Source organism: Bacteroidetes Order II. bacterium (assembly GCA_016788705.1).
Taxonomy (GTDB): Bacteria; Bacteroidota; Rhodothermia; order Rhodothermales; family UBA2364; genus UBA2364.
In genome coordinates this window covers 115,344-173,014 of sequence record JAEUSQ010000050.1, presented here as the reverse complement: position 1 = coordinate 173,014, position 57,671 = coordinate 115,344, and the positions used below count along the sequence as shown (strand labels likewise).

Sequence of the window (57,671 nt, the reverse complement as noted above, 5' to 3'; positions counted from 1 at the left end):
CATGAGCCGCTTCGCCTAAGATGTTGAGCGTCGGATGAACGGAGAGCAATCTCCTCAGTGCATTTCGGGCCAATCGTTCGTCATCAACGATGAGTGCTGTGGTTTGGGGCATATCATTTTATGGAGGAATCAATTTTCCAAGATAGAGCCAGCGGTTAGAAGAATCAAGCCTGAAGCGAGGCGAAAGTTGTTTTTGATGTGCAACAAATTTTTCAATTCTTGCTTAATGCGTGCATCGTTTTCTGTTTATAGAACGGAATGTCCTATATTTATTAGTGATGAATCAGCGGACCAAAGAAATCAGAATAACGATGCGAATATTATACGTTTCCCACTCTTTTCCTAGTGATAACGATCCGGACAACAATATTGGCGGTATGCAGCGAGTGGCCATAGACATCTATGAGGCTTTCAAGGATCATGAACAGGTTGTGGTATTCCCCCTGATTTTAAAAACATCGTGGAATACAACCCATATTCGTGCTCCTTTTTTCTTGATGAGTCTCTTTTGGAAAATTCCTGCTTTGGTGCGCGAGCATAAAATAGAATCGGTGTTTTTTAGTGCCTTGGTGACGGGTTGGGTGACGCTTTTTATGCGGAGGCGTCTCCGAAAAGTGGGTGTCAAGACCTTTGTGATGCTGTATGGGCGGGATATTTTACTGCCTGCCAAGTTATACCAATGGGCACTTCCCAAAATTTTGGGTAAAGTAGATGCCTTTTTTCCGATCAGTACTGCTACTGCAGAAGAAGCCCTCAAGCGAAATTTTCCATCGGATCGCACGTTTGTGGTTCCGATGGGCATAGATTTAAGCCGTATTGGTGTTGCCGTTAATAAACCTCAAGCCCGTGCGGTTCTTATGGAGACGTATCCACCGCATGTCCTGCGGCCCTTTATCATTTGCAGTGTCGGGCGGCATGTAAAGCGCAAAGGGTTTACGTGGTTTGCCGATAAAGTCATGCCCTTATTACCAGATCATGTGGAGTACTGGGCGGCTGGGGATGGGGCGGAACGTGCTGCTTTGGAGGAAGCGGTTGTGCGGAATGGCCTCCAGAAACGGGTAAAACTCCTTGGGCGTGTATCTGACGAAGCGCTGGAGACCTTGTACCAAGGTGCTGATTTATATGTTATGCCGAATATCCATGTTCCGGGGGATATGGAAGGATTTGGCGTGGTGATGTTGGAAGCTGGTATTTGTGGGCTTCCAGTGGTGGCCGCCGGATTAGAAGGGATACGGGATGTGGTGCATGAGGGTCAGAACGGACATCTGGTTCAAAGCGAAGACCCACAGGCATTCGTAGATGCCATTATGCCGTATGTGGAAGATGAACAGCATCTAAAAGCCGCTTCGGAACGGGCAAGGGTGTATGTACCCAATACCTTTTCGTGGCACGGAGTAGCCCAACAATTTGTGGATCGGATGGCGCAAGTCCATCGGATGGTTTAGGTGGTTGAGGCTACGGCTTCTTCTTCCCAAAATCGGATGATGTCTTGCAGGCTTTCCCGTAGGGAATAACGAGGTTTCCAGCCTACTTCTTCTGCGATTTTGCGATATGACCCAATAATGCGGGGGTTATCGGCAGGTCTCAGAAATTCTGGATTGGTACGGATTTCGATTTCCATCTCCATTAATTCACCAAGTAGGGCAATGACCTCTCGGAGGCTGTGGCCTTTTCCGGAACAGATGTTGTACACTTGTCCGCTTTGGCCTTTCTGAAGCAAGAGGTGATAGGCGTGAACCACATCGCGTACATCCACAAAGTCCCGAACAATGGACGTGTCTCCGGTATAAAGTACTTGTGCCTGTTCTGGATGGTTTTTTAAGTCCACCAGTTGTTTTACAAACGAAGGAATTACAAACCGGGTATTTTGCCAACGTCCGATGTGGTTAAAGGAACGAGTCAGGATAATTTGTAGGCCATATCCATGTGCATAGACTTTCGAGAGGAGTTCTTGAGAAACCCTTGCCACGGCATATGGACTAATGGGGTTAGGGTGCATGTTTTCCCTAAGAGGCAATTCTGTTTCGGTAACAATGCCATATTCTTCCGATGAACCAACGGAAAGCAGCCGTGCCGGGATGTGGTTATGGCGTAGGGCCTCTACCAAGTTGAGGAAAATATTGGTATTGTTGGTGAAGCTTTTTTCGGGCTCTTCCCAACTTTTGGAGACGCTACTCATAGAAGCGAGGTGCAGAATGTAGTCTGGGGCAAAAGACCTAATTATGGCCTCTAAGCGGTCTTTTTCTAAGAGGTTGATTTGCTCGAATTGCACCCAAGGTCGGGTCTCGTGATAGCGTGGAGTCCCAATGTCAATCCCCAAGACTTGCACATTTTCAATATTTTCTTCCAGAAATTGGGTAAAATGCCGGGCAACAAATCCCGAAAAACCAGTGACTAGATACTTCATGTGTCTTGTGGGTTTAGGTTGGTAGGCGCTGGAAGAAGTGAAAATACAAAAGGTGTTAGATGGGCGCAGCAATTTATTCTGAAAATCGTGGTATGGGGGAGGCGTATTGGGTGCGTGAAACACCATTTACTTCCGGAGTGGTAGAAATACCATGGCCTGTACTCGGCGGGGTTTAATGTCTTGAATGCTTAGCCATGCCTGATCTCCATAAATGAGCCGGAGCCGTTCGCGGATGTTCGCGAGCCCTACGCCACCAGGGCGTTCGCTGTTTTCTAAATTACCCGTGTTGGTAACCGTGATCAATAATCCGTTGGCGTCGCCACTCACCTGAATCTGAACCTCGCCCCCTTGGACTTGCCGATTGATCCCATGCTTAATGCTGTTTTCGACCAACGTCATAATGAGCATGACCGGTACGGGTACATTCTGGTAGCGCATATCCACATCAAAGCCATACCGTAGGCGCTCTTCAAAGCGCATCGTCTCTAATTCTAGATAGGTTTTGGCAAGGTTGATTTCCTTTTCTAAGGGATGTGTTTCCGTTTGGCCTGTTTGCAATGTTGTACGTAACAAGGAAGAAAGCCGTAGTACCATATATCTTGCCTGGGTTGGGTTTTCACCAATCAGTTCTGCGATGCTGTTCAGGCTGTTAAACAAAAAGTGTGGGTTCAGTTGGGATTCTAGGGCTTGTAGCTTTGCGGACTTGAGCCCTGCTTCTAATTGGAATTGTGCCACACGGGATTCGCTATACCCAAAAACAAAATGAACCGCCCAATAAATAAACAACCACAGTCCAAATGCAATACTGGCCCCAACAAGGAAAACGACTTGGCCCTGAAACGACGTCCAATAAGGTGTGGCAATAGGGGTGGAAAAAGGAATGAGTGGTATAACGAAGTAAGTTAAAATATATAACAAACCTACCAACACCCAAAGGCTTAAGAGTCCTAAGAACAACAGCCGAAGGCCCGCAAACTTTGTCCATCGCCAAGGTTTAAGTAGGATTCGATAGCTGTGTGATAATGTAAAACCGAGCAGGGTACTGGCCAAGGAAAAAGGAAGCGATTGCAACAGCGGGATATTAGACAGGACAGAGGAACCCATGAGTAGCCACCCCCAGCCTAGCCAACCAAATAGTTGAGAAAGCCAATAAGCGAGTGTGCGGTTGAGTTGCATATCTTTAACAGACTTCGCGGAAGATACGTTAAGATAAGCCGAAAGCGGTGGTGTCATATACAAAAAAAGAAGGCGGGAGTCTCAGATTTTGCTACCTTCACGACTTTGAGACTCCCGCCTTACGCGATCGCATCAACGATCCTCCATTGGTGTTCCTCTTCGTTGCTGCGATGCTCAGGGATATTTTCGGTCTGGACTTCCCTCAGGCATAATGGTTAAGGACAGACCTCGAATGTATAATACGTCAAGGGATAAGGGTGAGGAAGTAGATTGTGATGAATGGTGGTACAACTACACCAACGGTTTAAATGATGGATGAGAGGAAAGTAACCGAGTTGTTAGGGTTTAGAACCCAATTAAGACCGTTAAAGGGAGTTCTTACATCGGTAGTGTTATAAAAAAGCCCACTGAAATATAGCGGGCTGTGGCATTAGGCGCTAATGGTCTTACTCACATCTTTTTTAGTGCCTCGGCATCTTGAAGAAATTGTTGCAGTCCCAGATCCGTAAGTGGGTGCCGGAGAAGTTGCTTTATCACCGAAAGGGGCATGGTAGCCACATCGGCCCCCATTTCGGCGGCGGCAACTACGTGCATTGGGTGACGAACCGATGCCACAAGCACTTGTGTGGCAAACCCGTAATGATCATAAATATCAATAATAGAGCGGATGAGATCCATACCTTCTGTAGATATGTCATCTAAACGCCCGACAAATGGGCTGATGTAGGTAGCGCCTGCTTTGGCGGCCACCAAGGCTTGTGTAGGAGAAAAACACAAGGTGCAATTCGTTTTAATCCCCATTGTTGTTAGAGACTTGATGGCTTTGATCCCGTCCAAAATGAGGGGTACTTTCACCACGACATTTGGGTGGATTTTGGCTATTTCTTGGGCTTCTGCCATCATCTCGTTGTAGGTCGTGGCAATAATCTCGGCAGAGACATCGCCATCCACCAACTCACAAATCTGGCGGATGTGGGCTTTGAGGTCTTTTGCTCCCACTTTTTTCATCAGCGATGGGTTGGTGGTTACACCATCCAAAACGCCCATGTCTGCTGCTTCGTGGATTTCATCCAAGTTGGCGGTATCAATAAAAAATTTCATGTTTTTTGGGTTTTATTCGGTTCATGCTTGTTTATGAAAACTACAACCATTCCGGGGGTGATCCTACCCCGCTTTGGTTTTTAGGATAATTTCCAAGAAAGCATATTTTCCGGTCTATGGTATCGGGTGGGTATTGGATCAAAATTGTACCCGAAGCCGTGCGTTAAAGGTTCGTGGGGTGAGCCGTGTGGGGACGCGCTCCCAGATGTGGTTTCCGGGATCTATCCATGTATAAGAAATGGTGTTTTTCATGTCGAAGATGTTCAGGACTTCGAGGCTGAGCAATAGTTTTGGGGAAGTACTGGAGGGGGTAATGCCTTTGGGTCTAATTTCCAAGGATTTAGTCATGCCGAGATCTGCACGTTTGTATTCTAAGAAACGTTGGCTATGGCGTTTTCCGGGCGTTTGTAGGCTAATGTTACTAACAGATTCTCCGGGAGTGGGTGGTGTATAGGGCAGACCGGAGCCAACCATCACTTGGAGGTATAAACGCCACGTGTCATCTTTTGAAATGCCATCCTGTACAAACATCGAAACCGTATGGCGTTGGTCCATTGCCCTTGGAATCCAACCCACATTTTGGGTGTTTTGGAACGCGGGTAAAAATCGTTCCCGTGCCACCAGATAGCCATAGTTGAACCAACTTTCGAGGCCAGGGACAAATTCACCGCGAACCTGAAGGTCTAGTCCATAGGTATAACCTTCGGAGTCGTTTTCGCCGCTGTAGGTGACGCGGGTATTTTGGAGGGTGTAAGAAATAAGGTGGGTAAGTTTTTTATAATACGCCTCTCCACGGAGGTAAAGGCGTCGCTTGGGAAGAAAAAGGGTTGCACCAGTCACATATTGTACCGAACGTTGAGATCGGAGGTCTCGGCTGAGTGATCCGTTGATGGTTTCATCGGCTAGGGTTTCGCCTCGGAGTTCACGGTAAGCAGGTGATTGATAATAAATTCCCCATGCGCTGGTTAGGGTGAGGTTTGGATTCAGGCGATAGGTGCCAGAAATTCTTGGCGAAGCCGTCCATTCGTGGTTGAAGTCAAAATAATCGGCGCGAAGCCCTGCCGTGATCGTCAATTTCCCCGCCTCGGGCAAAACATCCCGTACTTGCTGGATGAAGGCGCTTAACTGGCGTGTAGTGGTACGGGGTAAAGTATCCTGAAGACTTTTGATCGGGATGCGTACGAGGTCGCCCAAGCTATTTTGGCCAATAATGGCCGAGTTTTCTGTAATCTGGTCTTCCCATACCAGTTGCCGAAGTGCCCATCCGGCTGTGCTGACGTGACGATTTTGTTCTAAGATATAGCGTCCATCTAATGTATAAGTCCCCACGCTAAGGCGGTTATCTGCACGGTCTTCTTGTACAACACCACCAAAGGCTAGGTCGTTGATGGGGGAATTGGGGTCTGTTTTGCTGGGATCAACCAAGTACAGAGTCGCGTCTGCACGGATATTATACGTTTCGGTTTCGGTGATGCCGAAATAGGCAAGACGGTGGTCTGCCTTCAACTTCGAAGACAAGCGATTTTGGAGGTGAAGTCCTGCGAAGCCGATGTCGTATCCGTCGTTTTCCTCGCCAGAGTAGTTAATCCAGACGGAGCGTAAGTCGTTGTATGTTCCATAATATGACCGCTTTTGTGAGGGTTCTAACCGGAACCGATGGCGTGCCCACATGCCCAGTAATGCAATTTCGTGTCCTGGTTTAAAGTTGTAAGAAACAAGACCTTGGGCATCGGTGAAAGCAGGCGCATAAGTCCCTTTTAGTTCTTGCGAGCCAAAGAACGAACGTGCTTGGGCGCGTCTTACGCCCGACATAAGGCCCCACTTACCCAAACTGGCCGAAAAACCAGCGCCCGCATCTAACATCGAGGCATATACCGCTCCGGTAGGGGCTGAATTTTGTGGTTTTCGGTACTGAACATCCAAAGCCGAGGATAATTTCCCGCCATATTGTACCGGGAAGCCGCCCGTATAAAGGGTCATCCGTTCTGCCATGTCTGGGTTAAGGAGGCCAAGTCCTTCCTGTTCACCTTGTTTGGTTCGGAAGGGTTTATAAACCTCAAAACCATTGATGTAGATCAAGTTTTCGTTGTATCCGCCCCCACGCACCGAGTATTCATTCGATAGTTCGTTGTTGCTCATAACGCCAGGTAGGTTTTTAAGGGCTCGGAAGCCATCTTTGAACGGACCTGGGATGGCTTGAACCATCTCTGGCGTTATACTTTGGACGCCTGCTTCGGTGGATCGGGCTTCTACAACCACATCTCCAGCAGTGGTTGATGCGGGTTTAAGCCCAATTTCAATTGTGGTGGTTTTTTCTTCTCCTACCTCGATGTCGCGTTGCCAAACTTCATAGCCAACGAAACTGGCCCGAAGCGGGTGTTGCCCTGGGGGGAGTTTCAGGGAAAACCGTCCGTTCTTGTCCGCTACGGTTCCATAATCAGTTCCGGAGACGAGAATTGTTGTACCTGGTAAAGGTGATGAGGTCGTGTTGTCGGTGATGCGTCCTGTTACCATACCCCAGTTTTGGGCTTGAACAAGACCTGAGGTGGCAATGAATAGGCACCATACATAATAAATGTGCAACTTCATGAGTGTATTGCGACGTGTAAAGAAGGAAGTCCTGCTGAAACAGGGCCAAAGGTATGGTGTCAAACGCACATAGGCCGTAGAGAATGTAAAGACTGCTTTTATGTACTTTTAAACCCAGCCGTAGTTCCTTGACCAATGGTTTAGTGGAATTTCCGTCGAAGGCCATTGGCAGTTAGGGACTAATTTGGGCGAAAAGCTGGGTTTTGGATGAACTCAGGATCGGAAAGGGTATTCAGAAAGGCGATCAGGGCTTTTTTTTCAGCTTCCGAAAGCCCTTTAGGCCGGCCATTAAAGAACAAGGGGTCTAAGGTAGGCGACCGCACAAGGCCGTGATCGTAATGGTTGATCACTTCTTGCAGGGTTTTAAACCGTCCGTCGTGCATGTAGGGTGCTGTAAATGCAATATTGCGGAGGGTGGGGCTACGGAAGAGGCCAATATCTGCAGGATCTTTGGTGATTCGGTAGCGGCCAGAATCGGCAGGTACATCATCCAAACCATTGTTATGAAAGCGGTTATCGGTCATTAAAAGCGTACCATGACAATGAAAACAATCCCCTTTTTCGGTAAAAAAGAGGGTGTATCCTTGTTCTTCCTCGGTGGTGAGGCTTGTTTTGCCTTGTAGCCATTGGTCGTATTTGCTATTTCCGGAAACCAAGGTGCGTTGGAATTGTGCCAAGGCCTGCACGATGCGGGTTTGGGTGATATCGTGACTGGAGAAGGCTGCCCGAAACATGTTGGGATATTTGGGAGAGGCCGTTAGTCTGGAGATGACTTCAGGAAACGTGTTCCCCATTTCGAAATGGCTGGTTATGGGAAAGAGAGCCTGTTCTTCCAAAGAGGCTGCACGTCCGTCCCAGAAGAACCTATCTACCCAGCCGATATTGATCAGTGGCATAGATTGCCGTTCGCCCGTTAATCCACCAATACCTCGGCTAAGGACATTGGGATCCGAAAACCCAAAATCAGGAACATGGCAACTCGCACATGAGATGGTCTCATCTTTAGAAAGAGACTTGTCGTAGAAGAGCGCCCGTCCTAAAGTCACCCCCTCGATGGTTAAAGGGTTTTCTGGTGATGAGGGCAATTCCGGAAATTTGGGTGGCAGTACCAGATTGAACGGGGTGGGCACGTCCAATTGTTGGCTCTCGTGATCGCAGCCGATCCAAAAGAACGCCCAAAAGAAGCAAAGGCCCCAGAGGCGTGGCCTAATTACCTTGAACCGAGAAGACGTCTTTCCCATTGTTTTTGAGGATTTCCTGTGCAGTCGGATTTCCCATAATATTGCCGGGATAATCGCGGAAGTCGTAACGGGTGGGGTTTTTAAGCCACTCGTTTACATTCATGGTGAGTTTAACTGTTGGATTGGCACCTGCGGTTAGATGAAGGTGCATGGGCAAAGACAAGGAAACGGAGTAATCGGTCCCGCTATTCGGTCCGGTATGTACCGCAAACGTGCTGGAACTGCCCGCATTGACATAAGAGCCTTCAAAGCGCATATAGTGATAACCTCCACCCATCGCTACTGGCCATTCCATATTGTTGTAAGCTTGTTGGTTGGGCAACTTTCCCGTTATATTCTGGGTTTTGGGAATACCCATTACCATTTTAAATCCTTGGAAGTGGTCTGGCTTAATACCCTTGATCGTAAGGGAGAGCGTGCCTGTATTGCCGAGTTGTACGTAATGATACTCCGTAAGATCAACTGATTTTCCGTCGCTACCCACAAGGGCCATGTTAGAGGTGATGTATTCGAGCAAAGAAACTTTATAGACATTGCCCGCGTCGTTCGTAAAAGAAGACGTATTTAGATCAAGAGTTTTGCCATCGGCCTGATGGATGAACTGAATGGTGACTTTCCCTGTTTGGTCCTCGGAATCACAAGAGATGAGTGTGAAGGCAAGAAAAAGGAAGCAAAGGTTTAGAACAGGGCGAAGCATGGCTGGAAGGATTAAGGTGAGCGGTGGAAAACGGCAAAAACAAAGTCACTCGGTAAAGAGTACGCCGCAATCAGATGGTCTTCGGTTTTGGAGGCTAACGCTAAGAAAGCGGCTGCTGTTTCGTCTGGATGAAGAAAATGGTGAGCAATTTCGTCGAACAACAAATGTAATATCGTCCCGCCCAGGGGTCGGATGAACGTCGGGACGAGGTGTTGGTGTAGCAGTGGCATTACACGATCAGACATGACGGCTTCCGAAGGATCGTTTAACCACATGGACAACCAGCCGGGGCGGTGATGCTTGGTTTTGATGCCTCTGCCGTTCCAGCGTGTCCGGTAGCTTGGAGGTAATTGGGCCAGCAAGGCATCGGCGGCAGCCATTTGTGCATGGCTCCACTGAAACCGTGTAGGTCCCACATATTCGTGCAAAATTAAGAGGCCGCCCGGTTTTAGCCAGAGGGTCATGCGTGGGATTAAGGTTTCCAGACGGTGGAAGTGGTGGAGGGAGGCCTCGGCGATCAATACATCGTAGGTGGCGGGGTCGGGATGAAATGAGGTTGCATCGGACATGAAAAAAGTGAGGCGTTCTGCCATGTCGGCCTGCTGTGCGGCTTGTTGTGCAGCCAATATCCGTTGCGGCGAGAGGTCAAATGCGTCCAATTGGTCAAAACATCCTGTTTGCATCCATTGGATTTCTTTTTGTCCAGCCCCACATCCCATAGACAATCCGCGTAATCCACCCTTTTTTAGGAATGCTTGTGCGGTAAACGTACGATGGTCGGTTTTTTCGTCTCCCGAAGCAAGTTGGTTCAGCCGTTTTTGTATCGCAGGGATGTTGTACCAATGTTTAGGGGGCGACTCGGGATGCGTCCAGATGCCGCGCACCCGTTCCGTTCTTCCTCCCAGCAATCGGCGTAACGCCCCTCCTTCTTCGGTTAATTTTTCGTAGAGGCGTACAAAATCGTATAACGATAGCAAAGTCCGGTCTGGCATCGCCTTTACATCTTTGATGGATTTGTTAGGGTTTCCAGATAAGTAAGGGAAGCACGTTGCGCATTTACTTCTAACCGTGCCTGAATTCCGATAGGCAGACAAAGTTTATTGGTCCAATGGCCATAACAAAGGTTCGTGGCAACCGGATAGGGGGCATTTCCAAAATAATGATCAAAAACTTCGTCGAAGCCAAGGGAGTTGGCGGGGACATCGGCATCCGTAAAGCCGCCAATCAGCACGCCACCCAACTTATCCAAATGTCCGGCGAGTCGTAACTGCATCAGCATCCGATCCACACTATACGGTTTTTCGCCCACATCTTCGATAAATAGCAGGGCGCCTGTGAGATCGGGACAATATGGCGTGCCCAATAAACACGTAATGAGCATCAGGTTTCCACCCAATAAAACCCCTTCTGCTGTTCCGGGTCGCATGGGTTGTAGGGTTTCCCCTGCTGGTCCAACCACCTGATCTGGTTTTTTTCCGCCAAGCAGGTTCCAAAATAGTGCTTCTGCCGATGGGCTTAGGGCATCCTCTTCGGCCCCCCACTCCACAACCAAATGTCCGGAAAGGCCATACCAACCGGATTTGTGGTATAATGCCCAGTGTAGGGCCGTAATGTCGGAATACCCCACCAATATTTTAGGATGCTGTTTAGCGGTTTCGTAGTCTATACCGGGTAAAAGCCGGGGCGTTCCGTACCCGCCACGAACCGAAAAAATGGCTTTCACGTCCGGACGACGGATGGCTTCGTTCAACTCGGCCAGTCGCACGGCATCGGTATCTGCCAAATAGCCATATGGGGTGATTTGATCTCTGAGGGGTAAAATATGATAACCGCGTTCCTTGAGCCGCGCAAGGCCAAGGTGATAAACTTCCATACTCCGGGGAGCACTGGCTGGCGCAATGATGGCGATGGTATCGCCCGGTGAGAGTGCAGGAGCTTTCATGTATCTTAATCAAGAAGTTTTAAACGTATAAATTACATGTGGCATAGGCCAGATCAAAACGAAAAGGCTATTTTCTTGGCCGTTAGGCCCTGAATTGGTGATAAAGCATAATAGACTCGTATAAACTGCGATTTTCGTAAAAGGGAAAACCGTATGAAGCACCAAAGTTCTTTTAGAAATGCGTAACTTAAAACGTTTGCCGGGCCTGCTCATAAGGTCATCTACGCCTTAAATTGTCTTCAGCTATGAATAAAATGCTCAAGTTTTGGATTTCTGTTTTTGGTGTCAGTGACGTCGCTGCTCCCGAAGAACGGCCAGTTGGTCCCCAAAATCGCTTACAAGAACTAAAAGCCGAACAAGCAGAGAAACTAAAACGGCTCTATGAACTTCAAGACAACCCCGAAATAGATGATCCCAAAGAGCGGAGTCAGATCGAGCGTCGGTTACGGGACATTGAACGCTTGATGAGAGTCTATAATTCTGTTTCGGATTTTTAGCTCATTCTCTTCATGGAACGAATCTGAGACCACCGTTTTGGTGAATTATACCATTTGCTGTTCACATTGGCCTTAAGCAAATCTTTCCAACTTCCATAGCAGGGCCTGTATCCACTGTAGAAGAGAGTACCCGGGAATAAAAATCTGGTATTTTAGTGGAAATACTACTTGTAAAGGAGTGGAATTATTTCGATATTTAGTTTGTGAAGAATAAACCAATCTTTGGTTTGTTCCATCTTTAGTTTTGTCGTGTGTCATAACGACAATTGTACCACCACCGGAATTTTAATCCTTGCCTTATGCCCTCGGATATAGGTTTTGGCGCTATAGAGGAGCTGGCTGCCCAACTCCCTTTTCATTTAGACGACAGCGACGCTGCAAGTCAACTTTTTTTGACTTGGCGAAAAGGGCGTGTTCCTCGTCTTAAGCCATTGGTGGACTTATATGTGTATTGCTTTATTATGCGATACTTTTCTGCTAAGTATTTGCAAAATCGTCACTTGAGTGAAGTGGAAGTGGAGCGGTATGCTGGTGATGCATACGAGCGGGCCATCCGGTTTTTGGATACTGTTAGACAAGAAGCCAGTATTGCAGGATGGCTGAACAGTCTTTGCCGGAATCAGTTCCTAAACCTGATTCGAGAGCATCGGAAACGAAACCGCTTAACAGACGTGGAGGAATGGTCGGATCGGTTGGAAGACGAATACGCCCTTCGTAGCTTCGATACACCCTTTTTTATTGCCGTCATTCATCAGGCCATTCAAAAACTCCCAGAGTTCCTAAAGGCTACGGGCCACTATCGTTTTATTGAGTACTGGGAATTTGATCAGATAGCCGAAGCCATTCAAAAGACCATTCCAACGGTTCGTGCCTATTGCCATAAAATCGTTGACCGCTTCAAGCAAAACCCACACTTGCGGGAATTGATCATCCGCCACAAAGAAAAATAAAAAATAACGAGAGCAAGTTATGTTTTTTTGAGCTGGGTGTCTTTAGGGTAAATAGGTTTCAAATTTCTGTTATTTCCGCCTTAATATGACCTTAAAGGTTGTGTAATTGTAAAAAAATGTCATCACAAGATCAAAACAATCAACCTGCGCCCCCTTTTGGCCAGCCGCCTTATTCCGAAGATACAATCCGACAAGGGAGACTCTTCTTAAGTATGATGTCCGATACCCGCCGTTTTTTAGAGGGACCGCTGAGGGAAGATCATTTAGAATTGTACTTTCGTTATCCCGATTTGGAAAAGGCCCCTGAACCCCTTCGGCCTTTGTTGGCGTCACTCAAGGAGAAAGTGGAAACGGAAGAGAGGTGGCAACAGGAGGTTGCTGAGGCAGCGGCACATCTGAAAACGTTTAAACCGATCCAAGACAAGGATTATTTTGAACGACTTTCTGGTCACCAACTTAAAGATATTCACCTCGCTGCGGAGGCGTATCGGCGTGCAACTACTGCACCGATAACGAAGCTACAGATATTGCCAGAAAAAAATCTGGAGTCGTCACGTAGCAGGAAAAGGCTTCCCATAGACCTATCGTATTTGCGGAATCCACAATTTTATCGTTATGCCATCGCTGCTTGTTTTGTTTTTTTTGCGGGCGTTTTTAGCTTGCGATACTACAATGCAGTCAACGAACCGTTACTTTCTCGTTTGGCCTCGGTGGAGGCGTATGAGAAAGATATGAAGCCTCTCAGTACACGCGCTAATTCCCCTTCTCTCCGCAGTGATCAAGCCTTTCAAGAGGGTTTACGCATGCTAAAGTCCGCCCGCTATCACAAATGGGGCTTATTCATTGCTTATGATCACGAAAAATTAACCGAGGCGCTTGCTCAATTACAGACGGTTATTCGAGAAGAAAAAAAACGGGCTTCTCATGAAGAGCCTACTCCAGTCTGGTTGGATGCTCAGTTTTTTTTGGCCAAAGCATATTTGGGCCTTGGCAATACTTCTGCCGCTCGTGAAGCCTTGAAACAGGTTGTACAACTGGATGGCATGTGGGCAGACGAAGCGCAAAGACTGTTGAATCAATTGGATAAATAGAAATCTTACACGGACTTTAGTTCTATCGCTGCGAGCGGTACCAAAATCCCGATTTCCAAGGCAAAATAGGCCACGCTCCAGAAGGTGATCTCTGGGGAATGCAAGATGATAAGGGCGATGGTGAAGCAACAATACAATAAATTGGCGATCCCAATAAGGACAAGAAACGGTCTGAAATGGTTTTTGAGCAACCCAAAACAGGCAAGGGAATACAGGCTAAAGCCAAAAGCAATGGCCGAAAGCCATGTTAACACCTTTTCTGGAACCCCGAAAAAGCCATGAAAGGTACTCAGTACTACTGCCAATGAAAATGTACTGATCAATGCACCGATCCCATCTATTAGGAATAACGTTTTTGGGGAAGTTGTGAACCCTCTCATAAAGACTTTTCCTCTTTTGTTTCAGCATATGGATATATAAAAACAGGATCATGCTTCTGCTTCCATATACCGATTGATGGCCCCTTGAATATTTTGGAGAAAGACTTGGCGGTCGGGTTTTTGTGCCTCGAAGGTGTTTGGAGGATAAAAGCTGTGGGTTTGATAGCTTTCTGCGAAAAGCTCGAAGCGCTGGCGGGCGATAAAATTGGCCATGGCAGGACGCTGGCGATGTTTACGAAGGGCATTTATATCAATCGTGGCATTGGCAACCATACTTTCCCCATAGCCTGCTTCGCAAAGTACCAAGCCTTCATAGTTGATGATTTTTGAAAGTCCGTCCGTGCTGGCAAATGGAATGTCTATGCCTGCAATGCCAGCGGAGTTTGCGGAAACCACATAGGCCATATTCTCAATCGCTCGTGCAAGTTTGGCAACGCCTTTTTGGGTTAAAAGCGGGCTTCCCACTTCGGAGGTGGCATGTAAAAAAACCTCTGCACCTCGCATCATCAAGCATCGGGCGATTTCGGGGTATAAAATTTCTTCACTGGCAATGCAGGCCAAGCGGCCAAGCTCAGTATCTGCAATGGGGAACACACCCTCTAAGCCATATATTTCCAAATACTTATCCCAAACGTCGTGTGGCGTAGGTGCAAACATGCTATTCAATCGGCGATAGCGAAGAATGCAGGTCCCTTGAGGGTCTATCACGAAGCTAGATTGGAAGTAGAGATCAGGGAAGTGCGGGTCTAATTCATATACATTGCCACTTAGGTAAATATCGTATTGAACGGCGAGGGCTGAAAGAGCTTCATATTCTTTCCCCCCAATTTCAAAACAGGCTTTTTCTTGCCAAAGCGCAAAACTTTCGCCCGTTGGAAAGCCTGATGCAAAGTATTCTGGCAGCACAACTAAGCGTAAATCGTGACCAATAAATTGTTTAGAGGCTTCAATTTGCCGTTCAATGCGGTGGATATTTTCCAAAATCCGCACCCGCGCTGTTAACGGCGATAGCGCATTAATGGCGTGGCAGGTGGTTTGCAGGGCAAGGGCTTTATAGGCTTCCACGTTTTCAGGGATTAAGCAGTGAGGCGGCGGAGGCAAATATCTATCAATTGCAGAAAGACTTCGCGTTCATCTATGGTAAGGTCTTCAAAAAGTTGTTCATTTAGCTTCTTGCGGAAGGGCTGGAGCGTTTCTAACAAGCGAAAACCTTCTGGAGAGAGGGCGAGGCGCTTGCGGCGACGGTCTTCTTTGTCTTCTATTTGTATGGCAAGCCCTTTGTCTAATAACGTCGCAATGAGATTTGTTACATTGGGGCGGGAAACGTTCAGTGCACGGGTAATTTCTGCTGCCAAGACTTTTTTCTCATGTTCGCCATTCTCGAAAAGTGGCAAGTTTGGGTCTTTTGCCAGATATAACATAATCAGCCATTGTTGGGTGGTAATACCTAAGCCCTGGCTGATTTGGTCACGGCGGCGCTTGAGGGCATCTCCCAGCGCAATAAGGTGGAGAATTATGGATTCCTCTAAGCGTTTTTCTATCATAGATCGTGTGGTTTACGGGTGGATGAAACGGCGTTCAAATGCCTTATTTCAAAAGAATTTAGGACATTAGATCCACGATTTCTGTACCTGTAGGGTTAACCCAATCATTTTTAGATGAAATATACTTTAGAATCGTATCTATTGCCTGAAGACGGAACGGTAAACCACTGATATAAGGCGTAAGGGTGAGGCTAAAAACCCGTCCACCATAGGTTTCGGCTTCTTCGTAAAGGGCCTCGAACTGGTCTAAGACCTGTGTGACAAAGCTTTCTTCGGTTTGATGATATTCGATGATAATACGCCGATCCGAAAGTTCTTGAGAAACCGGCATGGCTATGATATTTCCTTGTGGGGTTTTCATCCAATATGGCAAGTCATCATTTGCCCAATCGCAAATAAAAGTACAACCTGCTTCTGCTACAAGAGTGGGCGTATCGAATGATTCCGAAAAAGCAGGCGAAAGCCAACCTTTTACTGCTTGCCCAGATCGGCTACGTAGCACCGATAAGGCTTCTGTGATGTATTTTGTTTCTAACTCCTTGTCCATTCCGCCATAATGCAGCGCATCCATATCCACACCATGTGCCACGACTTCATGCCCCGCTTTAACCACTTCGTCCAACAGTATCGGATACTTCTCTACCAAAGCCGAGTTGATCGCTATATTGGCACGAAGTCCATATTTTTCCAAGACGTTCATCAAGCGAAAAATGCCGACTCGGTTCCCATAATCGCGGGTGGTGTAATGCCGAAAATCGGGATAAGGTGTAACCATGCTGCCCGGTGCTTTGAAGGGCTTGCCCGATGGATTCAGCGGAAAAAACTCCAACGGAATGGTGATCATCACAGCAAGTTTTGCGCCATTTGGCAGTTGAAGTGGCGGGCGTTCAAAAAGGTTTGACCACGCATACAAGTCATGATCCATGTGATGACCACGCTTGGGGTATTGCAAAAAAAGATCGTCTAATGGCATGGCTTAAGCAGGTTGAGGAGTCCAAGCAGAGAAAGTATCGTAATAATGCGCGTAATAATAATCCGCAATTTCGCGGGCAGTTGTTACCCAAACGTCGGGATGGCTTGTGATGTATTGCAAGGCTTCTTCAAAGGCTTTGATGCGGTGTGGATGCCCCACAAGAAACGCATGGAGCGGAATGCACATCACGGTTCCACTTTCTTCCCCCTCCAAATACAATTGATCAAACTGTTTTTTCAACACATCACCATAATGACGTGGAGACATAAGGTAGGAATTGTAGCAAATGACATCGTTTACTTCGAGCGAATAGGGCATGGAGATCAATTGCCCTTTTTTGACTGAAATCGGTTGTGGCTGATCGTCTTGGAATAAGTCGCAGGTGTAGCGGATGCCATACTCGGCGATGAGGTCAAAGGTGCGCTCGGTGTGGGTCAGTGCCGGCGCAAGCCAGCCTGCGATGGTTTGTCCTGTTGCTTCTTTTACGGTACGGATCGAATCCTCAATGACGGCACGCTCTTGGGCTTCATCCATACCGTAGCAGTATCGGGTGTTGTAAATGCCATGCGAAAAAAACTCCCAATTTCGCTCGTTGCAGGCTTTGATGATTTCAGGATGGTGTTGGCACATCGCCACCGAGAGCGAGACACTGCCGCGTACATCATGCTTATCCATCGCTTCCATCATCCGATAATGCCCCACACGATTGCCATAGTCCCGCGCCGCATAACCAACGACATCGGGATTGGGTCTTGCCCAAGGCGTTCTTGATGGATTTTTAGGCGGATCAAGCTCATAAAACTCGATATTGGGCGCAACCCAAAAAGCCAGCTTTGCCCCGTTTTTCCAACGGATTTTCGGACGATTTTTATAGGGCCAATACGGATAGAGATGAGGGTCTCGCATCATGGGCGTTCGTACTTTTGAAGGTAATCAAGGACTTCGGTATAGGATACGACATCGGCATATTTTAAGAGCAAATCCGTTAAGTTTGCAAAGTGAAAGCTCTCATGTTTATCTGCTACACATTCTTCGGGAACGATGGTGCGATAGCCCCGCGAAAGGGCATCCACGGCACCTGCGCGTACACATCCCGACGTTGAGCCGCCCGTTAAAATCACGGTATCCACTTGATGCCAGACCAAGAGTGATTGTAAAGGGGTTTCAAAAAACGGGGACGGCATTCGCTTGCAATACACGGCATCGGTGGATTGCACTTCCAAGCGGTCGTCGAACTCGGCACGGCGACTTCCAAACTTGATATTTTGGAGCGAATCGGGAGTGTTAGTGCGCGTTCCCCAAACGCCTGCATCCTCGCCCGAATCCATGTAGGCAACATAGGTAAAAATAACGGGCAACTGCTTGGCACGTGCCAATTGATTGATTTGGTTGATGTAGGCAATTTGATTGGGATCGGTTTCGTAAGCCGTTTTAAACTCGTCGGTCTTGGTATAGGCTTTTTGCAGATCAATATTGACAATCGCCGCTTTTTTGCCGAAACCAAACTTCGCCCGCGTCGGGTTTGCCTTCACCTCGTAATAAATTTCACGGGCTGTTTTATGGGATAATTCCATCTTGTTTATTATTTAGCAGGTTGAAGCCAGTCCCCAATACCATAAGGGTCGGTCAATACGCCTGATACATGCTCGTGCCGAATTTTCCACGCCCCATTGATGTTGATTAAGACAAAAGTGGCGCGAAACGTATTTTCAAAATGCCGTCCGTTGATCACCACACGAAGGCGGATAATGCCCGCTACCCAACCCATTTCGGCAGTTTCTTGGCTAAACGGGCCTTCCAACCAATCTATGCTTTCGAGCGCAATCGCCGAGCGGCAAAAATCCGTCCAGCCTTTTTGGATTTTGGTAAAGCCAATGGTTGTCAGGCGTGGCCCTTCGAGGATTACATACGTTTCTTCGGAAGGGTCATACTTATCTAAAATGCCTAATAAGTCTTTGTTAATAATGGCTTTATAGTGGTCGTTTACAGCGTGAATCATTTACATTTCGTTGATTTCGTCGGCGATTTGGTGCATCGGCTTGTTGTTTTCGGGCTGGGCAATTGCTTCCAATTCTTGTTGAACAATACGGAGGATGCGGGCGCTGTACCGTGCGTGCCAAAGTTGTCGGGCTTCGGCGGCTTCGTCATCTGGGATATAGGCTTCGATCTCGTTTTGCGAAAGAATGCCTTTTTGTGCCAAAAGCCGTTCGAGGGTGTCTATCCGTTCGCGTGCCACCGCCAATTCGGTAGCCACTGCCAGGGTAATATTCAAGACCCGCTCTACAGCAGGGTCATTTAAAAAATAGGGGCGTGCGCCTTTGGCTTTGTTGCTCGCCATCAAAATCTCGTTCATGCTCGGTTCAAGGTCTAAGGTTATGAATGAGGTTTCCAGCCGCCAAATACGTTCCAGATGGGGCTTCGTCCGTAGTCCTCTTTGACTTGGCTATCTTGTTTCTTTTCGTCCAAGTCGTTAATGGCTTTCACGCCCACTTGCATAAAGTTTGCGCGTGGAACGCCCGCCTCTTCCATCAAATCTTCAGGTTGCAGGTCGTGCATGTGTCCCCAATAAGGTTCTGCATTGTAATAGGCATCCCAATCGCGCATAAACTGCTCGTAGTAACTCATTTCGGGCGTGTACTGCGGTTGCTCGATGTGTAAATTGAGGCCACCGGGGACTAAAACGCGGTTGATTTCGCCAAAAATGCGGTGGATGGCTTTGCCACCTGTTTCATGGAGAAACATGGTGGTTTGTACCCAATCAAAACTTGCGTCGGCAAATTCTGCCATATTTTCGGCATCTATTTGCATAAAGGTTACATTTTCAACGCCGAGCAGTTTGGCACGCGCTGCCCCATAGCGTAGCATCGGCGCACCTGCATCAATGGCAATGATTTCGGCATCGGGATACATTTGGGCAATGGGTAGCACATTATGCCCCAATCCACAGCCAATGTCAAGAATTCGTTTAGGTTGGAAATCGGGATAGGTTTCTTTCACCCAATGGGCAATGGCTTTGCCGCCGCCATCGGTCAAACGTCCCAACATACCACCAGTGGTTACAAACAAACCTGTATCGTAGTTGGCAGCGTTTGCAACATCGCCTTCTCGATATTCGGTGTGGTAACTGCCGGGCATCAAGTGGTTGTCCACATGTGCCAAATAAGGTGGGGTTTGGAAGTTAGGTTTTAGCACCAAGTTTTGGCTTGTTCCCAAGATTTTCTCCGCTTTTTCGGCGAGCGAATCCGCTTGGCGTAGCACCACCGAGCGTCCTGCTTGTTGGCGCATTTCCATGGTGCTTCTGCGGAGGGCTGCCCACGTTTGGTACATGGGGTCTTGGCTCATGGCGGTTTGCACTTCATGGCGATCTTGGAAGGTACGCCCATTTTCCTGTACAAACTTCGGTTCTACACGGTTATCGTAGGCGATCTTATTGCCCGGCGCAATGACCGTAGAAATAAAGCGGTTCAGGTTTGCCAGAAAATTATACCGAGCGCGTTCATCGTGGTCAAACTCTGCCATCATTTCGTGCCGCTGGAGTTTGGTGAACACAGGAGGAATTTGGTAACTCATATTGGGATCATTTTTAAAAGGTAACTATTTAGGAGGTGTCCATATTCGTCAAACTTATAGCTTACGGAGAACCATATCCACCACCACCGGGCAATTCCATCACCAATTCCTCGCTGGGCCAAAGTTTATCATGACCTTTGGGAGGCGTGAACCGTTTTTTGCCTGTTGCCGTGCGAATGAAAAGTTTGCCTTGTCGTCCTTCTTTTCCGCCAAAAAGCCCATACGCCCGATTGTTGATTTTCTCGGTTACATTGCTAATGTGGATGGGGTTAGCTCCAATGTTTTTGTAGGAAAAACGTTGTCCTTCCCCACCCTTGAACTGCCCTGCGCCCCCACTGCCTTTAATCAGGTTTTTCTCCGTTACCAAAACAGGCGCATCATGTTCAAAAACTTCTATTGGGACATTGGCGACATTGGTGGGATAGCACAAGGTTGGGCCACCGTCTTGCCCTTTTCGACCGCCATAGCCACCTGCCAAAAACAAATATTCTACAAACTCGCTTTCGTCAGCCCGTTTGCCGCTTAAGACCATCACCCAAACTGCCGCACCACAATCAGCTTGGACTTTATCAGGAACGGCTTGGCTTAGGGCACGCATGACAGGCGCATAGAGCAAATTGCCAGTTACATTCCGCGCCCCAAGCGGAGCTGGCTTTTGGGCATTGAGCAAAGAGCCTTCGGGAGCCCAAACATGAATCGGGCGAAAACTACCTTCATTATTGGGGACTTCTGGGCTAAAAACGCATTTAATGGGATAAGCAGTGTAAGCAAATACATAGTTTAGCACTGCATTGATTGCCAGCCGATGCGCGGGCGAAGTCCCTGTATAGTCCACCCAAACTTCGTCGTCGCGAATGGTTAGGGCGCATTGAAAATGAACGGGTTCTTTCAGTCCATCGCCATCGGCAGTGTAGGAAGCGTGATACGTGCCATCGGGCGCTTTTCGGATGGCTTCGCGCATGGCTTTTTCGCTGGCAGCAATGATTTGGCTACCGAGCGTATCTATTTCGGTGAGCTTGTTTTCTTGCATCAACCGATGCAGGGCGCGAATGCCTTGATCGTTTGCAGCGACTTGCGCTAAAATATCTCCTAGCGTCTGCAAGGAAGCCCGCACATTGGTTTCGATAATGCGGAAAATGGTTTCGTTTTTAAGGCCTGCTGCATACAGTTTAAGGGGTGGCAAGTACAAACCTTCTTCGTAAAAATCTTTGGCACCAGCACCCCAAAGCGCCCCGCCAATATCAGGGCTATGGGCAATACAGCCAATAAAACCGATTAGCTTGCCTGCATAAAAGATAGGCGAAACAATGCCAATATCGGGTTTATGTCCTGCACACAGCCAAGGGTCATTGGTAATCACCACATCGCCTTCCTGCCAAGCGTCTAAGGGGAAATGATCTTTAATCAAGGCTTTAACCAAAAAAGGCAAAACGCCCAAAAATGAAGGTACGCTCACGCTGCTTTGGGCTAAAGATTGCCCTTTTGTATCCATTAATACTACGGCAAAGTCGGCGCTTTCTCGCGTTACCGAAGAAAAAGCCGTGCGTTGCAAAGTCGTTCCAGCTTCATCCACAATCGAGATGAGGCGCGACCAAAGAATACTTAGCTCTATTGCGCTAAAAGTTACCGAATCCGCCATCTTATTCATCCTCCTTCAATTGGATTATGATATTTTTGAAGGCATCTATCGTTACTGTGCTGTTTTTCCCAGCGACAGTTGTACTCTCAAACTCTTCGATAATGCAGGGCCCTTCAAAAGCCCGTCCAATGGGCATTTGATAGCGGTCATAGACGGGCGTTTCTTCAAAAGATTCGCCCCAGAACACGGCACGATATCCTTTAAGCATCTGCTTGGATTCGCCTATCACCTGTTGTTGGGGCTGGAGGGCTGGCTTCGGTCCGCTCACTAAAACGCGCCACGTTACCGTTTCAATGGGGATATGGTCTATGCTGCGTCCGTAACGAAGCAAGTACTCGGTTTGAAAGTTTTGTTCAATGAGTGACAAGGAAACTGCGCTGAGTTCTCCAAAAGGAATTGCAACTGCAATTTCATGCCCTTGTCCCGCATATCGCATATCTATGGTCAGCTTGGTGGTGGCAGCTTCGGGGGTAATGCCCGCATTTTGGAGAAAAGCGAGTCCTTTTTTCTGCATAGCAACAAGCATCTGATTGGCTTTGTCCCAATCTAATCCCGCAAGGCGTGAGACGTAACTACCAATTTCTTCGGTGGCAATAGGACTCACCAAAAAGCCCAAAGCACTTAATACACCCGCCCCAGATGGTACAAATAAGGCAGGAGCGCTCATCAATCGAGCAACATGGAAGGCATGAACGGGACCTGCACCGCCAAACGCCATCATGGAAAAATGGCGTGGGTCTAAACCTTTTTCGAGGATATGCACCCGTGCGGCGTTTGCCATGTTTTCGTTTACAATACGGTGAATGCCCCATGCAGCTTCCTCCACCGAAATGCCGAGCGGATCCGCAATTTTCTCCCGAATCGCTTGGGTCGCCAAGTCCTTCCGCAAGGTCATCGTGCCGCCGAGGAAATAGTTCTCGTTCAAATAACCCAATACCAAGTCTGCATCGGTAACAGTAGGATTTTTGCCGCCCCGATTGTAACAGGCTGGACCGGGCGTTGAAGCGGCACTTTCGGGACCAACGCTCAATAAACCTAAGGCATTAAGGTGGGCAATGCTGCCGCCGCCTGCCCCAATTTCAATAAGATCAATAACCGGAATGCGCACTGGCAAGCCGCTTCCTTTTTTAAAGCGTTTCTCCCGCGCCGCCTCAAAATGGTTGGTGATTTCGGGCTGTCCATTTCGGATGATCGAGGCTTTGGCGGTTGTACCACCCATATCGAAGGCGACCAAGTCGGGCGGTAGCGTGTTTTGGGTTTGCCCCAATTGCGCCGAGAAAAAAACAGAAGCCATTGCGCCTCCTGCGGGACCACTTTCGAGAAGTTGGACGGGGTTTTTACGTGCGCCTTCGAGTGTGGTCAGCCGTCCTGCCGAATCCATAATGTGGATCACGCCTGTAAACCCTAAATCCTCTAACTTGGCTTGTAAGGTCCGTAAATACGTATCCATCAATGGCTGCACATAGGCATTCATGGCTGTCGCCGAACACCGTTCGTACTCCCGAATTTCGGGCATGGTCTCACTGCTCAGCGAGTAGGTAAGGGCAGGAAACTGTTTACGGATGACTTCACCTGCCATTTGTTCGTGCTTTGGATTGGTATAAGCATGTAAAAAACACACCGCCACACTCTGCACGCCTTTCTTTTGGAGCTTGGTTAGCGCCGCTTTAAGGTCTGCTGTTTCAATGCCTTGTAGCACATGCCCGTTTTTATCCAAACGTTCCGCGATACCGATTCGCAATGCACGAGGCACCAAAGGCTGTGGCATCGTTAGGTGAATGTCGTAGATGTCATAACGCATTTCGCGCCCAATTTCCAAGACATCTTCAAAGCCTTTCGTGGTAAGCAATGCCGTTTTTGCCCCTTTTCGCTCAATGACCGCATTCGTAACCAAGGTTGTGCCATGCACAATCGTCTGCACATCTGCCAAGGAAACTGCCGCATTTTGTAAGATTTGTTGAACACCATTCAAAATCCCAAGCGAAGGATCGGGGTATGTGGTGAGCGTTTTGGCAAATACCATGCGTCCGCTTGCTTCATCCAGCAAAACGAGATCGGTAAATGTGCCACCAATGTCAATGCCTAATTTCATCATCAATGATATTCTTCGCCTCCGCTTACGTTCATGGCTTCACCCGTGATGTAAGCCGCCTGATCGGATGCAAGAAAGGCGACGGCTTTGGCAATGTCCTCCACCATACCTGTTCTGCCCAAGGGATTTCGATCCCGAATGCCTTGCAAGTAGGTTTCGTAATCCAAGCCGAGTTTTTCGCTAAAGAATTTATTTTGCCAATGTCCAAGCCCTGTTGTGATATGGTTTGGACAAACCGCATTGACTCGAATATCATACTTGCCCAACTCAACCGCATTCGAGCGGGTCAGCCCCAACACGCCATGTTTGGAAGCGGTATAAGCCGCCGCAAACGGAAATCCTGATTTGGCGGCTTGGCTGGCAATATTGACAATGCAGCCACCGCGCCCTTGCGCAATCATTTGGCGAGTGGCGTGTTTGCTACACAAAAAAGTACCTTTGAGGTTTACATCCAAAACCGCGTCCCAACTACTTTCTTGAAAATCGGGGAAAGCTTCCATTAGATAGCCCACGCCCGCATTATTGACCAAAATATCCAAACCGCCCAATTCGGTTACGGTTTGATGGATTAAATGAGCAACGGAGGCTTCTTCGCGCACGTCGCACGTAATCGTGATGGCTTTTACGCCTAATTGACGGGCTGCCGCTGCAATTGCCTCCATTTCATCGGTTGCGCCAATATGCTCAGCCGAAAACTCTGCTCCTTTGGGCGCGCCAATATCGCTAATGACGACATGGCAACCTTCGGCGGCGAGCCGCAAGACAATGGCTTCACCGATGCCTTTTGCCCGTCCGCTTCCGGTTACAATGGCAACTTTTTCTTGTAATTGATACATCTTTTTCTCCTGCAAAATCTTATCCTGCAAAAGCATCTGCCATCATGAACAGTGGATTATCAGCAAAGGCTTGGAATTGTGCTGCTACACGCTGCATGGTTTCGCTACCTAAGTCGCCAAAAAGCCCGTCTAAATCGGCAACCTCGATCACTTCCACATAGCGATAAGGCGCAGGGGCTTCACTGCCCAAAACACCCGATGTGCGAAACACCTTGAAGGCTTCCACCGATTGCAGGCGTACCACGGTCGGTACATCTATTTCTTTTGCAAACTGTTCGTACTCCGCTTCCGAAACCCCTTCTTTGAGGTTAAAGAGTACAATAAGCGTTGTTTTTTTCATAAGATCAGGGGGTTCTTGGTTGCATAAACGTTTTGGCTGCACCAGAAAGCAAGCCTTGCACAGAATTAAGCAAGAACGTGGCTCCTTTTTCGATCAAAGCCTCTGCTTGGGCAGGCGTTCCTGCTACCGTTCCAATGATTTTATTCGCGCCTAAGACCACTTCAAAAATCTCGGCAATCACCGCATTCACTTCGGGATGAGCAGGCCCATCATAAAAGCCCATAGACATTGCCAAGTCTCGTGGCCCAATGATAAAGCCATCCACACCTTCGACCTGTACCATTTTGCGCAGGTTTTTCACGCCTTCGAGGTCTTCCACTTGCGGTAAAACAAGGGTTTGGGCATTGGCAAACGAAACATATTCGACTTGGGGCATTTTCATCATATAATCGGCTGCCCGAACAGGGCCAAGCCCGCGTTTACCCAAAGGTGGATATTTGATGGCCGCCACCAATTTTTCGACATCCGCCACCGAAGTACAACCCGGCATCATCACCCCCATCACACCCGCATCCATATATTGCAGGATCAGCGCGGTATTCAAATCCCCCACACGAGCTAATGGCGTACACCCGCTTAATTCGCAAGCCCGCACTAAATGGCTGATGTCGCTCGCGGTGATTGCGCCATGCTCGGCATCAATCATATAAAAATCCATGCCCGAAAGTCCCACATATTCGCAAATGGTGGCATCGGTTGTAGGCGAAATCACCCCAAAACAGGGCTTTCTTGCCAATAGTCGGTTTTTAAGTTGGTTTTCTTTCATGACAAAGCGCTCAAGCAATGAAAAGGCGTTTAATGCAATTCGTGAATGGAACCATCAGCAATTTTTTTGCGAATAAAGTTCATCAGGCCGCCTTCTGCTGCCACATCTGCTACAAAAGGTGCAACGGGAACAGAATGGAAGGCTTCACCTGTCCGCAAATTGAGAACCGTGCCAGACTCGGTATCCCATTCTAATTCATCGCCCGTCTGGCAGCTTTTCGCAAGGTCTCTGCATGTGATAAACGGTAAGCCATAATTGATGGCATTGCGAAATTGTAGTCGTGAAAAGCTATTGGCAAAAACAGCTTGAATGCCCGCTCCCATCAAACCCGCAACCACATGTTCAATGCTTTTGCCACCTCCTGCAAAGTTATGCGCCGCCACAATGAAGGTAAAACCACCCTCTACAAAGCCATTTTCGCGGTTAAATTCTTCGGCAACGCCTGCCATGACCCACTTGGCATTCTCAGCTTTGTCTATGGGTGAAGTCCAAAAACGCTGGATAATGATGTCATAAGCCATCACATAATCCGAAGCCACCCAGCACTTTCCTGTAATTTTAGCCATGTTCGTTTTGTCCAAGTTCGTTTGTTCAAAAGATTAGTAAGTTCCCGTTTCGCGAGGATCCGTAATTTCCCCCCGAATTGCTGAAGCGGCTACAACAGCTGGACTGGTAAGATAGATTTGGGCATTTTTACTTCCCATTCTCCCTTTCATATTGCGGTTTCCAGCACTGAGAACAATATCGCCATCGCCAGCAACCCCCGTATGAATACCCGCACAAGCCGCACAGCTTGGGGTATCAATCGCCGCGCCAGCCTCCACTAAGGTTTGGAGGTAGCCCCGTTTCAAGGCTTCGAGGTAAACGGCTTGGCTAGCAGGTACCACGATCATATTTACATCGCGGTGGATTTGCTTGCCTTCGAGAATTTCTGCCATGATGGCAAAATCTTCCACCCGCCCATTGGTGCAAGTTCCCACAAAGGCTTTATTAAACTTACGCCCCACGACTTTTTCAACAGGAACCGTATCATCCAATTTATCAGGTAAAGCAACTGTAGGACCAACATTGGTAACATCCACTTCGTAAACAGCATCATAATGGGCATCGGGATCGCTGGCAATCATTTCCCAATCGCCTTTTGCAACGCCCGATAAATAGGCTTGTGTAACCGCATCGGGCGCGACAATCCCGTTTTTAGCCCCTAGATCCACCGTCATATTGCATAAAGTCATGCGCCCTGCCATATCCAAGGCTTCAATGGCTTCGCCCGTAAACTCCAAGGTCTTATAGATCAAATGCCCGTTCCAGTGCATCATCCCCATAATGTGCAAACTCAAGTCTTTTGCCATGACATAAGGCTGCCAAGTTCCTTTAATCACAAACTTGACCGATTCTGGCACACGGAACCAGCATTTGCCCGTCGCCATAGCTACCGCCGCATCGGTTACACCAATCGCATTTCCAACCGCCCCCACAGCACCATAGGTATTGGCGTGCGAATCTGTTCCAATGCTCACCTTGCCCGGCAAAACATGCCCTTGCTCCACCATGATTTGATGGGCAATCCCTTGACGACCTAAATCATAGAAATAAGCAATCTCGTGTTCCTTGACGATCTGCCGCCAGCGGTTGAGCATGGTGGCAAACTGCTCATTAGGCGGTGGAACCAAGTGGTCGCTTACACAAATGACCCGTTCTTTATCAAACACTTCGTTCACCCCCAGAGAGCGAAACTGCTTAAAACATTGCTCGCCGAGGTAATCCATTGTCATGATGCTATGCACATCCACCCACACCAATTGGCCGGGAACCACTTTATCCCGACCGCTATTGAGGGCCATTATTTTTTCGGTAATCGTCATTGGGATCAAAGGAATAGAGGCTTGGAATCAAAAAAGCCCGCCGACTTAAAAGCAGCAAAGGGGAAAAGGCAGCCGGCGGACTGAAGGGGAATTAATGGTCGCTACGAGAAGGCCCACTGGTACGCAAGTTGGGCAAATCATTCCAAAACTTAGGATCAATCTCATCTTGGGTGGCCACACGCCGTTCTTCAATCATGGTAATGCCTTGGAACTCGTCATTTTCCGTCCAGCGCCAATTCCGTACCCGATGCGTTCCATCGCCAATCAAATCAATCATTTCAAAAAGTTTGGAGCCGGGGCGGTTCAAGTAGGTCCAGATCAAACAAACGCTGTCTTTGGTTTCCCAAGAGTAGCCTTGAATGCGGGGGCTATCAAAAATTAGAACCCCTTCTTCGTTGAAATGGCACACCCCAAAGTCATGACATTCTTGATGCCCATCCGCCCAGAAGTATTGATTTACTTGGTGATAACTTCCGTCTTCATTCAATTTGATCGTTAGGCGGCTTTTCCATTCATTGGTTTTTTCGCCTTGCGCATTGATACGGATGTAGGTGCCTTCCCAAATGCCCGTGTGTTTCGGGAAAAGTCTTAATTCGGCCATAGCATTATTTAGAATAAAGGAATTAAAGGGTATCGTGAACGGGGTAAGGAAGATTTTATGTTGATGGTTCGTAAAACCAGATATTTTGCTTTTGAAAGCGTTTACAACTACTTGTTGGCTTGGAATGTACATACGCATTTCAAAAAACGATCTTCATTTATTCATGTGAATAATGTTCTTAGCACAAAGTTAACAGTTAAGGTAGTTAACTGTCAATTAAATTTACGATTAATTCTTAGAGCCTTAAAGGATCCTCAACCATGCAAGTTTCCCCCCTAAAAGAGTTCCGATATGGCTGGCCAGTCGTCTTTGCGTCTGCCATCGGCATTGGCTTGGGCATGTCGCCTTTACCTATTTATACCCTCGGTGTGTTCGCCGTTCCACTTTCACAAGCCTATGGTTGGCGGATGGATCAAATCATGCTGGCCATGCCCATTTTTACCTTGGGTGCGCTGGTGGTTAGCCCTTTCATCGGGTTAATTGCAGACAAGAGAGGGGTTCGACAAACGGTTTTAATCTCACAAATTGCGTTTGGGCTGGTTTTTATGGGGTTTGCGCTTTCAGGTGGCAGCCTCCCCCTTTATTTCTTGCTCTGGGCTTTGCTTTCGCTTGCGGGGGCTGGCACCTTGCCGATGACGTGGACACGGGCGGTCAATAACTGGTTTCAAGAAAATCGGGGGTTGGCTCTGGGCTTGGCTTTAGTGGGGACAGGGATTTTTGGCAGCCTCACCAAGCTATGGGCGGGCTACCTTGTTGGAAAACTGGGCTGGCAGATGGCGTATGTCGGGGTTGGTTTACTGCCCATTTTAGTGGCCTTCCCCCTTACTTGGCTGTTTTTCCGCGACACCAATGACCCGAAGGTGGCGGAGAAAGTGGCCGAACTCCGACGGAATACGGCCCAAGTTACTGCGGGTGAAATACAGGGGCTCAGTTTGGGAGAAGCCATGAAAGAATGGCGGTTTTGGCTGCTGGGCTTTTGTTTTGTGTTGATCTCGTTTGCCGTTGGCGGGCAAATCCCCAACTTAGAAAAACTGCTCAGTACCAAAGGTTTTGACCCCACAACCGCGATCATTTTAGCCAGTTATATGGGCTATGCAGTGGTGGTTGGGCGCTTGGTAGGAGGTTATTTGCTGGATCGTTTTTGGGCCCCTGCGGTGGCGGCAATTATGCTCAGTTTACCTGCTTTGGGATGCTATTTATTCATGCAACCTGAATTGACCTATGGCATGGCGGTCTTTGCCGTAGTCATTTTGGGCTTGGCGGCAGGGGTCGAGTATGACTTTATGGCCTACCTCGTTACCAAGTACTTTGGGATGAAAAACTATTCAGCCATTTATGGTGCTTTATATAGCTTTTTTGCCCTCGGTGCAGGTTTTGGTCCCTACTTCTTCGGGCTTTCTTTCACCCAAAACGGGCATTATAACACCATTTTACTTTATTCAGCCCTTGCATTTATTGCGGGCGCATTGCCTTTGCTCTTGATGGGAAAATATCGCAGTTTCGCGGAAGAACCCGCAAGGTAGTCCTAAGCTTTGTTTTCATTTTACCTCCATTTGGTTTTGCTTCATCTAAACCCCAAACATTATGAACTTCAAACCTTTCGGTAAGGCCTCGCCTGTGCGGGCTGTTTTATTCATCTGCTTATGCCTGCTTTTTAGTGTACAAGTTTATGCCCAACATAGGGTGCAAGGGCGGGTTACAGGTACGGACGGACAAGCTTTAATTGGTGTTGTCGTCAAAGAAAAAGGTGTCAATAACGGCACTACAACGGATGTAAATGGGAAATATCAGCTCAGAACGCGGTCTGGAGATAGTAGCCTGATGATTAGTTTTGTGGGGATGAAAACCATTGAAGTCGCGGTTTCTAATCTTGCAACGGTGGATGTAACGATGGAAGAGGATGTGACCAATCTCTCGGATGTGGTGGTAACAGCGAGCCTTTCCGAAAACCGCAAGTTGGAAACACCTGCTTCGGTAGAATCTGTGGACATACGACGTCTGGAGTCGCTTAAGCCCGAAGCCTATAATGAAGCTTTGCAGAACCTACCCGGCGTAATGGTGAACCAAAACCAAGGCCGTCGTAACAATATTCGATTGCGTGGCTTCCCGGATGGCACGCCGTTGGGTGGGATGGCCTATACTGCGGTCTTGCTGGATGGAATCCCCGCACTAGGAACACCAGCGAAACTTCCCGAAAACGGCTTTGGATTTGATACCAATATTGACCGCGTGGAATTGGTAAAAGGCTCTGCGGCCACGTTGTTTGGACGCGGCGCGGCGGCGGGTGTGGTCAATATGATTACCCGTACTGGCGGCGAAAAAATGAGCGGCTCTGTGCGTCTGACCAATTATAATGACATCCTTGATAAGGGTGGGTTTAATTATCGCTTAGACTATAACCTTAACGGACCAATCACCAAGCAACTCCGCTACAATGTGGGCGGCTGGCTTTTAAATGATTCTGGCTTTCGGAATACCGGCTACAATGACGAGGGGATGCAAGTGCGGGCAAACCTTGACTATCTCTTGGCCGAAAATCGCGGTAGCATTCGCTTCTATGGACAATATGCCGATTTTAATTTCCAAAACTTGACCGACGTAGCCGTTAATGCCGAAACACTGAAATTGGCGGACGGTTGGAAAAATACGGATACCTATAACTTCCCCTTTAGCAACGAAATAAACTACCGCATTCGCGTTCGGAACTCCACCAACCCAGCCACCCAAGTTTCCCTCTTAGACAGCAACGGAAAAGAAATTACACGCAACTTCGGTGATGCGCTCGCGGGTGGCTCATATGCCAAAGGCTATCATGCTGGAACACGCCTCCGATTGACACTGGGTGCTGGTTTTCAGGTCGAGAACCACTTACGTATTCAGAAAATGGGCACTGGTGTGCGTTATGCCTTTGCCCTGCCTGCTTTCTATAATGCCAATGTGGTGTCGCGCCTGCTATTAGATGGCGATAGCGACGATGATGAACTGATCAATGATCTTAAGATCAACAAAACCTTTGAGGGGGCCAATTCTCGGCATAAAGTATCCGCTGGCTTCTACTATTCATCCATCAACCTTTTGCCCGAAACCTACAGTTTGGTTCACGGCAGTAGTACCAACCCTAATGATTTAAAACTACTCAGCTTCATCACAGGCGCGCCCATTGCGAAAGATGCAACAGGCAATTATCCAATCCAAAACGGCGGTATTACACGGCGCGGCGACTATACCGAGGCTGTTAAAGCCTTCTCCTTTGGCGATGAAATGAAAATCGGCGATAACTTGAACGTTTTGGCCGGCTTCCGTTACGACCTGTTGGATATTGACATGTCCGAAACCAAGTTTCCTGCAGATAAAGCCCTTACACGGGTAGAAAAATTCCAAGATTGGTCTGCAACACTCGCTGCCAACTACCAACTTTCAACAAGCGCGGCGATTTACGGCAACCTGAACCGCACTTTCCGTATGCCTGACTACTCGGCCTTTACTTCTTTGGAATGGACCAGTGCAACCGATCAAAAGTTGTTACGTGCACCAAATGGGATCGAAAAAAATGAAATTATTTATAACGCGGAATTGGGTTATCGGAATGCTTTTGGCGATTTGTCCATAGATGCCGCTGTTTTCTTCACCCAAATTAACAACCGTTTGGCCGCCATTTTTGAGAATGGTATTTTGCAATCCAAACCTTTGGGTAGCAACCGAATTACGGGTGGGGAAATTAGCCTTAACTACCGCCCACAAGCCATTCGTGGATTGAATCTGGCAAGTTCTCTTACCTACCAAAATGCCATTTTTACCGACTTTAAAATCTCGACCACCGCAGATCCGAATAAAGACTTGTTTGGAAACGTGATTGTACAAGAAAGCGATAAGGTCTATACCATTAACCTAAAAGACAAGTCTTTGCCAGGCGTGCCAAACATGATGCTGAACCTCTTGGCGGACTATAGCCACCAATATTTTGGGGTTGACTTGGGGTATAATCTCATCGGTGAGAGCTACCAAGATGCCACCAATATTTTAAAGCTTCCTGCCCTGACCAATATCAATGCAGGTGTATATGGCAAGATTCCAGTGGGCAAAAACATCGTCCGAATTGGGGCACAAGCCAAGAATCTGACGAATGAGCAAGCCTTGGTTAACATTGCGGGTGTATCTGATAACGACACCATCCTTCGCCGTAAGCAAGGCAGCACTGCATCGGGTGTGACCGGAACCTTGGCACATGGCTATGTACAGTTACCACGTCGCGTATTGTTCTATGCGTCCTATACCTTCTAATTGAGGGCTTGAAAGCGCCAAAACAGGTAGTGCGCTGTCTTTTCCTGATTAAACTCTATGGGGTGGGCTTTATATTCACACGGTTCACCCCTTTTTTAACTTATCGAGTTTGTGTTATGCGTTTATTTAATCGTGCTGTATGGCTCGCCAACCTTTGCTGGTTTTCCTTTGCCGTTTTACAGACGGGTTGTAGCCATTCTTCCCAAACCCTTGCGCCCAAAGCCGCTACCGTGCCGCCTTTAGACCTTTCCAAGCCTGAAGACAATATGACGGCTTTTCTCAAAATGCGGATTACAACGGAGTTAAATAAAGAAGTGTATTTTTATGCTTCGGGCAAGATTTATTCCTTTGTACCAGGTGAGCGAGACCGCCCTTTGTTTGATTTTGAGATGTATAACGTTGGAAAAATCGTGCAAACGGAAGGGGGCTACCAAATGCTGACCCGCGAAGTGGGCTTTTATAAAGACTTAAAAACGGGCGAATACTTAGCCAAATGGGAAAACCCTTGGACGAAAAAAACCGAAGAGGTGATCCATGTCTGGAATGATCCCGTAAACCAAAAATTTCAATTGGAAAGCCCACGCGGAAAATGGGCAGTGCCTTACACCATGTTGGGCGACCGTGTGGTGATGAATAATGACATTTTTCTGACCTATCCTTCGCCCCTAAAAGTGGCAGAATACCCCGAAAACTCGGCATCGGATACCTACGAAGCAGCAGAACTATTCCAATTCTTCGCCAACAAAGCCGATTTAGACAATCCCGCCATCCAAAATGCACCTGCCGAAGTTTCATGGACGCGGATGGGGCCTTGGCTGCCTTGGATGGGCATGGGACAACGCACAGGTAGCCTTGTCTATCAAACGAGAGGCTATAAAGTAAAATCATGGGACGCACTGCCTAAGCAAATGCGCGATTTTGTGATGAACAATTTCCCCGAATTTAAGCACGCACCTGATGCCAATACTGCCGAGAACGAAACCAGTTGGACGTATTTCAAGAAACTGAAAAGTGCAAAAAAATAAGTGGGAATCCCAATTCTTATAGAAGAGCAAGGTTTACGGGATGGCTTGCAAACCCTGCCCATTCTGGTTCCGCTTGAAATAAAAGTGGCTTGGGTACAACGCCTGATCGAGGCGGGGCTTAGGCGGATTCAGGTAACTTCCTTTGTGCATCCGCGCTTTGTGCCACAAATGGCAGATGCCGAAGCCTTATTTGCCCAATTAGGGCAGCCCTCAGATGTGGTTTTGAGCGCATTGGTACTTAATCAAAAAGGCGTAGCCCGTGCGATAGATGCAGGGGTTCGCCATTTAGCCATTTCTCTTTCGGCAAGTGAAACGCACAGCCTGAAAAATACCCGCATGACCTTGGCAGCGGCAAAAGCAGACTTTCGCGAAAACCTACGATTGGCACAGCAGCACCACATCACCGTTCGTGCGGGTATTCAGTGTGCGTTTGGTTGTCGCTATGAAGGTCAGATTGATCCTCAACACGTCTTGGATTTGGTGAAACACCATATGGACGCAGGCGCAAATGAGATCGCACTTGCCGATAGTACGGGCATGGCAAACCCGCGCCAGTTGAAGGCGTTGATGGAGAAAGTTTTGGACGTGGCAGGCGATTTACCCGTTTCTTTGCATTTGCACAATACCGAAAACAAGGGCTTGGCAAATGTGTATGCGGGTCTGGAAGCAGGCGTTCGGCAATTTGATACAGCTTTTGGCGGTCTGGGCGGCTGTCCCTTTATCAAAAATGCAACGGGCAATATCGCCACCGAAGATACGGTTCATCTGTTGCACCAAATGGGCTATGAAACGGGCTTAGACCTTAAAAAACTGGCAAGCTTAAGCCAAGATATTGCCCAATTTTTGGAAATGCCTTTACCGGGTGCGCTTTATAAACTCATGCAAGAACCGATTCAGGTTTGCTAAATCCTTGCAAGCCCTCAATGCTATAAAAAATGCTTACAACAGCCGAGAAAATCTTAAGCCAAAAAGCCGGCAAAACTGTTCGTGCGGGCGAATTGGTGGTGGTGTCCGTAGATGGGGTTATGGCAACCGATACGACTGCGCCCAGCGCTTTAAAAGCCTTCGAGAAAATGGGCGGACGAACCGTTTGGAATCCAAACCATTGCGCTTTGGTGATAGACCATGCTGCGCCTGCCCCGAATGAGCGCATCGCCAACTTGCACCAGCTTATGCGCGATTTTGCTAAAGCACAAGGCATTCGCTTATTTGAAATTGGGGAAGGCATTTGCCATCAAGTGATGGTGGAACAGCAATATGTACGCCCCAACGAAGTGTTTATCGGTGCAGATAGCCACACACCGACCTATGGCGCACTCAATGCTTTTGCGTGCGGTGTGGGTTCAACGGACTTGGCAGCGGTAATGCTGACAGGTCAAATCTGGCTCAAAGTCCCGCAAACGATTCGCATTCGTTGCACGGGGCAGTTGCCACCCCATGTTAGTGCAAAAGATTTGGTGTTGTTTTTAACGGGCAAAATCGGCATTTCGGGCGCAACGTATCAAGCCATTGAGTTTGAAGGCGAGGCGTTTGCCCAGATGAGCCTTGCCTCTCGGATGTGTGTAGCGAATATGGTTGCCGAAATGGGCGCAAAAACCTGTTTTGTTCATCCCAAAGGCTTATCACTGCCCTACGAATTTGAAGCCCTTTCCCCCGATGACGGTGCTACCTATGCCGCCACCTATGAATTTGAAGTGTCTGCGCTGCAACCCCAAATCGCCGCACCCGAATCACCCGACAATGTGGGCGACCTCACACCCCACTTAGGAAAACCGATCCAATATGGCTTTATCGGAACCTGTGGCAATGGTCGTTTGGAGGACTTACAAGTTGCCGCCGCTGTACTAGCAGGCAAACGCCTTGCTTCAGGAACGCGCTTGGTCATTGCTCCCGCATCCCGTGCCGTTTTCTTGGCAGCGATGAACGATGGAACGGCGCAAACCTTAATTGAAGCGGGCGCAAGTTTTATCACGCCCGGTTGTGGACCTTGTGTAGGCAGCCACGAAGGGGTTCCCGCCGATGGCGAAACCGTGATTTCGAGCGCCAATCGGAATTTTAGAGGCCGCATGGGCAATCCACGCGCTCATATTTACTTGGCTTCGCCTGCAACCGTTGCCGCCTCTGTTTTGCACGGATACATTGCAAACCCTTAGAAATTATGGAACTTAGCCAAAAACCGATTCGCCAAACGGCGGTTATTTTAGCCATTGTTGCCTCTGCCTTGGGCTTTTTTGTGGACTTATACGACATCATTATTGTCAGTGTGGTGCGCCGCGCCAGCCTGCTTTCGGTTGGCGTGCCAGAAAGCGAACTTTTAGACAAAGGCGTTCTATTGCTCAATGTGCAAATGGCGGGCATGTTGATTGGCGGTTTTTTATGGGGCATTTTGGGCGATAAACGCGGGCGCTTGTCTGTGCTTTTTGGCTCTATTTTATTGTATTCGGTAGCAACTTTGGCAAATGCCTACGCCCCAAACTATGAATGGTTTTTAGCCTTACGCTTTTTGGCAGGTGTTGGCTTGGCGGGCGAACTGGGGGCGGGCATTACCTTGGTTGCGGAGCAGATGCCACAAGGAAAACGGGGCTTGGGTCCCGCCATCATCGGTTCTTGTGGCATGTTGGGCGCTATTTTTGGGGCATACATTGGCGGGAACTACTCATGGCAATTCACTTATCAACTGGGCGGATTTATGGGATTTGCGCTACTTTTGCTGCGGCTCGGGGTCTTGGAAAGCGGGCTTTACGAAGGGCTAAAAGAGAAAACCCACAACCGAGGCAATCTCTCGATTATTTTTAAAAATCCTTATCACTTTAAACGATATGCAGCGGTTATTCTGATGGGATTTCCGGGCTGGTTTGTGAATGGAATCGTGATGACCTTCACCCCCGAAATTGCCCGAAGCATGGGCATGTCCGAAATTCCCAGTGTCGCAACCGTATTTAGCGTGTTTTTTATTGGATTTACATTTGGCGATTTTTCGTGCGGACTGTTAAGCCAATGGCTACAAAGTCGCAAAAAAGCCATCTTAGGCTATCTCCTTGGTTTTACGCTTCTTGTGGGGATTTATTTTATTTGGGGCTTCCAATCTGTTGCCCTTTATTACACCATTTTCTTGTTCATGGGCATCAGCGTGGGTTATACGATTGTATTGCTTACGAATGCCGCCGAGATGTTCGGCACGAACATTCGTTCCACCGTTACGACTTCCTCTTTAAACCTCTTGCGGGCTTCCGTTATTCCCCAATCGCTTTTGTTTTCGGCTTTGGTGCCTTCCTTGGGCGCAGCGAATGCCGCCATTATCACGGGCATTTGCTCCTTAGCCTTGGCTTTTTACGGATACACCCAATTGGAAGAAACCTTCCATAAAGACTTGGACTATGTTGATGAATAATCCTGCGGGGAAAGCCCACGTCTATGGCGATAACATAGACACCGACCGCATCATTCCGGGCAAATACACCAAAACCTTAGATGTACAATCCTTAGCCGATCATGTTTTGGAAGACCTCGATCCAGACTTCCGCCAAAAACTGACCGTAGGCGATATTTTGGTGGCAGGCGATAATTTTGGCTGTGGTTCTTCGCGGGAGCAAGCCCCTGTAGCGCTTCAAACGGCGGGCGTTTCGTTGGTCATTGCCCGATATTTTGCCCGTATCTTTTTCCGAAATGCCATCAATATCGGCTTACCTGCCATGGAAATCCCCGATCATGATATTGCCAATGGCGACCGCTTAGAAGCCGATTTACAACAAGGCACCGTGCGCAATTTGACAACAGGAAAAATCTATCAAGCAGCGGCTTTGCCCTCTGTTATGTTCCACATTTTACAAGAAGGAGGCTTGGTCAATTACCTCAAAAAACACGGCTCGTACCAAGCCCTCTAAATGATTTATCTGATGAAAAAACAACTACTTATTTGGGCGTTTCTTTTGATGGTTTTGCCTTTACAAGCCCAAAATCTCAATGCCGACTGGCAGCGCCTCAACAAGCTGTTTACGGGCGAGTTCAATAACTTCCAACAAGTTTGGCAAGAGCGTGAAGATGTCATTCCCGATTCTTTGGTGCATGAGCATATTCATTCCATTTTTAAGCCCGTTTCTATTCCTGCACTCGGTGCAAACGTGTTCTTTGTCAAGCAGTACATGAACGGCGATCCCAATAAGGTCTATCGGATGCGGGTCTATCAGTTTGTGCCAGACAAGAAGGAAAAAGCCATTCGTTTGGACATTTATTCGTTCAAGGACAAAGCCGACGAAGAGCGGTTTAAGCTCGCTGACGAAAATCCAAGCTTGCTTACTTCGCTCACCTCCGAACAGTTCACCAGCGTTCCGGGTTGCAGCGTCTATTGGAAGAAGCAAACCAATGACGAATTTATCGGCACGATGAAGCCCCGCGCCTGCAATTTTGTCTCGCGGCGTACCAATAAGCGCATTTACATCACCGATACGCTCAAGCTCAATGCCGAAGAAATTTGGATCAGCGACCAAGCCACCGACGAGGACGGGAAATATGTGTTTGGGCATAAAGGCAAGATCCCGCATAAACTTCGCCGCGTGCGTCCCTTCAAAGGCTGGGTAGCGATTGTGAAAGACGGAACCGACCGCGACAACATTCAAGACAGCGATTATGTCTTTATCCCTGATCTAAAACTGCACGATCAAGGCGTTAAAAAGCGCATTACGCTACCCGATGGCACGGTTACGCCTTATTCCTTCGAGCTTTCGCAAGTAATCTTCCAGAAAAAAACGCCTGTGATGAAACTCGCCATTTATGAAGATGGCAAACCTAAGGCGCTTTCTTATACATGGACCAACCCCGAAGCAGAACGGATTGGCATCAACCTCCGTTGGGTACAAGTGGGCTTAACTTTGGTGAAGGAATAAATGTAAAACTCGAATGACAAAACCACTTCAAGGGATTCAAGTTTTAGAATGTACCCATGCCGTAATGGGACCTTCTGCGGGTTTGCTTTTGGCAGACATGGGCGCGGAAGTCATCCATATTGAGCCACTCGAGGGCGATGCTACGCGGCGGCTCAAAGGCTTCGGTACAGGCTATTTTACCTTTTTTAACCGCAATAAAAAAAGTTTGGCGCTCAACCTGAAATCTGAAGAAGGACGGCAGATTTTTTATGACTTGGCGAAAAAAGCAGACATCATTTTGGAAAACTTTGGTCCTGGCACGATGGAGCGCTTGGGCTTAGGCTATGAAACGCTTTCCGCTCAGAACGAACGCCTGATTTATTGCTCGCTGAAAGGTTTTTTGGCAGGCCCCTACGAAAAACGCCATGCGATGGATGAAGTGGTGCAGATGATGGCAGGCTTGGCCTACATGACAGGACGACCAGGTGATCCACTCAGAGCAGGCAGTTCCGTTGTGGACATCACAGGCGGCATGTTTGGCTATATCGGCATTTTATTGGCGCTCTACGAACGGCAACAAACGGGCAAAGGCAAGTTTGTGCAAGCCTCGCTTTTCGAGACAGCGGCTTTCCTGATGGGGCAACACATGGCCTATAGTGCTATTGGGCAAGAACCCGTTCCGCCGATGCCCGCCCGCGTGAGCGCATGGAGCATTTATAGCATCTACGACACCGCCGACAATGAAAAAGTCTTTGTCGGTGTCATCAGCGAACGGCATTGGGAAAAGTTATGCACCGCTTTTGGCTGGCAGGATTGGCTACAAGACGAGCGTTTAAAAAACAATAACTTACGAATTGCAGAACGCGACTGGTTTTTGCCTGAATTGGCAGCACGTTTCAAGCAATTTACCAAAGCTGACATCATTGAACGCTGTGAACGAGCAGGTCTTCCGTTTGCGCCGATTGCCAAGCCCGAAGACCTTTTTACTGATCCCCAAATGACGCACGGGCAAAACCTCCTTGATGTCAAACTGCCTGATGGACGCAGCGCCTCCCTCCCCAATTTCCCCTTAAACTATGGCGGAGATCGCGCCCAGAAATACGCCGATCCACCGAAAACAGGCGAACATACCACCGAAGTTTTACAACACCTTGGGCTTTCTGAGTCCGAACTTTCCGAATTACGCAACAAAAATATCATTGCCTAATCCTATAAAAAACAAACCCATGATACGCCTTGGACGCTTCCCTTTATCCCTCTTGATCTTGCTCTTTGTTTGCACCCCAACCTTCGCCCAAACCTTACCCGATACAGGCATTTCAGGCGTATATGAAGTGATGATGGGCGTTAAAAACCGCACAGAAGCCATTCGTTACTTTGGCGAGTTTGGTTTTGCCGTTGTGGATAGTGCCAAAATCTCGGCAGATCGTGCACAAGCCTTGTACAATGTGCCATCGCCCCTCACCTCCTACCGCTTGCAAAACGGCGATGTGGACAGTCATGGACTCTTACGCATCTTTGTTTGGGAAAAACCGCTGGGCAATGGTGTGGGCTACTCAACCCCAGAAACCATCGGATCACGCATGGCCGTCATGAAAACGAGCGACATCATGCGGCTCTATGACATTTATTCCCTTGCCCGTGCTACCAAACAGCCGTGGTTGCCTACCGAACCTATCGCCGATGATTTATTTGGGCTCAATAAAGAAAATAAGTTTGACTTTTTTAAGCGCCCCGCTTTAGTGCGGGAAAATGCGGTTTATGGCGAATTTTTCAACCACGTTTTTTTCCAAAGATCGGGCTATCATATTGAAGGATATGGCACCATAAATCCCAAAGCGCCCCTTAAAACCAGCGAATTTACCCATCATGACTTCTTTATCCAAGCTGAAAATATGGAAGCCATTTCCTACCTTTCTACGGCATTAGGGCTAAAAGCAGAAGGTGCGCCCGAAGTGGACGGCGATTGGCTACGAGGCCCCAAACGGGTGTTTATGATGGAAGATGGCTACACCCATTGGTATCAAGGCTTTGTTTCTCCTAATAATATCTGTGGAAAACTCAAGTTTTTTATCCCGCGTGCGCCAAAACCAAACCGTTCTCAACACCAACGCGTCGGCGAATTGGGCATTACGCTACATTCTTTTTATGTTCCTGATCTCAAAAAAGTGCATGATTTGGTCGTGGCAGATAAACGCCTAAAAGCCACCGCGATTCAGAGAAATGAGTTTGGTGAATTGAGTTTTGTTTTCTCCGATCAAACGGGCTGTACATGGCAAATTATAGAGAAAAAATCGGTCAAAAAACAGCCTGTAAAAGTGCTGAAAATGGAATTTGTGAATGAATAAACCAGCTTTTACCATTTGCAAATAGGAACCCCAGCCTGCTTTCAGCCATTGTTAGCTGACACGACATCGCACACCAGCGGTGCCGTTTTTCGTAGCCTCATCGGAACACCGTTGCGCGGAGCGGCGTTTACGAAACGACTACAAAACCGAACCAACAACGTTATGACGACATCTCTAAACCCATCGCCCGAATTAAAACAACTCCTCAAAGAAGCAATGATCGAAGCGTTACAAGAGCAGCGTCTATTATTACACGAAGTCGTTACGGAAGCCTTGTTAGACATTGGGCTTGGTGAAGCCGTTAAAGAAGGTTTGGAGACCGAATATGTAAGCCGCGACGACATTTTCCAACTTCTAACGCCTCCTGTGCAATGAATGTATTGTTTCGGAGCAGTTTCCAGCGCGACTTGAAACGCCTCAAAAACGATCTCATTTTAGAAACGGTACGGGAAACCATTTTACAGGTCGAAAATGCTGCTGCGCTACAAGACATACACAATCTTACTAAAATATCTGGCTACGACGGATATTATCGAATCCGTATCGGCACACATCGCATCGGCGTTTTTGTTACGGACGATGCCATCGAATTTGTGCGGTGTTTAGCACGAAAAGACATCTATCGCTACTTTCCTTGATGTAACAACTGTGATAGACGGGGACATAGTGGGCAGCATTTGCGAAGCCACGAAACATAACCAACAACGCAATGACTACAGATGCAACTCTTTTCGCCAAAATCCACACACTTCCGCCTGAGTTGAAGGCAGATGTTTTGAAGTATATAGATTTCTTGCTATTTACTCAAAACCAAGAAAATGAAAAACCTAAAATGGAAGCACAGAAAACACCCAAAGCAGGTTTCGGACGTGTGCAATATGTGATGTCCGATGACTTTGATGCGCCCTTAGAAGACTTTGCGGAGTATATGTAATGAATTTGTTTATGGATACGCATACATAGATAATCGCCGAATCTATTACATCTACGATGCCAAGTTCGTCTATCATGCTGGCCACCAATCCTAAGTAGCGAATATCTTTACTCGTTACTGTCGTTTCCATAAGCCCAATAAATGCTAAAATACACCTTCCACAGGTAGGGAATGTCAGCTATAGAATACTTTCTCTCAGGAATGCCATAAAAAACAGCCACTCCGTATAACAGGAATGGCTGTTCTCAGGCAAGAGGGCGCAGATTGAATTAAAAACTTATGGCTTACTTTAGCAACTGTATTTGTTTGGTAACGGAATAATTTCCAGCCGTTATGCGATAAAGATACGTACCACTTGGCAAATGTCCCGCATCAAAGGTTACTTGGTGGCTTCCCGCTTCTTGGTATAAGCCATTCACCAATTTTGCCACTTCTTTGCCTTGTAGGTTATACACCGATATTTGCACATTCGAGGCTTTCGGCAAGGTATAACTTAGGTTCGTACTCGGATTAAAGGGATTGGGATAGGCACCGCCCAATAAAGGGTTTGGCTCCGCTGCTGTGGATTGTTGGCTGGTTTTGTTTTCAAACTCCATAACCAGTTCAACGATATTGCCAATTTCGTCATTCACCAGAGTTGCCGTCTTACCAAGAAGGACTTCATCAATAGTAATGTCTATGATATTCCCTATTTCATCACCAACAGGATTTACAATGCCGCCAAGTACATCTTCAATAACAACATCAATAACGCCGCCAAGATCATCTACTTCTACGACATCAATGCCATGGAAATCTTCTTCTTCAACATCATCTGGGCCAATAAATTGGGCAGCGGTGCAAGTGCCATCGTTTTTTGTCAGCAAGAAAGTATCCTTATGAATTATAGCCTTGCGAGAGGGATCGGAAGTACAACATCCGCCGTCTCCGCATTGTATCATCGGCTTGGAGGTTTTTATGATACGTCCCAGATCGGCTTCTCCATTTTGTACGGCATAGCTCCCTTTTTCGATCACCAATAAAGCGTGCATATTTAAAAGAAGGGTTTTCGTGCGACCTACTTCTAAAACATCCGTATCGTATGGGATATTTTTGATGCTTATATGATCCTCTTTTCGCAAAACCGCAATATCCGAAAAATCATTCGGATTTAGGAAAACATTTTCCCACCATTTTTTATCGCTTGACGGTTTAATAATCCCCAAAGAACCAGAACCATAGAATTTACTACTAGGGCTACAAGGTACATTTTCCCAATTTGGTGCATAGTAATACCACCATTTTTCGTACTCTTCATCGCTACGCGCATAGCCAATATAGCAATATTGCTGATCTGCATATACCCTCATGATCCATTCCGTAATACTCATACCATCAATCATGGTGGAACCATCTACATAGCCGCGGCCAGAGGGGCTGAGGCGGCTCGGGTCAATATCGCCTGTCCAAAAAGGGTCAACACAAAAATGCCCAGAGCTTTTTGGACTAACCGTTCGCATAAAGATCAAGTATTTTTTACAAGGCGTGGGTGGAGGCGGGATTGGTGGATCACCCGGATTTCCACCTGAATTAAAAACGGTTCCTTGTGCAAGAATACCTTGAAAGGCAAATAAAAATAAGCCAATTAAAAGACTTATTTTGGGAATATAAAAGGCTTTGGGTGACATAATGGCACTCCCTATTAATAAATGAAAAAATGAATGAACAACACAATATATTTATTATCCAGGCTATATAAAAAGAAATAAATCTGTTAAATTGCAGATTATATTCTCTCGATAACAGAAAATATTCTCTCAACTATTTAATCCAATATAGCCGCTTTAAATCTTTAAAGCGGCTATATTATCGGTTCGGTACTAATAACGTTAATCTGTGGAAAGAGCGCCAAATTTTAGACCTGAAATTTTCTGAAAATAGGCCGTATCAATAGGGAGTTTAAAAGGTAAAGTTCTAAACTTATAGCCTGCAATACCGATTTCAATACCCATATTAATGGTAATCGCTGAAATAACAATCTGAGGTTGTTGGATATTGGTAGGGTTCTGGCTGTCATAAATGGGACGAAAATCGAGCCTGATGTGAGAAAAATCGGTATTGTTAGATTGTGTTGTATATTTTTGAAGGATCACATTAGATAAATTAGATTCCTTAATCGTCCAACAACTCCAATCAAGAGACCAGTTAGCAACTGAAGATGGGACGCAAATTTTCTGTTTGGCCATTGCCAAACCTCCTTGTTGCTTTGATAACGATTTTTTTTGCATAAAACCAAATGATTCCTGCGTGGAATACTGTTCACATAAATCAATTTCTTCTGCTGACCCAACGCATTCTCCAAACCCAAGGTTGAACATATCTTTAATTCCAGATGCTAAATGGGTGCGGCTTATCCGCTTATGAAACAAAGGCTTTTCAAAATCTGCCTCTTGATCTACTACGGTTACAAGAACTTCATGAAAAAGCGTATTATTTCCAAGAAAATGCACCTGAGTTGAGTAGCCATCAGATGTTTTTTCGATGGAATATTGCGCCACCTGCTGCGTTAAACCATCCATTTCGTTAGCGCTTAAGATAGTACCAATTGGCATATCCGATAAGGGGGTAGAAAGCTCTAAATGCGCAATTGCCCGATTTCCATCGGATATTATCGCCGCGCCATATAACAATTGTAGCGGGAAGTTCCTATTACGTTTAGGTTTTATTTCCATCGGAAAATGACCATTAGTCGTAGTAACGGATGAGGTGGAATCAATCGCAGTTTGAACATTCCATGCCTTAGGAATTATGGTCTCAAGTTCACTCATCGCTAAAGGGAGACCGTCCCAGGTTCTATGTGTCTTACTTAATGAATTAGAGGTGACATTGCTTTGGTAATCACACCCTAATAAGTTTAGGAGGCTCATAGCAAGCAGTATGTGTAATAAGTATTCTGGTTTCATGATTTTAATAGAATTGTAAAAAGTTTATAAAAAAATGGTGGGTATTTATATTATATCGAGGCTAATTCGTATGTTTTAGAAAGCTCCCATTCTTGTGTCCAAATAAGTGCTTCAATAGTAGATTCCACCTCGAGTTCTCTAAATATGCGCGGCAAAATGTCACGTCGGAAACGTCCTTCTTGACGCTTAAGTATGAGGCTTAACTTTTCCTCCAAAGATAATTCTAACGCAGAGACCGTAATGAACCCCGTCCTTCCATCCGTAAGTAATACTTGTTTTCGAACAGAGGACAGAATGGACCAATATTTGGTATGGATAATATTGGCGGCAATCGTAGAAAAATCTTTAAATAAGATGTCATACACACTTTTTTCGCTTCTCTTATTTGCTGGAACATCTTCGGGTAATAAATATCTTGCACGCTTAATATCTTGTAGCATGGTTTCTGATTGTAGAGCCAAATGAGACATTACTACATAACCAGCGAGGCGAACACTATTAGTGAATCCTTTTGATAGGCGGTGCAAGGTCTCAATTTCCTCTTCTGAAAGGGTATAAAAATTTCGAAAATCTCTGTTTAGTAAAATATCAATACATTCCGGAGAATAAAAACCTGTTCGACCAACTGCTATGCCTTGAACTGCTCTTTTTATAAGAGTCTTCTCTTCATTCTTGTGTAAAATACCCTCTACAAGACCTTTAAAGGGTAATACAAATGCGGCTTCATGAACCAGACCGGATAAAATTAATATCTTAATAGGAATGTTATTAGATTTTATGTATTTAACCACCTCCATTCCAAAGTGTCCATTTCCCAAATCAACATCCAAAATAATAAGTTGGATGTCATTTCTATGATTTTCTATGGCCTTTATAGCACTTGAAACATTAGTTGCGGTTGCTCTTACTTTTATTATAGAGTCTAAAAAGTAGGAACAGCAAGTTTCTAAGAAAGCGCCATCATCTATGATAATTATATTAATCTCTTCCATATAATATGATATTTTTTATTTTTGTTAGGGAAGGTAATACTAATGGATGTCCCCTTTCCTTGTTTTGATTCGATGCTAAATTTTGCACCAATGGAAGAAGATCTAAATTGCATATTGGCAATTCCTGTATGTTGTTCTTTAACATAATGTGACAAGTCTTTAGGTACCAAAAATCCTATTCCATTGTCTTTAATATATAATTTATTTAAAGTATTATTTTTTAAGAATTTAATTTGAATATAATTTGATCTTCCATGTGAAATACTATTCCCAATAGCCTCTTGTAATATCCTAAATAACTGTATCCCCAGCTTAGGATCGAGTTGTGGATCTTCTTGGAAATTCAAATCAATTTTAACCTCTGGATGGTGTATTTTAAGTTCTTCAACATAAGATTCAATAGTATTTTTAAACCCAATTAAGTGTATTGGGGGCGAAATATCACGATAAATATCATGTGCTTTATTAGCCATGTAAATTATTTGCTCAGACGACTTGCGAAGTATTGAATGTAGTTTAGGGACCAACTTAATTGCATCATCTTCGGGTATTTCGGTTTCTAAATCTTTAATAACTTTTTTGGGTAAACTCTTGGCGATACCTTTTAGTGGGTTGATGACTACATCGTGTAAATTACTACCTCGTTTACGAAATCGGTCTTCTAATTCATGTAAAATAATTAATCTAAGCTCTTGTTCTTTCTTGTACTTTATTTTTAAATTTATATATAATACAGCAAAGAGTATTATCAATAAATGAGGACCAAATAGATTTAAATTTATATTTCCTGAATTATCTACATTAAAATAACTTGTATTAGATGAATATGATATTAACACAGAATTAAGGTATGGTATATCTTCTGATTTTATGTTGAATAAATTCTTATCTTGTATGTACACAAAGATAGAATCTTTTTGATTGTTCTTCTTTGCAGTGAAAATTGTGTTTTCATTTAAATCTGGTGGAAAAAATGAAACAAATGTGCTTAATATGTAAACATAAAATAAAAGAACAAAAAATGGCCACTTTACAATCTTGTATATATAGTTTATCATGTTTTTTATTTTAATAATGGTTATAATTTTTAATTTTATTATGTAAATAATATATTTATTTTTATTTTATAAAAGACCTAATTAATTATTAAGTATATATTATGCTATAAACAAGTCATTACCTATACAATAACAATAAAGCTGAGTATTATAAAAAATATCTAATAAACATTCTAAGGTAAAGTCTTCCTGTGGGTCAAGATGGCGTTAGATTTCGTAGTTGTTTCAAAAGCTAACGTGTGAAAGATTTTTGGAAGAAGATACTTCAAGTAAGAAGCGAATGTACGGAAAATATTCCTTCATTTATACTCAGTAAAGAATTGCATGTGTAAACTATATGTAGTGCGGAAATTTCAGATTATTGAAACAAAAAACAGATGCCGAGTCTTTTATATGTAGTTCTCACACAACATCTACCATCATGGCATCTGGTTCTGAATACACCGCCGTTGACCGCAATATTCAAGGCTGGATTTTGCATTGTAGGTGTAGTTTCTATGGCTGCCATTGCCCGTGTGGGTGGGATCTGTATCGGGACATTTAGACGATTCTACCAAACCGAACTCTCATGGATGAAAATTCGCATCACATGGTTTGTGAAAAAAATATTTGGATAATTTGTTCCCCCGTCCGAATCTGTCTGTGGCGGATAGGTGCAAAGTGCCAACTCACTATGGATGTCCGTAATCCTGTCAATCTAGTAAACTTACCCTTATATGTTATGAAAAAAAATCTTCTTCTCTTCTTTCTTTGTTGCATGGGTGGCTTTGCCGGATGTAAAAGCCAAAAAATACCCACTGATTTTTCTTTATCTTTTGGCGTCGGCGGTGGATTCACAGGACGCTGGAACGGATACGCCATAGATCACCTCGGAAATATCCATGAATGGCAAGGCTTGGGATCACAAAAACAGACCGCTCCCATCGGGGTTTTATCCAAAAAAGAACTCCAAACCTTGTTGAAGACCTTCCAAAAAGCAAAATTCGAGGAGATAAACCGAGATGAAACCGCCAATATGACCGTTCAGATTACCTTATCACAACGCGGGAAAATACATAGCGTTCGTTTCCCCTTGTCTAATGAACCCACGACATCCGATCAAGACCCTGTTACGCGGCTGTACGCCCTTTGTATGCAGGCCATCCGGAACGTATCGGCACAAATACCCTAATTGTTTTCGGTAGTATAATCCCAGCATCTTATGAAAACCTTCCTCTTTCGCCTGATTTTGATGTTTTTCTGGACCATGTCCCTCGTGCAGGCCCAGACCAACAAGAGCGTACAACGTCCCTTAAGTGGTAATCCAGGGCTTAAGACCGTCTCGCCAACGGCGGTTTTATCTTCAAATTCCACTATCCTCACCGCCCGCCAGTCTCTGACACACTCCGCGACGATTGTTGCCGGAAGGGGCGTGACGGCGCTACCCACTCAAGGCATTGCTCCAGCGGCCCCGCTCAAAAACCTGCAACGTGCAGAAAACGGAACCATTCGTTGGATGGAAGGGCGCATTACGGGGCTTCATAAAACCAATTCCATTCTGGCTGCCGCAACCATCGTCTTAAATCAAAACCAAGTGGCACTTCTGCTTCAACAACCAGAGCAAGAGCTACGCTTCATGCACCAAGAGACAGACGACTTGGGTATGGCCCACATTCGCTATGCCCAAATGTATCGTGGCATACCGGTTTGGGGACGTGACGTTTGGGTACACCTCCAACAAGAGGATGCTTTCATCATCAATGGAACCTATGAACCGACCCCTCGAACGGTGATTGATGCACCAACGATTTCCAAAACACAAGCCTTGAGCAATGCCATCCGCGACTTACAAGCCACGGGACGTTGGCAACCCCCAACCACTCCTTGGCCGGGCCTGCCCCCCGATACGGCAAGCCCTGTTTGGGTGGCCACGGGCACAAACAAAATGGAGCGGGCCTATGCGGTGCGCGTACAAGCAAATTTTGTGGAATCTTATACGTATCTGATTTCGGCCCAGGATGGACGTATTCTTTCCCGTACACCCCATCACTGCGATTTATTGGGGCATAAACGGCACCATAATCCATTATTAGACATGCCCCATGCGATAACGCTCCTTCCGTCTGGCTCCGATACGGATCTGCCGAATCCTGTAAACACCGCAGCCACGTTTGTAAATGCACAATCAAAAGACTTAAATGGAATAAACCGTGACCTACGTGTTTTGGCACATACTGATGGTCAGTTTTATATGTTTTGGGACTTATCTAACCTGAGCAACGATTTTGCTTTTAATCCTGCCTCGCTTTGGGCAAAAGGTGGCTCGGTGATTTTAGATGCAACCAATACCGATAACATCAAGTTTCATATAAAAAGCAGCGCCCAGCACAATTGGGCCGATGCCAGTGCCGTTTCGGCCCATTATAATGGCAACATCACCTATCAATATTATGAGACAAAGCATAATCGGAAGGCCATAAATGGGGCCGACAAAACCATTTGGTCGGTGGTGAATGTAACGGACGGCGGGCGAACAATGGAAAATGCCTACTGGAACGGCTCGTTTATCGCTTATGGCAATGGCGGTTCGTTTTTTAAACCTTTGGCTGGCTCTTTAGATGTGGCGGCACACGAAATGACCCACGGTGTAATCCAGCACAGTGCAGATTTAGAATATCAGGGGCAATCGGGCGCACTCAATGAGTCCTTTGCCGATGTATTTGCCATGATGATAGACCGCTCGAACTTCCTGATTGGCGAAACCGTGATCAGAACTGGAAAAGGGGTTGCCCTAAGAGACATGGCGAATCCCGCCAACCCGGGTGTACTTGATCCTCAGCCCGCCAGCATGAGCCAATACAACAATACCGAAGAAGACAATGGGGGCGTGCACATTAATAGCGGGATCCCCAACCGAGCGGCCTATTTAATTGTAAACGCAATAGGTCACGACAAAGCCGAGAAAATCTATTACCGCGCCCTAACCAAATACCTTACCCGAAACAGCCAATTTATAGACGCACGCAATGCCCTTGAGCAATCTGCACGAGACCTATACGGCGAAGGCGCAGAGGCGGCTGCCGTAAAGACTGCGTTCGATACCGTAGGCATTGTGAGCGGATCGGAGACAACAGGTAAAGAAGATGACGTAACCGTGGTGAGTGGTGGAACGCCCTACATCGCTTTTATGGATGAAAATGGGAAAATTGGCCTATTCGAAGTGAATACCCAAAAGGCGTTTTTGTTTAATAGTGAAGCAGCCGTTGCCCGAATCAATACACTTGATACTGGAACCGACCGATCTCAACTGACCGCCGGTCGCAATGGCGAGCGCATTTGGTTTATCAATACCCAAAATCAATTGGCCTTTGTGACCGTTTCAACCGGCGAGGTAGAGGTGTATAAGAACCTGAAACTCAAATCGTCCTCTACCGGAAACGACTTATGGAATGTGGCCATCGCGCCCGACGAAAGTTGTGTGGCCATTGTCTCGGCCTATGACAATGATCCCAATCTATACTTCTGGTGTGGGAACGATGTTTTGCCCGTGGAACTACTCCCTGAAACCACCCAATCGGGTATTTTAGACCAAACGATTGTTTATCCCGACGTGGTGGCTTGGTCTCCCAACATGAACGAACAACGGATCGCCTTTGATGCACTTCATAAAAACGAACAAACTACTTATTGGAATACCCACGAAATCAACTTCAGAACGGGGCGGATTTATAATTTGGTTCCTGGATATGGTACTGGGCTAAGTGTTGGTAACGTGACATACAGCAAAACCAACCCGGACTTGGTGGCCTATAATGTGATCGAACCGAATGAACAAGATGTGGTTTTGACCAATTTGGACACGCAAGAAGACGTCTTGGCAGGATTTCCATCATGGACCATCAAAAACCAAGCGATCATTGACGCCAGCCGTCCAACATTTTCGCCGGATGACCAATACATCGCTGCCACCAGCGAAGCACACAAAGCACTCCTTTTCTACGAACGTGCCGCCCGCAAAGTCACACAACTGAGTTTTTCCATTCCGTTATACAACTTGTATTGGTTTGTGAATGGCGGAAACAGACTGCCTATTGCAGCCCAAATTACGAGTCCGGCAGATAATGTCAATATCACCCTACAAGGTGCTCCTACCACAAATTTGCCCATCTCTTGGACCAGTGGTTCCGATCCAGACTCCGACCCGCTCTCGTATCAATGGCAAATAAGCGCCACCTCCGACTTTTCGCGGATGCTGTTTACCAGTCCAAGCCAAAGTGGACTAAGCTTGAATATGAAGTATGCGGATCTTAATACCTTACTAAAATCCATTTCTGCTGGCTCCAACGCCACACTGTATCACCGAGTCTCCACTTCCGACGGCGTGAATACGCCCATCTTTAGTGTACCCGCCAAGATGAACATAAGCCGGGACATTACAAACAGTGAATCGGAAACCGAGTTACCACAATATGTGCATGTCTCGCAGGTATTCCCTAATCCATTTCGGAACCAAGCCGCCTTGCTTATAGACTTGCCTCAGTCTGCCGAGGTTCGTATAACGATTTATGACGCGCTTGGCCGTATGATCCAACAGAAAGCACCCGCCGTAATGGAAGCCGGAAAAACGCAACCGATCGAAATACATGCAGACCATTGGGTGGATGGTGTTTATTTTTATGTAATTACTCTTGCTGATGGCACTGGTTCTAAACGTTTTACCGGAAGAATGGTACGACAACGTTAAGCCTGCTTTGTTCGATTATGGCGTTTCTAAAAGTTCATCCACTGCCGAATAGAGATGTTTCCAATCGTATTTGGCCTTTTCGTGCCTAACGCCCGCTGTTAGGACTGGGGAGAGGTTCTCATGAAAGTACCGAATAATGGCTTGGGCGAGTGCCTCCGGATTTTCGGGCGGAACCACCAAGCCCGCTATCCCATCCGGAACCACCTCGGCGAGACCACCTACATCGGTTAAAATTGTAGGTTTATCGAACTGAAACGCAATTTGTGCCACGCCAGATTGGGTGGCGGTTACATAGGGTTGCACAACAACATCCGTTGCCGAAAAATAAACCGGAACGCGATCGTTCGGGATGTAATTGCTATGGAGTTCCACGACCTTCCCAATGTCTAAGGTTTCTATTTGGGTTCGATATAGCGTCTCTTCTTCGTAAAACTCTCCCGCCACCAAGAGTTTGATGTTGGGTAGAGCCGCCTTCACCCAAGGCATGGCCTCCAATAAAATGTGCAAGCCCTTATACCGTCTGATAAACCCAAAGAAAAGTAGAACCGGGGCTTCTGCGTCCAAATTTAGACGTTCTCGGGCTGTTTCTTTTGGAATCGGATCCCCAAAAAGGTTGTAAATGGGATGTGCCACCAAGCGTATTGGGCGGTTGATGCCCAGTTTTTCCACATCTTTTTGTACCGATGCCGACATCACCACCAAGCCTTTGCAGGCCCGTAGCAACCAACGCGAAAGGCGCCAATCTCCCCACCTTTTTTCGTGTGGAATGGCGTTGTCCACAATAACAATTGCAGGAATATGACGTTTGCGCAAGTACCGTACCACCGTTCCAAAAGCAGGCGCAAAAAAAGGCATCCAGTATTTTAGAATCACCACATCTGGCTTTTCTTGCGCAATGAACCGAGCGGTTTTCCACCACGAAACCGGATTAATGGTATCTAATAAGCGGGTAATCCGAAGGTCTGTTGTCGGTGGAGCGGTCTCTAATTGCGTTTTTCCAGGAAAAAGTACTTCCGGATATTGCCTCGTAAAGGTGACCAGTTGCACCTCATCGCCCCGATTGGCTAAGCCGCGTGCCAAGGTCTCCACAAAATGAGCGATCCCTCCTCGGTATGGATACGCAGTGCTCAAGAGCAATACTTTCATGATCCCCCTAAAAAAGTACATCCGGCCACCAAAAGTAACCGGATGTAGATTGTTATTTATTAAAAGCTTATTTATTTATGTTTTGTTCAGCAATCCAGCCTTTAGAGGCAAAAAACGCCTGAATAAAACAGCCGCCATGATCTTCACCCGGTGCAGGATCGGTCAGCGTAACGGTTGCTCCGTTGGCTTTCAATTTGTCATACGCGATTTTACTATTCGCTTGTGGTACGTCTGCATCTCCGGAACAGTGGTAAAAATGAATCGGTGCTTTGGGTTTCCAATCGTAACGCTCGTTTTCCTTTAAAGCCTTGCGCAAGCCATTGTTCGGGTTGGTTTTAAAGTCATTTAAAAATTCGGTCTTCAAGACTTGTAACGGAATGGCAGGCAAGGATTGATTTATTTCGCCGCCAAAATGTTTCCGATTATATAAAGGCCGGAGTGTGGTACTATAAGGGGCGTTCAGATAATCCGCATCGGTTGGGCCAAACTTATAGATATCATTGTATGCCAACAAGAGGTAAGGCAAATAAAATGGATTAGGGTGTGGCTTTTCGGCCAAGATCATGTCTGCCATTGCTCCGGCAAGGCTATAAGGGCCTGCCATCGGCGCAGAGGCCGAAACTGGAAACTCACTGCTATATTCATCGTCCAACCCCCGATGCAGGGCCAATGCAGAGTATCCGCCTTGCGAGTAGCCCGTGATAAAGACTTTCTTATTCCACTTAAACCCCTTCTCGGAAGCCAATTTACGAGCGGCTCGCATCAAATCCACCGAGACCGTAACGGTTGTTCCGGCATGAACATAGGGGTGAAGGGTTTGTGGATTATCTCCAAAACCCAAATGATCGGGCACGACCACAATGTAACCGGATGTGGCGTACATCGAGGTTAGAATTGGGTAAAACGATGAGCGTGTTGGGGCCTGATCATCGTGGGTAATGGTTCCGTTAAACTCCACTAACATTGGGTAATTTTTGAGAGAACCTGTATTGGTAGGGAACTGGACCAAACCGGAGGCGATGGTGGGTTTGCCTTCTGCGTCCACCGTATTATACACCACCTTATAGGTATCTACCCCAAAAGTACCCAATTGGATCGGTAGCTGCTCGTTATAGGTATTCGTTAAATCCTCTTTGGTTTTGCTCCAAACGAGTGATGAAGAAACGATGCTTCCACGCCCGGATTCGTCTTCCGGGCTTAAAAGGTCGCAACCAGCCTGATAAAGCAGGAATACAGTCAGTATTCCACGTAACAAAGGAAAAATACGCAACATCTTGATAGATTGGATTGAGGTAATAGAAGGAAAAAGAATAGGCAATATACAACTAATCCTGCATTACCGCACCACGCTTATACGCTTATGCCCAAGAGAAAGTGTACACTTCTCACAACAACCCAATGGGATCCACATCTATGGCCACCCGATAGTTTTTCGGCGGATTTCCATAGCGCATCTGGGCTTCCCGAAGGAGCTGCTGTAAGGTGATTACGGGGATGCGTTTAGAGACCTTGAGCAAGGTATGAAACCGAAAGATGCGTTTTATTTTGGGAATCATGGGTGGCATAGGCCCATTCACCTCAAACCGTTTTCCGGAAAGTGCTTTTTCCGTTATGATCTCACGGAGGAGAGAGGTCCAATCCTCGGCGAGTTTTTGGGTACGTTCCTCATCTGGCCCACCAAATTCCACCGCCACCAATCTCCCGTAAGGCGGATAGTGCAGAGTACTTCGGGCGGGCAATTCAGAAGCGATAAAGTTGTGAAAGTCGTGGCGTTCCGCATAAAAGATGGCGGGATGTCGCGGGTTTCGGGTTTGGAAGATCACTTCCCCCCGTAAATGGCCCCTTCCGGCACGTCCGGCCACTTGTGCCAGCAATTGAAAGGTCTGCTCGGCCGCCCGAAAATCCGGAAACAACAAACCAGTATCGGCATTCACCACCCCAACAAGGGTAACCCGCGGGAAGTCTAACCCTTTTGCGACCATCTGGGTACCCAATAAAATATCAGCCTCCCCACGGCCAAATGCCGAAAGCAGTTTTTCGTGGGCTTCTTTTCGGCCCGTTGTGTCCTGGTCCATACGCAGAATACGGGCTTCGGGAAACAAGGCTTGCAGTTCTTCTTCCACCTTTTGGGTTCCTACGCCCACCTCTTTCACCGATGCAGCATGGCATTTGGGGCATCGGTGGGGGACGGGCTCGTGGTATCCGCAATAATGGCACCGAAGCTGATGATTGTTTTTATGCAACGTTAGGGTTACGGCACACGACGGGCAATAGGCAGTCCAGCCGCAAGTGACACAAGACAATACAGGAGCGTATCCACGACGGTTTTGGAGTAAAATCACTTGCTCTCCTTTCGAGAGGCGTAGTTGAATCGCCGACTTTAAAGGGCGGGAGATGGATCCGGAAAGGCTCTTTTTTTTCTGCTCCAGTGTTAGGTCTATCGTTTCTACTTCTGGAAGCGGGGCCGCAGCATGTCCGGCTACAGGTACACGTACCGGCATAGAGAGCCGTGTATATTTGCCTTGTTCGGCATTGACATGGCTTTCGATGGAAGGCGTGGCCGAGCCAAGCACCACCGTTGCTTGCGCCAACAAAGCACGATACACCGCAACATCGCGTGCATGATATCGCGGTGCAGGATCAAACTGTTTATAACTGGATTCGTGCTCCTCGTCCACCACAATCAACCCAATATTACGAAGGGGCGCAAACACAGCCGAACGCGGCCCAATCACCACGTCATAACGTCCCTCGCGCAACAAACGCCACGCATCATAACGTTCACCGTCGCTCATGCGCGAGTGTAGAACTGCAATCCGGTCGCCAAAATGTTCCCGAAAGCGGTGAACCGTCTGCGGGGTAAGGGCGATTTCCGGAACCAATACCATACCCGTCTGCCGACGTGCCAACACTTTTTTAAGCGCCGCAATATACACCTCTGTTTTTCCGGATCCCGTAACACCATGCAGAAGAAAAGGGCTAAACACCCGATTTTCTATGGCTTCTTCTAAGGCATCGAGTGCTAAACGTTGTCCCGAATGCAAGACATGAGCAGGTGGATGGGCTGCGCCATTGTCTGGCTCGTCCCCATAAGGCGTTCGGATTACTTCCTTCTCTACCACCTCCAATAGTCCGGCTTCTATCAGCGATTTTGCCGTACTAGCACCCACATTGGCCTCCGCAAGCAGTGTTTTTTGCGCAGGCTCTGGACGATAGGCCCGCGTCCATTCATCCAAGACCAAGACCAATTGCCGTTGCTTCGCTCCCTTGAGTATCGGCAGAATCTGCGGTAAATTGGCTTGTGTGCCCAAGGTAAACCGCAAATGTTTTTCGGTTTTTACCCGGACTTTGGCGGCCTCTAAAACAAGTTCAGCGATTAAAATACCGCGTTGTTCCATGCTACGCATCAGCGAGGGGCGCAATTCCGGCCCCAAAACATGCAATAACTCCTGCAAAGTCTGACCGGGTTTAGCTTTCAATTCCGCAAAAACGGCTTGCTGTATCGCTGAATCTTCCGGCTCACTGCCTGCCCGTACATAATACCTAAGTTGACTCACGCGCCCGATACCATTGGGCAGTGCTGCCCGCAGGACTTCCCCCCAGCCGCAAACATAATAATCTGCCACCCATTTGGTCAACTGGAGCATAGACGTATCGCAAACGGGCACCTCGTCTAACACCTGAAGGATGAATCGGATTTTGGCCGGATCGGTAGTAGGTGCTGCCTCCACAGGACCTACTGTAACCACACCCGTAACTTGCCGACTGCCCAACGGCACCACCACAGCCAATCCCGGTACAATCGAATGTGCATCCGGAACGGCATACGTGAATGGCTCCAAAAATGGAAAACCGAGTAGGGCAACTTGAACCGTTATCAAGAAACGTGACAGGGTTAGATGAACCGCATAACACCTCTAAAGGCGTTCAACGCGGATATAGTCAACTTCGATTTCCATCGGTGAATTCAGACCAAAACCAATGCCATTACCAAACAATGGATATACAGGCAGGGTATCCACTTGTTTGCCATTAATCAGAAAATAGAGTTTAAACCCTTTTTTCTGTATGGTTAAGACATTTTCTTGGTTGTCTTTTTTGCGAATGATTTTTGCATTCTTAAGGGCAATGAGGTCCGTCCATGTCCGGTTTTCAAACCGTGAAACGCGGTATTGGCCGTCTCCGGTAATACCAAAGGCATAAAAGCGGCTCGCAGTGTTATCTAAGCCCCAGATAACCGAATAACTATTGTTATTGATGCCAGATAATTTGACGAGTTTGGTTTCGACAATATAGTCCAAACTATCAGATAGGCCAGGAGCCGAGATATTAGACCAGTAAAAGGTCTTGTCTGCGCGGTTATTCATCCGATATCGCCCATCAACAATGGCATACGAACGTCCTGCCTCCTCACGGATGCTCCATTTATTGCCATTGTCCTCAAACTCTTCGCGAAAAACCGAAAAATGAGCCACAGGTGCTCGCGGGGGCGGAACTTTCGTCCGCACCGAGTCGGGGTGGCGTTTGGGTGGATTGTCTTTTAAAAAATCCGGTTTTTCACACGAGGAAGCGCCTCGAAACAAGACGATGGCCATCACCAAAGCCAAGGCCAAATACCCAAAAGTTTTCTGCATAGGGTTTATGATTAAAGAGCGGTTTATCCGGGGGGCCATGCAAAAGAGCGCCCACCCATCAAATGTAAGTGCAAGTGGAATACCGTTTGTCCGGCATCTTGGCCACAATTAAACACCGTTCGGTATCCATTGGATAAGCCCTCGGCAGCGGCCAATTGTTTGGCAACCACAAATAGGTGTCCAATGATAGGGGCATCCTCCGGCGCCAAAGCATCAAGGCTTGGGATGGGCTTCCGTGGAACAATCAGAAGGTGTGTTGGTGCTTTGGGGGCAATATCGCGAAAGGCGATACACCAATTGTCTTCGTGGACCACTTGCGCAGGAATTTCGCGGTCCATGATGCGCTGAAATAAAGTTTTTTGTTCCATATTGTTCATTAGGTCATGCCATTGAGCGATCACAAAAGACCACTGGTCGTTTGGTGCAATA

At 47.0% G+C, this 57,671-nt stretch carries 54 protein-coding genes (1 of these 54 only partly in view); 19 read left to right on the top strand and 35 right to left on the bottom strand.

Going from position 1 to position 57,671, the window contains the following annotated elements; translation table 11 throughout:
• Positions 1–112 carry the beginning of a response regulator transcription factor gene (locus JNN12_13235; protein MBL7979297.1) on the bottom strand. It extends 617 nt beyond the left edge of the window, so only the first 112 of its 729 coding nucleotides appear in the window; the start codon lies at positions 110–112; its stop codon lies off the left edge, out of view.
• Positions 113–311: 199 nt separating this feature from the next.
• Here JNN12_13235 and JNN12_13230 point away from each other — a divergent pair, with 199 nt between their 5' ends.
• Entirely contained in the window at positions 312–1,445 is a 1,134-nt protein-coding gene (locus JNN12_13230; protein MBL7979296.1) for a glycosyltransferase family 4 protein, read from the top strand.
• On the opposite strand, the gene JNN12_13225 is transcribed toward JNN12_13230, so the two are convergent.
• The 8 genes from JNN12_13225 to JNN12_13190 all read right to left on the bottom strand — a co-directional run bounded on the left by JNN12_13225 (position 1,442) and on the right by JNN12_13190 (position 11,153).
• Positions 1,442–2,407, bottom strand: a complete 966-nt coding sequence (locus JNN12_13225; GenBank protein ID MBL7979295.1) for a GDP-mannose 4,6-dehydratase — start codon at positions 2,405–2,407, stop codon at positions 1,442–1,444. The genes JNN12_13230 and JNN12_13225 overlap by 4 nt on opposite strands.
• Before the next feature lie 126 nt (positions 2,408–2,533).
• Positions 2,534–3,583 (bottom strand): histidine kinase, encoded by a 1,050-nt coding sequence (locus tag JNN12_13220; protein MBL7979294.1) that lies wholly within the window; start codon positions 3,581–3,583, stop codon positions 2,534–2,536.
• A 450-nt stretch (positions 3,584–4,033) separates the two neighbouring features.
• The gene (gene fsa / locus JNN12_13215; GenBank protein MBL7979293.1) at positions 4,034–4,684 is read right to left on the bottom strand and encodes a fructose-6-phosphate aldolase; all 651 of its coding nucleotides are present in this window, start codon (positions 4,682–4,684) and stop codon (positions 4,034–4,036) included.
• 138 nt (positions 4,685–4,822) lie between these two features.
• The gene (locus tag JNN12_13210) at positions 4,823–7,273 is read right to left on the bottom strand and encodes a TonB-dependent receptor (GenBank protein MBL7979292.1); all 2,451 of its coding nucleotides are present in this window, start codon (positions 7,271–7,273) and stop codon (positions 4,823–4,825) included.
• Between the two features lie 179 nt (positions 7,274–7,452).
• Positions 7,453–8,514 (bottom strand): c-type cytochrome, encoded by a 1,062-nt coding sequence (locus JNN12_13205; protein MBL7979291.1) that lies wholly within the window; start codon positions 8,512–8,514, stop codon positions 7,453–7,455.
• A complete protein-coding gene (locus JNN12_13200; GenBank protein MBL7979290.1) occupies positions 8,480–9,211 on the bottom strand; it encodes a hypothetical protein in 732 nt (243 codons plus the stop codon). The genes JNN12_13205 and JNN12_13200 overlap by 35 nt, the downstream gene beginning before the upstream one ends.
• A gap of 11 nt (positions 9,212–9,222) precedes the next feature.
• The gene (locus JNN12_13195; GenBank protein MBL7979289.1) at positions 9,223–10,203 is read right to left on the bottom strand and encodes a class I SAM-dependent methyltransferase; all 981 of its coding nucleotides are present in this window, start codon (positions 10,201–10,203) and stop codon (positions 9,223–9,225) included.
• A 5-nt stretch (positions 10,204–10,208) separates the two neighbouring features.
• Entirely contained in the window at positions 10,209–11,153 is a 945-nt protein-coding gene (locus tag JNN12_13190; GenBank protein MBL7979288.1) for an LD-carboxypeptidase, read from the bottom strand.
• A gap of 245 nt (positions 11,154–11,398) precedes the next feature.
• Between JNN12_13190 and JNN12_13185 the strand changes: the two genes are divergently transcribed.
• From JNN12_13185 to JNN12_13175, 3 genes are all read left to right on the top strand, one after another.
• Complete coding sequence (locus JNN12_13185; GenBank protein ID MBL7979287.1) at positions 11,399–11,650, top strand: hypothetical protein; 252 nt, start codon at positions 11,399–11,401, stop codon at positions 11,648–11,650.
• 299 nt (positions 11,651–11,949) lie between these two features.
• A complete protein-coding gene (locus JNN12_13180) occupies positions 11,950–12,600 on the top strand; it encodes a sigma-70 family RNA polymerase sigma factor (protein ID MBL7979286.1) in 651 nt (216 codons plus the stop codon).
• 116 nt (positions 12,601–12,716) lie between these two features.
• Positions 12,717–13,691, top strand: a complete 975-nt coding sequence (locus JNN12_13175; protein ID MBL7979285.1) for a hypothetical protein — start codon at positions 12,717–12,719, stop codon at positions 13,689–13,691.
• A 5-nt stretch (positions 13,692–13,696) separates the two neighbouring features.
• Here the strand turns inward: JNN12_13175 and JNN12_13170 are convergent, their stop codons facing one another.
• The 17 genes from JNN12_13170 to JNN12_13090 all read right to left on the bottom strand — a co-directional run bounded on the left by JNN12_13170 (position 13,697) and on the right by JNN12_13090 (position 28,297).
• Complete coding sequence (locus JNN12_13170; GenBank protein MBL7979284.1) at positions 13,697–14,071, bottom strand: hypothetical protein; 375 nt, start codon at positions 14,069–14,071, stop codon at positions 13,697–13,699.
• A 48-nt stretch (positions 14,072–14,119) separates the two neighbouring features.
• Positions 14,120–15,136 (bottom strand): hypothetical protein, encoded by a 1,017-nt coding sequence (locus JNN12_13165; protein ID MBL7979283.1) that lies wholly within the window; start codon positions 15,134–15,136, stop codon positions 14,120–14,122.
• A gap of 11 nt (positions 15,137–15,147) precedes the next feature.
• Positions 15,148–15,615: a MarR family transcriptional regulator gene (locus JNN12_13160; protein ID MBL7979282.1), complete on the bottom strand. Its 468-nt coding sequence runs from the start codon at positions 15,613–15,615 to the stop codon at positions 15,148–15,150.
• A gap of 58 nt (positions 15,616–15,673) precedes the next feature.
• Entirely contained in the window at positions 15,674–16,588 is a 915-nt protein-coding gene (locus JNN12_13155; protein MBL7979281.1) for a polysaccharide deacetylase family protein, read from the bottom strand.
• A 3-nt stretch (positions 16,589–16,591) separates the two neighbouring features.
• Positions 16,592–17,497: a polysaccharide deacetylase family protein gene (locus JNN12_13150; protein MBL7979280.1), complete on the bottom strand. Its 906-nt coding sequence runs from the start codon at positions 17,495–17,497 to the stop codon at positions 16,592–16,594.
• Positions 17,494–18,162, bottom strand: a complete 669-nt coding sequence (locus tag JNN12_13145) for an isochorismatase family protein (GenBank protein ID MBL7979279.1) — start codon at positions 18,160–18,162, stop codon at positions 17,494–17,496. Before JNN12_13145 ends, JNN12_13150 begins: the two co-directional genes overlap by 4 nt.
• 8 nt (positions 18,163–18,170) lie before the next feature.
• Positions 18,171–18,587 (bottom strand): nuclear transport factor 2 family protein, encoded by a 417-nt coding sequence (locus tag JNN12_13140; GenBank protein MBL7979278.1) that lies wholly within the window; start codon positions 18,585–18,587, stop codon positions 18,171–18,173.
• A complete protein-coding gene (locus JNN12_13135) occupies positions 18,588–18,941 on the bottom strand; it encodes a hypothetical protein (protein ID MBL7979277.1) in 354 nt (117 codons plus the stop codon).
• Positions 18,942–18,961: 20 nt separating this feature from the next.
• Entirely contained in the window at positions 18,962–20,158 is a 1,197-nt protein-coding gene (locus tag JNN12_13130; protein MBL7979276.1) for a class I SAM-dependent methyltransferase, read from the bottom strand.
• A 61-nt stretch (positions 20,159–20,219) separates the two neighbouring features.
• Positions 20,220–21,806 (bottom strand): hydantoinase B/oxoprolinase family protein, encoded by a 1,587-nt coding sequence (locus JNN12_13125; protein ID MBL7979275.1) that lies wholly within the window; start codon positions 21,804–21,806, stop codon positions 20,220–20,222.
• Complete coding sequence (locus JNN12_13120; protein ID MBL7979274.1) at positions 21,799–23,892, bottom strand: hydantoinase/oxoprolinase family protein; 2,094 nt, start codon at positions 23,890–23,892, stop codon at positions 21,799–21,801. Before JNN12_13120 ends, JNN12_13125 begins: the two co-directional genes overlap by 8 nt.
• A complete protein-coding gene (locus JNN12_13115) occupies positions 23,892–24,725 on the bottom strand; it encodes an SDR family oxidoreductase (GenBank protein MBL7979273.1) in 834 nt (277 codons plus the stop codon). The genes JNN12_13120 and JNN12_13115 overlap by 1 nt, the downstream gene beginning before the upstream one ends.
• Positions 24,726–24,744: 19 nt before the next feature.
• Complete coding sequence (locus JNN12_13110) at positions 24,745–25,065, bottom strand: hypothetical protein (protein ID MBL7979272.1); 321 nt, start codon at positions 25,063–25,065, stop codon at positions 24,745–24,747.
• A gap of 4 nt (positions 25,066–25,069) precedes the next feature.
• Positions 25,070–25,831, bottom strand: a complete 762-nt coding sequence (locus JNN12_13105) for a hypothetical protein (GenBank protein MBL7979271.1) — start codon at positions 25,829–25,831, stop codon at positions 25,070–25,072.
• A 29-nt stretch (positions 25,832–25,860) separates the two neighbouring features.
• Positions 25,861–26,397 carry a hypothetical protein gene (locus tag JNN12_13100; GenBank protein MBL7979270.1) on the bottom strand — a complete coding sequence of 179 codons (537 nt, stop codon included), beginning with the start codon at positions 26,395–26,397 and terminating at the stop codon, positions 25,861–25,863.
• A 33-nt stretch (positions 26,398–26,430) separates the two neighbouring features.
• The gene (locus JNN12_13095; GenBank protein MBL7979269.1) at positions 26,431–27,696 is read right to left on the bottom strand and encodes a 3-isopropylmalate dehydratase large subunit; all 1,266 of its coding nucleotides are present in this window, start codon (positions 27,694–27,696) and stop codon (positions 26,431–26,433) included.
• 91 nt (positions 27,697–27,787) lie between these two features.
• Positions 27,788–28,297 (bottom strand): DUF3598 family protein, encoded by a 510-nt coding sequence (locus tag JNN12_13090; protein ID MBL7979268.1) that lies wholly within the window; start codon positions 28,295–28,297, stop codon positions 27,788–27,790.
• A 260-nt stretch (positions 28,298–28,557) separates the two neighbouring features.
• On the opposite strand from JNN12_13090, the gene JNN12_13085 reads away from it, so the two are divergent.
• The 13 genes from JNN12_13085 (at position 28,558) to JNN12_13025 (ending at position 41,747) form a co-directional block, all read left to right on the top strand.
• The gene (locus tag JNN12_13085) at positions 28,558–29,820 is read left to right on the top strand and encodes an MFS transporter (GenBank protein MBL7979267.1); all 1,263 of its coding nucleotides are present in this window, start codon (positions 28,558–28,560) and stop codon (positions 29,818–29,820) included.
• Positions 29,821–29,881: 61 nt separating this feature from the next.
• Positions 29,882–32,578, top strand: a complete 2,697-nt coding sequence (locus JNN12_13080; GenBank protein ID MBL7979266.1) for a TonB-dependent receptor — start codon at positions 29,882–29,884, stop codon at positions 32,576–32,578.
• Between the two features lie 116 nt (positions 32,579–32,694).
• Positions 32,695–33,603 carry a DUF1838 family protein gene (locus tag JNN12_13075; GenBank protein MBL7979265.1) on the top strand — a complete coding sequence of 303 codons (909 nt, stop codon included), beginning with the start codon at positions 32,695–32,697 and terminating at the stop codon, positions 33,601–33,603.
• Positions 33,604–34,509 carry a hydroxymethylglutaryl-CoA lyase gene (locus JNN12_13070; protein MBL7979264.1) on the top strand — a complete coding sequence of 302 codons (906 nt, stop codon included), beginning with the start codon at positions 33,604–33,606 and terminating at the stop codon, positions 34,507–34,509. It abuts the gene before it with no gap.
• 29 nt (positions 34,510–34,538) lie between these two features.
• On the top strand, positions 34,539–35,756 hold the full coding sequence (locus JNN12_13065) for a 3-isopropylmalate dehydratase large subunit (GenBank protein MBL7979263.1): 1,218 nt from the start codon (positions 34,539–34,541) through the stop codon (positions 35,754–35,756).
• Positions 35,757–35,761: 5 nt separating this feature from the next.
• Positions 35,762–36,994, top strand: a complete 1,233-nt coding sequence (locus JNN12_13060) for an MFS transporter (protein MBL7979262.1) — start codon at positions 35,762–35,764, stop codon at positions 36,992–36,994.
• On the top strand, positions 36,987–37,487 hold the full coding sequence (locus tag JNN12_13055; GenBank protein ID MBL7979261.1) for a 3-isopropylmalate dehydratase small subunit: 501 nt from the start codon (positions 36,987–36,989) through the stop codon (positions 37,485–37,487). The genes JNN12_13060 and JNN12_13055 overlap by 8 nt, the downstream gene beginning before the upstream one ends.
• Positions 37,488–37,499: 12 nt before the next feature.
• The gene (locus tag JNN12_13050) at positions 37,500–38,486 is read left to right on the top strand and encodes a chromophore lyase CpcT/CpeT (GenBank protein ID MBL7979260.1); all 987 of its coding nucleotides are present in this window, start codon (positions 37,500–37,502) and stop codon (positions 38,484–38,486) included.
• Positions 38,487–38,499: 13 nt separating this feature from the next.
• Entirely contained in the window at positions 38,500–39,672 is a 1,173-nt protein-coding gene (locus JNN12_13045) for a CoA transferase (protein MBL7979259.1), read from the top strand.
• 19 nt (positions 39,673–39,691) lie between these two features.
• The gene (locus JNN12_13040; GenBank protein MBL7979258.1) at positions 39,692–40,813 is read left to right on the top strand and encodes a hypothetical protein; all 1,122 of its coding nucleotides are present in this window, start codon (positions 39,692–39,694) and stop codon (positions 40,811–40,813) included.
• 162 nt (positions 40,814–40,975) lie between these two features.
• Positions 40,976–41,188, top strand: a complete 213-nt coding sequence (locus tag JNN12_13035) for a hypothetical protein (GenBank protein ID MBL7979257.1) — start codon at positions 40,976–40,978, stop codon at positions 41,186–41,188.
• Complete coding sequence (locus JNN12_13030; protein ID MBL7979256.1) at positions 41,185–41,451, top strand: type II toxin-antitoxin system RelE/ParE family toxin; 267 nt, start codon at positions 41,185–41,187, stop codon at positions 41,449–41,451. The genes JNN12_13035 and JNN12_13030 overlap by 4 nt, the downstream gene beginning before the upstream one ends.
• 71 nt (positions 41,452–41,522) lie before the next feature.
• On the top strand, positions 41,523–41,747 hold the full coding sequence (locus tag JNN12_13025) for a DUF2281 domain-containing protein (GenBank protein ID MBL7979255.1): 225 nt from the start codon (positions 41,523–41,525) through the stop codon (positions 41,745–41,747).
• Positions 41,748–42,031: 284 nt separating this feature from the next.
• Here JNN12_13025 and JNN12_13020 read toward each other — a convergent pair whose 3' ends face one another.
• The 4 genes from JNN12_13020 to JNN12_13005 all read right to left on the bottom strand — a co-directional run bounded on the left by JNN12_13020 (position 42,032) and on the right by JNN12_13005 (position 46,739).
• Positions 42,032–43,414 (bottom strand): T9SS type A sorting domain-containing protein, encoded by a 1,383-nt coding sequence (locus JNN12_13020; protein ID MBL7979254.1) that lies wholly within the window; start codon positions 43,412–43,414, stop codon positions 42,032–42,034.
• Positions 43,415–43,615: 201 nt separating this feature from the next.
• On the bottom strand, positions 43,616–44,689 hold the full coding sequence (locus JNN12_13015) for a hypothetical protein (protein MBL7979253.1): 1,074 nt from the start codon (positions 44,687–44,689) through the stop codon (positions 43,616–43,618).
• 50 nt (positions 44,690–44,739) lie between these two features.
• Positions 44,740–45,681 (bottom strand): response regulator transcription factor, encoded by a 942-nt coding sequence (locus JNN12_13010; protein ID MBL7979252.1) that lies wholly within the window; start codon positions 45,679–45,681, stop codon positions 44,740–44,742.
• Positions 45,663–46,739, bottom strand: coding sequence for a hypothetical protein (locus JNN12_13005; protein ID MBL7979251.1), 1,077 nt, complete (start codon positions 46,737–46,739; stop codon positions 45,663–45,665). The genes JNN12_13010 and JNN12_13005 overlap by 19 nt, the downstream gene beginning before the upstream one ends.
• Positions 46,740–47,460: 721 nt before the next feature.
• Between JNN12_13005 and JNN12_13000 the strand changes: the two genes are divergently transcribed.
• Together JNN12_13000 and JNN12_12995 are read left to right on the top strand one after the other, a co-directional pair.
• The gene (locus tag JNN12_13000) at positions 47,461–47,910 is read left to right on the top strand and encodes a hypothetical protein (GenBank protein ID MBL7979250.1); all 450 of its coding nucleotides are present in this window, start codon (positions 47,461–47,463) and stop codon (positions 47,908–47,910) included.
• Between the two features lie 30 nt (positions 47,911–47,940).
• Entirely contained in the window at positions 47,941–51,462 is a 3,522-nt protein-coding gene (locus tag JNN12_12995) for a M4 family metallopeptidase (protein ID MBL7979249.1), read from the top strand.
• Between the two features lie 15 nt (positions 51,463–51,477).
• Here JNN12_12995 and JNN12_12990 read toward each other — a convergent pair whose 3' ends face one another.
• The 5 genes from JNN12_12990 to JNN12_12970 all read right to left on the bottom strand — a co-directional run bounded on the left by JNN12_12990 (position 51,478) and on the right by JNN12_12970 (position 57,610).
• Positions 51,478–52,608 carry a glycosyltransferase gene (locus tag JNN12_12990; protein MBL7979248.1) on the bottom strand — a complete coding sequence of 377 codons (1,131 nt, stop codon included), beginning with the start codon at positions 52,606–52,608 and terminating at the stop codon, positions 51,478–51,480.
• Between the two features lie 67 nt (positions 52,609–52,675).
• Positions 52,676–53,881: a prolyl oligopeptidase family serine peptidase gene (locus JNN12_12985; GenBank protein ID MBL7979247.1), complete on the bottom strand. Its 1,206-nt coding sequence runs from the start codon at positions 53,879–53,881 to the stop codon at positions 52,676–52,678.
• A gap of 112 nt (positions 53,882–53,993) precedes the next feature.
• Complete coding sequence (priA, locus tag JNN12_12980) at positions 53,994–56,486, bottom strand: primosomal protein N' (GenBank protein MBL7979246.1); 2,493 nt, start codon at positions 56,484–56,486, stop codon at positions 53,994–53,996.
• Positions 56,487–56,525: 39 nt separating this feature from the next.
• Positions 56,526–57,242, bottom strand: a complete 717-nt coding sequence (locus tag JNN12_12975) for a hypothetical protein (GenBank protein MBL7979245.1) — start codon at positions 57,240–57,242, stop codon at positions 56,526–56,528.
• 23 nt (positions 57,243–57,265) lie between these two features.
• Positions 57,266–57,610, bottom strand: a complete 345-nt coding sequence (locus JNN12_12970; protein MBL7979244.1) for a histidine triad nucleotide-binding protein — start codon at positions 57,608–57,610, stop codon at positions 57,266–57,268.
• Positions 57,611–57,671 lie beyond the last annotated feature (61 nt).

Excerpts from the sequence above, each read along its gene's own strand:
- JNN12_13230 (MBL7979296.1), top strand. The coding sequence starts at position 312 with ATGCGAATATTATACGTTTCCCACTCTTTTCCTAGTGATAACGATCCG.
- JNN12_13225 (MBL7979295.1), bottom strand. The coding sequence starts at position 2,407 with ATGAAGTATCTAGTCACTGGTTTTTCGGGATTTGTTGCCCGGCATTTT.
- JNN12_13220 (MBL7979294.1), bottom strand. The coding sequence starts at position 3,583 with ATGCAACTCAACCGCACACTCGCTTATTGGCTTTCTCAACTATTTGGT.
- fsa (MBL7979293.1), bottom strand. The coding sequence starts at position 4,684 with ATGAAATTTTTTATTGATACCGCCAACTTGGATGAAATCCACGAAGCA.
- JNN12_13210 (MBL7979292.1), bottom strand. The coding sequence starts at position 7,273 with ATGAAGTTGCACATTTATTATGTATGGTGCCTATTCATTGCCACCTCA.
- JNN12_13205 (MBL7979291.1), bottom strand. The coding sequence starts at position 8,514 with ATGGGAAAGACGTCTTCTCGGTTCAAGGTAATTAGGCCACGCCTCTGG.
- JNN12_13200 (MBL7979290.1), bottom strand. The coding sequence starts at position 9,211 with ATGCTTCGCCCTGTTCTAAACCTTTGCTTCCTTTTTCTTGCCTTCACA.
- JNN12_13195 (MBL7979289.1), bottom strand. The coding sequence starts at position 10,203 with ATGCCAGACCGGACTTTGCTATCGTTATACGATTTTGTACGCCTCTAC.
- JNN12_13190 (MBL7979288.1), bottom strand. The coding sequence starts at position 11,153 with ATGAAAGCTCCTGCACTCTCACCGGGCGATACCATCGCCATCATTGCG.
- JNN12_13185 (MBL7979287.1), top strand. The coding sequence starts at position 11,399 with ATGAATAAAATGCTCAAGTTTTGGATTTCTGTTTTTGGTGTCAGTGAC.
- JNN12_13180 (MBL7979286.1), top strand. The coding sequence starts at position 11,950 with ATGCCCTCGGATATAGGTTTTGGCGCTATAGAGGAGCTGGCTGCCCAA.
- JNN12_13175 (MBL7979285.1), top strand. The coding sequence starts at position 12,717 with ATGTCATCACAAGATCAAAACAATCAACCTGCGCCCCCTTTTGGCCAG.
- JNN12_13170 (MBL7979284.1), bottom strand. The coding sequence starts at position 14,071 with ATGAGAGGGTTCACAACTTCCCCAAAAACGTTATTCCTAATAGATGGG.
- JNN12_13160 (MBL7979282.1), bottom strand. The coding sequence starts at position 15,615 with ATGATAGAAAAACGCTTAGAGGAATCCATAATTCTCCACCTTATTGCG.
- JNN12_13155 (MBL7979281.1), bottom strand. The coding sequence starts at position 16,588 with ATGCCATTAGACGATCTTTTTTTGCAATACCCCAAGCGTGGTCATCAC.
- JNN12_13150 (MBL7979280.1), bottom strand. The coding sequence starts at position 17,497 with ATGATGCGAGACCCTCATCTCTATCCGTATTGGCCCTATAAAAATCGT.
- JNN12_13145 (MBL7979279.1), bottom strand. The coding sequence starts at position 18,162 with ATGGAATTATCCCATAAAACAGCCCGTGAAATTTATTACGAGGTGAAG.
- JNN12_13140 (MBL7979278.1), bottom strand. The coding sequence starts at position 18,587 with ATGATTCACGCTGTAAACGACCACTATAAAGCCATTATTAACAAAGAC.
- JNN12_13135 (MBL7979277.1), bottom strand. The coding sequence starts at position 18,941 with ATGAACGAGATTTTGATGGCGAGCAACAAAGCCAAAGGCGCACGCCCC.
- JNN12_13130 (MBL7979276.1), bottom strand. The coding sequence starts at position 20,158 with ATGAGTTACCAAATTCCTCCTGTGTTCACCAAACTCCAGCGGCACGAA.
- JNN12_13125 (MBL7979275.1), bottom strand. The coding sequence starts at position 21,806 with ATGAATAAGATGGCGGATTCGGTAACTTTTAGCGCAATAGAGCTAAGT.
- JNN12_13120 (MBL7979274.1), bottom strand. The coding sequence starts at position 23,892 with ATGATGAAATTAGGCATTGACATTGGTGGCACATTTACCGATCTCGTT.
- JNN12_13115 (MBL7979273.1), bottom strand. The coding sequence starts at position 24,725 with ATGTATCAATTACAAGAAAAAGTTGCCATTGTAACCGGAAGCGGACGG.
- JNN12_13110 (MBL7979272.1), bottom strand. The coding sequence starts at position 25,065 with ATGAAAAAAACAACGCTTATTGTACTCTTTAACCTCAAAGAAGGGGTT.
- JNN12_13105 (MBL7979271.1), bottom strand. The coding sequence starts at position 25,831 with ATGAAAGAAAACCAACTTAAAAACCGACTATTGGCAAGAAAGCCCTGT.
- JNN12_13100 (MBL7979270.1), bottom strand. The coding sequence starts at position 26,397 with ATGGCTAAAATTACAGGAAAGTGCTGGGTGGCTTCGGATTATGTGATG.
- JNN12_13095 (MBL7979269.1), bottom strand. The coding sequence starts at position 27,696 with ATGACGATTACCGAAAAAATAATGGCCCTCAATAGCGGTCGGGATAAA.
- JNN12_13090 (MBL7979268.1), bottom strand. The coding sequence starts at position 28,297 with ATGGCCGAATTAAGACTTTTCCCGAAACACACGGGCATTTGGGAAGGC.
- JNN12_13085 (MBL7979267.1), top strand. The coding sequence starts at position 28,558 with ATGCAAGTTTCCCCCCTAAAAGAGTTCCGATATGGCTGGCCAGTCGTC.
- JNN12_13080 (MBL7979266.1), top strand. The coding sequence starts at position 29,882 with ATGAACTTCAAACCTTTCGGTAAGGCCTCGCCTGTGCGGGCTGTTTTA.
- JNN12_13075 (MBL7979265.1), top strand. The coding sequence starts at position 32,695 with ATGCGTTTATTTAATCGTGCTGTATGGCTCGCCAACCTTTGCTGGTTT.
- JNN12_13065 (MBL7979263.1), top strand. The coding sequence starts at position 34,539 with ATGCTTACAACAGCCGAGAAAATCTTAAGCCAAAAAGCCGGCAAAACT.
- JNN12_13060 (MBL7979262.1), top strand. The coding sequence starts at position 35,762 with ATGGAACTTAGCCAAAAACCGATTCGCCAAACGGCGGTTATTTTAGCC.
- JNN12_13055 (MBL7979261.1), top strand. The coding sequence starts at position 36,987 with ATGAATAATCCTGCGGGGAAAGCCCACGTCTATGGCGATAACATAGAC.
- JNN12_13050 (MBL7979260.1), top strand. The coding sequence starts at position 37,500 with ATGAAAAAACAACTACTTATTTGGGCGTTTCTTTTGATGGTTTTGCCT.
- JNN12_13045 (MBL7979259.1), top strand. The coding sequence starts at position 38,500 with ATGACAAAACCACTTCAAGGGATTCAAGTTTTAGAATGTACCCATGCC.
- JNN12_13040 (MBL7979258.1), top strand. The coding sequence starts at position 39,692 with ATGATACGCCTTGGACGCTTCCCTTTATCCCTCTTGATCTTGCTCTTT.
- JNN12_13035 (MBL7979257.1), top strand. The coding sequence starts at position 40,976 with ATGACGACATCTCTAAACCCATCGCCCGAATTAAAACAACTCCTCAAA.
- JNN12_13030 (MBL7979256.1), top strand. The coding sequence starts at position 41,185 with ATGAATGTATTGTTTCGGAGCAGTTTCCAGCGCGACTTGAAACGCCTC.
- JNN12_13025 (MBL7979255.1), top strand. The coding sequence starts at position 41,523 with ATGACTACAGATGCAACTCTTTTCGCCAAAATCCACACACTTCCGCCT.
- JNN12_13020 (MBL7979254.1), bottom strand. The coding sequence starts at position 43,414 with ATGTCACCCAAAGCCTTTTATATTCCCAAAATAAGTCTTTTAATTGGC.
- JNN12_13015 (MBL7979253.1), bottom strand. The coding sequence starts at position 44,689 with ATGAAACCAGAATACTTATTACACATACTGCTTGCTATGAGCCTCCTA.
- JNN12_13010 (MBL7979252.1), bottom strand. The coding sequence starts at position 45,681 with ATGGAAGAGATTAATATAATTATCATAGATGATGGCGCTTTCTTAGAA.
- JNN12_13005 (MBL7979251.1), bottom strand. The coding sequence starts at position 46,739 with ATGATAAACTATATATACAAGATTGTAAAGTGGCCATTTTTTGTTCTT.
- JNN12_13000 (MBL7979250.1), top strand. The coding sequence starts at position 47,461 with ATGAAAAAAAATCTTCTTCTCTTCTTTCTTTGTTGCATGGGTGGCTTT.
- JNN12_12995 (MBL7979249.1), top strand. The coding sequence starts at position 47,941 with ATGAAAACCTTCCTCTTTCGCCTGATTTTGATGTTTTTCTGGACCATG.
- JNN12_12990 (MBL7979248.1), bottom strand. The coding sequence starts at position 52,608 with ATGAAAGTATTGCTCTTGAGCACTGCGTATCCATACCGAGGAGGGATC.
- JNN12_12985 (MBL7979247.1), bottom strand. The coding sequence starts at position 53,881 with ATGTTGCGTATTTTTCCTTTGTTACGTGGAATACTGACTGTATTCCTG.
- JNN12_12975 (MBL7979245.1), bottom strand. The coding sequence starts at position 57,242 with ATGCAGAAAACTTTTGGGTATTTGGCCTTGGCTTTGGTGATGGCCATC.
- JNN12_12970 (MBL7979244.1), bottom strand. The coding sequence starts at position 57,610 with ATGGAACAAAAAACTTTATTTCAGCGCATCATGGACCGCGAAATTCCT.